The sequence below is a fragment of the Cryobacterium lactosi genome (genome assembly GCF_004403945.1).
GTDB classification, from domain to species: domain Bacteria; phylum Actinomycetota; class Actinomycetes; order Actinomycetales; family Microbacteriaceae; genus Cryobacterium; species Cryobacterium lactosi.
The window spans coordinates 57,384-115,054 of record NZ_SOHM01000012.1 but is presented as its reverse complement, the minus strand read 5'-3'; the positions used below and the strand labels follow the sequence as shown (position 1 = coordinate 115,054).

Sequence of the window (57,671 nt, the reverse complement as noted above, 5' to 3'; positions counted from 1 at the left end):
GAACGCTGATGAGCTCACTACCCGGTCCGACCACGACCTGCACGACCATCTCATCCCCGTCGCTGTTGACCGCGGGCAGTTCGAGCAACTCGGAATCGTGGCCGTCCGGCAACGCGACGACCAACGCCAAGAGTGCATCCGCGGCCCCATCGGTGGTCAGGAACGAATCTCCGCAATACGAAATTCTCTTCATGGACTAACCGCTTCCCTGCGTTGTCGGCGCGAGCCCGCCGAGCGAGGGCAACCTGACGCGGATGCCCCGGACGGACCGACTGTCGATGCGTCACGGTATCAGGGTGAGGCCGTTGGCCGCAGTCGGCGCAAAAGGGGACCTCCCCGATTTCGGTCGGGCTGGGTGCCCTTCCATTGCGGGTGGGCTGATCCTTGTGGTCCCGATGTCGGGCCGTGACGAAGGTCCCGGCTCAGCCCGCGTAGCGTGGTCCCCAGCGAGAAGCATGACGATGTGATGGGCAGGTCGCCCACACGCCTGGTCCGCCCGTGAGGAGATACGCGCATGACATCCGCCCCGCGGCAGACCAGCCGCGACACCGGCCGGGCCCCGCTCAGCAGCCTCGGCATCCCGTTCGGGCTTGCCGGCCTCGCCGGCACCTGGACCATGGCCGCCGTCACGTCGCTCGCGCCGCCGTTCATCGCCGAGGGGCTCTGGATGCTCGCGGCCGCGGCATGGATCGCCGTTGTCGCGAACTACCTCTGGCGTTCCCGCAACCGCGGTGGAAGCATCCTTGACGACCTGCGCGACCCGGTGCAGGGGGCGTTCGCCTCGCTCGCCCCGACGTCGGCAATGCTCATCTGCACGCACTACGCGCAGCAGCTCCCGCTGGCCGGCCGCATCATCACGGGCGTGTTCATGGTCATCGGCCTCCTCTACGGCGCCTGGTTTCTCGCCCAGCTGGCGCTTCGCGAGCGAAGCATCGATGCCATCCACGCCGGGTACCTGTTGCCCACCGTGGCGGCTGCCTTCATCGTCGGGCAGAGTGCAGGCACCTTCGGCTGGACGCTGCTGGGTGAGGCCGCCATCGCAGTGGGCATCCTCTTCTGGCTGGTGCTCGGCACGATCATCCTGGCGCGGATGGCGTTCCGCCCGGCTCCGCCTGCCGCCCTCCTGCCGACCTTCGCGATCTTCTCCGCACCACCCGCCGTCGCCGGCAACGCCTGGTTCGCGCTGAACGGCGGCCGCATCGATCTGGTGGAGACGATGCTGCTAGGCACCTTTGTCGTGCTGATACTCGTGCAGCTGATGCTGCTGGGCACGTACTGGCGGCTGCCCTTCACCCTGGGGTTCTGGGCCTTCACCTTCACTGCTGCATCCAGCGGAACATATACGGTGCATTGGCTCGCGCTGTGGGGCGGCCCCGGACACGTGGTGGGGGCGTGGCTCGCCATCGCGCTGGTCACGCTGCTGATCGGGAGCATCGCCGTGCGATCCGTCGTCCTGCTCGTCGCCCGCAGCCGAACCGGCGCGCCGGGTGTCGCGTTGTCAGCAGAGCGGCGCTGAGTCGAAGTTCGTGTCTAGCGCCCGGCGGCTGACGGGTCGATGATGGCCCGGTGGTGCTCTTCACGGATCGTGTCGACGCCGGCCGTCAGCTGGCCCGGCAACTCCTCTACCTGCGCGAGCAGGATGTCGTCGTGCTCGGTATTCCGCGCGGGGGAGTGCCGGTGGCGTTCGAGGTGGCTGCGGCGCTCGGCGCGCCGCTCGACGTCATCGTGGTGCGGAAGCTCGGCGTGCCGTTCCAACCCGAGTTCGCCATGGGGGCCATCGGCGAGGGCGGCGAGGAACTCGTCGACGAATCTGTGGTGGCGTTGACCGGGGTGACCGATGCCGAGGTGAGCGCCGTCGAAGCCCGCGAGCGCGTGACCCTCGACGAACGCGTCGAACGGTTGCGGCCGGGGCGCAGCCGGCTCCCGCTCGACGGGCGCACTGTCGTGATCGTGGATGACGGTGTGGCCACAGGGGCGACCGCCCGGGTGGCCTGCGACGTGGCCCGGCGGTTCGGCGCCGAGACGGTGATCCTCGCCGTGCCGGTGATCGCAGCCGAGACCCTGGCCGAGATGACCGGTGCTGACGACATCGTGTATCTGTCGGCGCCGGAGGAATTCTGGGCGGTGGGACAGTTCTATACAGACTTTTCGGCCACCACCGACGACGAGGTCGCCCGGCTGCTCGACGAGGCGGCCCGTCGGGTCGCCGGCCAGGACACCGTCACCGCAACCGATCCCGACAACGACGCCGATGTCGAGGTTGAGATTCCCGTCGACACCGTGACCCTGCACGGCCACCTGCACCTGCCCGCGTCACCGACCGGCGTGGTGCTCTTCGCCCACGGCAGCGGCAGCAGCCGGCACAGCCCCCGCAACCAGTTCGTCGCCGACCTGATGTTTCAGGCCGGGCTGGGCACCCTCCTGTTCGACCTGCTCACCCCGGCCGAAGAGCTGGACCGCAGCAACGTCTTCAACATCGAACTGCTCGGGCGGCGACTGGCCGCGGTCACCCGGTGGCTGACCGATCGCGCCGATGCCTCCGAATGCCGCGTCGGATACTTCGGCGCCAGCACCGGAGCCGCCGCGGCGCTGTGGGCGGCCGGCGAGCCGGGCGTGCAGATCGCCGCCGTCGTGTCGCGGGGCGGCCGACCGGATCTGGCCGGCGCGAGACTGCCTCAGGTCACCGCGCCCACCCTGCTCATCGTCGGCGGTGCCGATGCGACGGTGCTGGAGCTCAATCGCGAGGCGCAGCGCCTCCTGTCCGGCGAGACCCGGCTGGCCGTGGTACCGGGGGCCACCCATCTGTTCGAGGAACCGGGTGCCTTGGGCGCCGTTGCCGAGCTCGCCGCCGACTGGTTCACCCGCCACCTGCTGCCGCCTGACATCGAGGCACCCGCCTAGGCCCACAGAAGTCGCCCGATCTCCACGGATATCTCGCTATGAGGAAAAAGTGAGATCAGAAGGACGGGATTGGAAAAAGCATCCTCGGTAGCGGCCGATTTCCTTACATTCGTTCGTGGTGCTTCTGTGTCTGCGCCGTTGGGATTCGCCGCGGTGGGGTGAGCTCAGCTCTCGCCGCGCCAGCGTCCGTCGTGGAAGGCCAGCGCCGCCGGTCGCACCTCGACGACACCGTAGAGCGCCGCCGGGCATTTTTCGGCCCAGTCCAGTGCGGTGGCCCGGTTAGGCACGTCGATCACGAAGCAGCCGGAGAGCGATTCGACCGCGTCTATGTACGGTCCGTCACGCACCTCCCGGCTGCCGCCGCGAAGCGTCACCGTGGTGGACTCCGCGGCGGGCCGGAAAATGTCTGCCGCAATGAGCGCGCCCACCTCCTGCAGCGAGGCCGCATACGCATCGAACAGCTCCCGGAATGGCGGCAGCTCCTCTTCGGAGATGTCGCCTTCCCTGGTCTCGGCCTTGATGATGAGCAACGAGAAGCGCATGAGATCTCCTTTGATTCAGGCGGTGCGTGGTTCAGATAGTGCGGTTACAGGTCGAGCGATTCGTGAGGTTCGAGCGGGAAGAAGGTGCCGCCGTTCTGCTCGGTGGCAGCCTTGATGCGAGAGTTGGCGAGGTCCTTGCCGCTGCGCGACAGTCCCATCTCGTGGGTGGGGAAGCTGCGCACCGGTTTGACCGCGAGCACATAGTCGATGACCTCGCTGATCTTCAGCCACGGCGCTCCCGCAGGTACAGCCAGGGTCTTCACGGCGACACCCTCGGGAACGGTGAACGCGTCACCCGGATAGAAGAGCTCATCGTTCACGAGCACGCCCACGTTGTCGATCACCGGGATCGAGGAGTGGATAACCGCATGCTTCTCGCCGAAGAATCTCAGCGTGAACGGCCCGGCGCTCACGGTGTCACCCTCGGTGACCACGGTCACAGCGATGTCGCCCGCAGCCGCGGCCACCCCGGCCGGCCCGTAGATGGGTACGCCGGGGTTCATGGCGATCACGCGGTTCAGCTGCTCGGGCGTCCAGTGGTCGGGGTGCTCATGGGTGATCACGATAGCGGCCGCGTTCGCTGTCTCGGTCAAAGCAGTAGTGAACGATCCGGGATCGACGAAAAGCTTCTGCCCCGAGGCTTCGATCACGAGTGCGGCATGTTCCAGTTTGGTCAACTTCATGTCTCGAGCTAATACCCAAATCAGACCACGGGCAACGCGCGACACGCGCATCCTGTGAGCACCCGCAGCCGGTCCCGGCATCCCGGCGGGTGCAGCGGATGCCCCGAGCGACGCGCGGACGACGCACTCGATTTGAACTCGGTATCAAGCCTGTGGCATACTCGTGAAGTTGCAAAAACGGCCCCATCGTTTAGCGGCCTAGGACACCGCCCTCTCACGGCGGTAACACCGGTTCGAATCCGGTTGGGGTCACAAACGCCCGGTCTCCTTCTTCACGAAGGAGGCCGGGCTTTTTTCTTTTGGGACGTTAGGCCCTGTCATTGCTGAAAAAGGGCTGGGAGTCTTGAATTCACAGTCCAGTATCAGACGACACGGGGCTTCGAATTCGACACAGAGGAAACCATCCCATGGCCAGCACCACCACCCGCGGGGCAGCGGTCACCGCCCCCGCCGCGACGACCGGCACCACCCTGCTCCAGCGTCGCACCCTTGCGGTGCTGCGCCTGGCCACCGGATTCATCTTCCTGTGGGCCTTCCTTGACAAGACCTTCGGCCTGGGCTTCTCCACTCCCGCCGAGCGTGCCTGGCTCAATGGCGGCACCCCGGCGCAGGGCTTCCTGAACAGCCCCGGCGTCACCGGACCGCTGCAGCCGTTCTTCGTCGGCATCGCCAGCCCGCTCGTCGACTTCCTCTTCATGCTCGGCATGATCGCCGTGGGACTTGCCGTCATGCTCGGCGTCGGCCTGCGCATCAGCGCCGCCGCCGGCAGCCTCATCATGGTCTTCATGTACCTGGCCGAGTGGCCCTTCACCGCCGGCGCTGCATCGACGAACCCGCTCGTCGACTACCACATCATCTACGCGCTCGCGCTGATCGTCGTCGCCGTCTTCTCGGCCGGTGACACCTGGGGCTTCGGAAAGACCTGGAAGGCCCTGCCGATCGTGCAGAAGTACACCTGGCTGGTCTAGCCAGCGCCAGCATCACCCGGCCGGCCGCCCTTCGGGGCGGCCGGTTCTACATGTGCCGGTCCGGCGTCAGCCCTGCCCGCCGCGCTGGTCACGGCGGGTGAGCCGGCTCACTTCTTCGTCGCTGGCTTGCTCGGTGACACCGCAGAAATTCCAGAAGTCCCGGCGTGCCTTGAGCCTTTTCGTAGCGAGTTTTCGGAGTTCTTCGTCATTCATATCGCGAGGCTATCGCCGCCGTGCTGCCGCGGCCATCCCCTAGCCGGTTGACAGCGGCCTTCGTCTTCTCGCCGGCCCGCGCGGAAGCGGGAAGCGCGCGAGGAGTAGCATTGAGGGGCGTAGGGGAGCATCCCTCTGGGGCCCCGCGTGGCCCACTGCCGCGGGTGTCAACGCCCAGCATTCGCCGCATCTCCGAAAGGCCCCTTTTTCGTGAATCTTGAGCTGCCGATCGCCTTCGAAGTGATCTCGCTGGTCGCCCTGACCCTGGTGCTCGTCGCCGACCTGCTGATCGTCTACAAACGCCCGCACGTGCCGTCTATCCGGGAAGCTACTCTCTGGGTGGTCTTCTACGTCGGCCTGGCGCTGGTTTTCGCGCTGCTGATGCTGATCTTCGGCGGCGGCGAACACGCCGGGCAGTTCCTGGCCGGCTGGCTCACCGAATACAGTCTGTCGATCGACAACCTCTTCGTTTTCGTCATCATCATGGCGAGGTTCTCGGTGCCGCGAAAGTACCAGCAGGAAGTGCTGATGATCGGCATCATCATCGCCCTCGTTCTACGCGGCATCTTCATCCTGCTCGGCGCCCAGCTGATCGAGAACTTCAGCTGGATCTTCTACATCTTCGGTGCTTTCCTGCTCTACACGGCCATCCACCAGGCGTTCGCCAAGGAAGGCGGCGAGGACGACGCGGAGAACTCTCTGGTGCGCTACCTGCGTCGTCACATCCGCATTTCGCCCGGCTTCGACGGCGCGAAGATCCGCACCACCATCGACGGCCGTCGACTCTTCACGCCCATGCTGATCGTGCTGATCGCTATCGGAACCACCGACCTGATCTTCGCACTGGATTCGATCCCGGCCATCTTCGGTATCACCCAGAGCCCGTTCATCGTCTTCACCGCCAATGTGTTCGCCCTGATGGGCCTGCGCCAGCTGTACTTCTTGCTCGGCGGGCTGCTCGAGCGCCTGGAATACCTCAAGTACGGCATCGCATTCATCCTCTTCTTCATCGGTGTCAAGCTGGTCTTCCACGCCCTGCACAACAACGAGGTGCCGTTCCTCAACGGCGGCGAGGGCTTCACCTGGGCGCCGGAGATCGACACCTGGACTTCACTGGCCGTGATCATCGTGTCGATGGCCGTCGCGACCATCGCCAGCCTGATCAAGACCCGTAGGGATGCACGCCGCGAGCGGAATGCCGCCGTTGACGAGCCCGTTCCCACAACCGGTGAATGACCCGGTCAGACTGCGCCTGAACGAGCCCGGGGAATTGGTACGGTGGTAGCTCCACTTCCCCCGAACGGGGCGGGAGCGCTTCGAGTCGGAGCATGGACGGGACTTTCGGGGTGCACATGGCGGTGAACGGTGAGAGTGCGATCACGCTCGGCAACTCGAGCGTGCATTTCAGTTTCAGTGCCGGCAGCGACGTCGGACGCGTACGCAAGGTCAACGAGGACAGCTACCTGGCGCAGTCGCCCGTGTTCTTCGTCGCTGATGGCATGGGCGGCCATGCCCACGGTGATGCCGCCAGCCAGACCGTCATCAGGGTTTTCAACGATCACATCGAACAAGACGTACCGTCGACCCCCGAGCGGATCCTCGATGCGATCCACTCGTCCAACGACGCTGTGCGGGATCTCAGCGCAGCCGACGACTTCGGCACGGCCGTCTCCGGCACCACCCTGGCCGGTGTCGCGTTCGTTGACGCCGGCGATGACGTCGGCTTCCACTGGATGGCCTTCAACATCGGTGACTCGCGCATCTACACCTGGGACGGCCGCACCCTCGAACAACTCAGCGTCGACCATTCTGCGGTGCAGGAGATGGTGGATGCCGGCCTGATCAAGGCGACGGATGCCGAAAAGCACCCGGACCGCAATGTCATCACCCGCGCCATCGGTGCCGACGAGTTCGTCGACGCGGATGTCTGGCTGCTGCCCGCGACAGGACGGCACTCCTTCCTGATCTGCTCCGACGGCCTCACCAAGGAGCTGTCGGTGGTCGAGATCGCCGAACTGTTGGCCTCGCACACCGTGCCGGAGGACCTGGGGTCTTTGGCCGATGTGCTTGTCGCCGCCGCCCTGGCCAAGGGCGGCCGGGACAACGTCACCGTCGTCATCGTCGAGTCGACCTGGGGTGACCCCGGCCATGACACCGATGTGACCCGCGAACGACCGGCCGGGATGCACGAGCACCTCGAAGACACTCGGCCGCGCAACACGAATCCGTAGGTACGAACAAGGCAATGGGGGGATCTGTGCTTTCGTACGACGACGACAATCGGGGCGGATGGCTGGCAGGCGCCACGGGCGACCGTCTGGTGCTGTTTCCTGCCGCCGAACCCGCTGCCACGGCCAGGGTCTGGGAGAGCCTGACCGGCCCGGTCCCCGCCGAGCAGGCCGCACGCGCCGTGCTCGACGAACTCACCGCGGGGGGACTGTCCAAGACCCCGCCCTTTGCGCTCCTGTCCTGGGACACAGCGGCACCGGCGACCGTGCGGGTTTTCGTGCGCGGGGACGTCGTGGTGAGTCTGGCCACCGCCGCCGGCCACGTGTCGATCGGCGGCCTGGGCATCTCGACCTGGGTGGAACGCTCCGTGACGGACGTCACCGGGGTGGACATCACCGCCGCGCCGGTGAGCGCTGCGCCCGGCACCGAGCCGCTGGCTGCCGACCTGACCGATACGGACGATCATGCCGCCCTGTCGCCGGGAACGGGCCTTCCCCTCGAGTCGGGCATAGTGCGCACCCGCCGCCTCCATGTGACGGTCGACAGCGCCCGTGCGGCTCAGCCCGTTCGGGCGGACGCGCCGCTACACATCGTTCCGCCGCTGCACATCGTGCCGCCCGTCGCACCAGCTGCCGCGCCAGCGACCGCACCGGCGCCGCTGCCGGTGCCCAAACGCACGATCTCCGAACCCGCCAGCGAACAGACCATCGCCGAGCAGCCCATGGCCGAGCAGACCATCTCTGACATCACCGCCGTAGAACCGGCTGCCGACCCGGTTGTCGAGAACGACGCCGACCTCACCGGCGGCTACGACCACCTGTTCGGAGCGACCGTGATGCGCGGCGTCGAACAGGCGGCCGTTCGGCCCGACGCCGAGGACGACGACGCCAGCGCGAGCGCCGCGGACCCGGTCGACGTCGCCGACGTTCCCGGCGACCACGACGGCCACACGGTGATGAGCGGTGATATCAGGAAACTGCGCGACTCGCGCCGCCGCAACCCTGCCGGGTCTGACTCCGACGCGCCGGCACCCGCCTCCGCACCGCGGCTCTACCTGCTGCTGCCCAGCGGGGTGCGGGAACCGCTGAACCAGCCCATCCGGGTGGGCCGGGCGCCGAGCGTCAGCAAGATGTCCGGCGACCTGGTGCCCCGCCTGGTGAGTCTGGGCGGTGCCGATCAAGATGTCTCGCGCAACCACGTGCATTTCACCGTCGAGGGGGACACCGTGGTGGTCACCGATCTGCACTCGCGCAACGGCACTCTCGTAGCCCTGCCCGGCAAGCCCGCCCAGAAACTGCGCCAGGGTGAGCCCACCGCGGTCATCGTCGGCACCGTCATCGACCTCGGCAGCGGCATCACCATCACGGTCGGGCAGGAGTGATGCGCCGCCCGCCCTCCGTCGCCCCCGAACTGCCCGGCTACGAATTCCTTTCCATCCTCGGCTCCGGCGGGTTCTCCGACGTATTCCTCTATCAGCAACGACTGCCCCGTCGCCGGGTCGCGGTGAAGGTGCTGCTCACCGAGCAGCTGAACCCCTCGACCCAGGCGCAGTTCGTCGACGAAGCGAACCTGATGGCGCAACTGTCGACCCACCCGTACATTGTCACGATCTACCACGCCGACGTCGCCGGCGACGGACGACCGTACTTCGTGATGGAGCATTGCTCGGGCCCGAGCCTGGCCGAGCGGTACAAGCGGGAGAAGTTCGGCGTCGAGGACGCCCTGCGCACCGGGGTACGCCTGGCCGGCGCGATAGCCACCGCTCATTCCGCAGGCATCCTGCACCGCGACATCAAACCGGCCAATGTGCTCACCAACGACTTCGGCTGGCCGGCCCTCACCGACTTCGGCATCTCGTCGAGCCTTGACGAGGAACTGCCCGTGCAGACCAGCACCGGCGGCCACCGCCGGCCCGGACCAGAATCCACCGGCACCGGAGAGAGCCAGTCGGTAGGCATGAGCGTGCCCTGGTCGCCGCCGGAGATGTTCGAGGACGACCCCCGGCCAGACGTACGCAGCGATGTCTTCTCGCTGGCCGCCACCATCCACACCCTGCTGGCCGGCCAGACACCGTTCGAGATCCACGGACGCTCCAACGGCACCCTGGACCTCGTCGGGCGCATCGAACGCGGCGCCATCACTCCCATCGGCCGCGACGACGTGCCGCGCGCGCTCGTGGCGGTGCTGGCCAAGGCCATGGCGACCCGGCGCGACGACAGATTCGCCACGGCCGTGGACTTCGCCCGCGCCCTGCAACGGGTGGAGTTGGAACTGGGCTACGCACCGACGGGCATCGATATCCCCACCGGCGCGGGTGTGCAGCACGTCAAGCCGGATGCGCCGGCCGGCGACGACGAGACCCGGGCCAGGTCGGTGGTGTCGATCGCCGCCCAAGCGCCGGCGGCCGCGCCTGCTCGCCCGGCACCCGAAGTCGCGCCGGAAGAACCGAGCTCAGCCGACGCCACCCGGGTGCGTGGCGCCCGAGTCATCGAGCCGGTCAGGGAGCGCACTGTGGTGCGTCCCCGCGGCGCCGTGCGCCCGGCGGCCGCGCCCGTGCCGGACGCAGTCCCGGCATCCGTCGACGAGCCGGCCGCCCCCGTCGAGAACCATCCGCGGCGACGCCCGTTGCTGCTGATCGGCTCCATCGTGGCCGGTGCCCTGCTTGTCGGCGCCGTCGCCACCGCTGTGGTGCTCACAGGCGCCGACGGTTCGGCCCTGACTCCCACAAAATCCCCGGCGCCGGCCGACCCCGGCGGCGCCAACGTCGCCGCCGGGGTGCCGGCCCCGGTGCTCGACGGCACGGCGACCTCGGTGGACGGCACCCAGGTCACCTTCACCGTGAGCAACCCCAGCCCGGAGGAGGGCGACGTCTACCGGTGGGCCCGCGCTGAGAACCCGGCACAGCCCTCCCTGAGCACGACGGCGGACATCACCGTGGACGGAATCGTCCCCGGTACCACCGTGTGCCTGGACATCTACCTGCAACGAGCCGACGGCAAGGTCTCGGAGGCCAATCGTGCCTGCAACCGTTGAGACCGGCGCCGCCGCGACCGGCGCCGTGAAACCGCTCCGGATCGAGTTCTGCGGTGAGTGGTACTCCGTCGAGCCCGGCGCGGCGTTCTCGATCGGGCGGGAATCCGACCTCACCATCGACGACAATCCCTACCTGCACCGCACGTTCCTGCGCCTCTACGAGGACTTCGGGATGTGGTGGATCGCCAACGTCGGCAACCTGCTCTCAGCAACCGTGTCGGACACGACAGGGTCCGTGCAGGCCTGGCTGGCGCCCGGAGCGAAACTGCCCATCGTATTCCAGACCATGCACGTCATGTTCAGCGCCGGATCGTCGACCTATGACTTCACGATCCACGCAGAAGACGATTTCTACAACACCTCGCTGTCCGCATCGCACGAAAGCGGCACCACCACCATCCTTCCGGTGACCCTCACCACCAGTCAGCGGCTGTTGATCGTGGCCCTGTCCGAGAGCATCCTCACCCAGGCCGTGCCCGGCCGCGGGGTCATTCCCAGCTCGGCCGAGGCCGCGGCCAGGGTGGGGTGGAGCATGACCACCTTCAACCGCAAGCTCGACAACGTCTGCAGCAAGCTCGACAAGCTCGGTGTCGCCGGGCTTCGCGGTGGCACCGGCCACCTGGCCACCAACCGGCGCGCCCGACTGGTCGAATACGCCGTGGCTACCCGGCTGGTCAGCGTGGACGATGTTGTGCTGCTGGACCGGGCGGCCGAGGAGTCTCGCAAGGGGGAGGAGTCCCCGTAGTGGTGGCACCCCTTCGCGTGTTAGCGTAAGAGCCGATCAGGAGGCAGTGCCAAACGTCCCGCGGTAGCGGATGACGCGCACGGTCCTGCAGCCGGAGCCGTTTCGTACGGCGACTGCTACACGCGAGGGGAAAACGGGTGGGGACCCTCAGTTCGTGGTTGCGTGGCCGGCGGGTATCGGCATCCGTCGTGGTCCTGTCGGTGTTGGCCGGGGTGCCGTTGACGTTCGCCGTGCTGCACGAGGGCTTCCCGGTGACGGATGTGGACCTCGCGGCCCGTGACGTGTGGGTGACGAACGGTAAGCAGTTGTTGGCGGGCCGGTTGAATCGGCAGATCGAGGAGTTGAACGGGTCGGTCAATGCCGCCTCGAGTGCGTTCGATGTGTTGCAGGACGGTGATGATGTCTTCCTGATCGACGGCAGTGTCGGTTCGATCGAGCGGGTCGATCCGGCGTTCACCACCCTGGGTGAACGGGTGGATGTGGCGCCCGGGTCCGAGGTCATCTATGGCGGCGATTCGCTGGCGGTGATGGCGCCCACGGGTGAGGTATGGGTGATCAACGCCGCGGGAGAGTTGAGCTTCGACCCTCAGACCACTGACCCGGTTCTGAAGCTGGGCAAGGGCGGCCACATCGCCGTGTCGCCGGCCGGCGTGGTGTTCGGTGCCTCATCGACCGACAAGACCCTGTTCACCTACGACCCGGCCTCCGAAGACGCGGTCGAGCCCGTCACGAGCGAGTTGCCCACGCTCGGCGAGTTCCAGATCGCCGCGGTGGGGGAGAAGGCCGTGCTCCTCGACACCGAGAACGACCGCGTCGTCGTCGACGGTGAGTCCCTCGACATTCCGGCCGGCGCCCTCAAGCTGCAGCAGTCCGGTGCCGAGAACGACAGCGTGCTCGTCGCCACGGGTGCCGCGCTGCTCCAGGTTCCCTTCGACGGCGGCACGGTCGTCACCGTTGACGCGTCGATGGAGAATCCGGTCACGGAGCCGGCAGGTGTGTCCTCACCGGTGTGGTTGAACGGCTGCGCGCACGGGGCCTGGGCCGGCGCGCAACGCTACATCGCTGCGTGTGAGGGTTCTGCTGTGTTGACCGAGTCGATCGAGCAGCCGACGCGGGGGTCGGTGTTGGAGTTCCGGGTGAACCGGGACGTGATCGCGTTGAACAATCTCTCCAATGGCAATGTGTGGTTGGTTGATTCGAATATGCGCCTGGTGGAGAACTGGGAAGAGGTGACTCCTCCGGAGGAGGAGGAAGCTGAGGACGGTACCGAGAAGGCCGCGCAGCAGTCCTTCGAAGACACCCTGGCGGAGCGCACGAATGTGAACCGGGCGCCGTTGGCCCGTGATGATGATTACGGGGTGCGGCCGGGTAAGACCACGGTGTTGCCGGTGTTGGAGAATGACACGGACCCCGATGGGGATGTGTTGACGGTGACGAATGTGAGTGGTTTTTCGGAGTCGCAGGGCAGTCTGGATTTCATCGATGGTGGCCGGGCGTTGCAGTTCACCCCCGCGGAGGCGGTGGCCGGGACGGTGTCGTTCCGCTACACGGTGGCCGATGGGCGCGGTGCGGTGGCCGAGGCGCAGGTGAACGTGACCATGCGGCCGTTGGATCAGAATTTGGCTCCGGTGTCGAACCGGGTCGGTGCGATCAGTGTGGAGCAGGGCCAGATCGTGAGTTACAACGTGCTCTCGGACTGGATCGATCCCGACGGTGACGATATCTACCTGGTGTCGGCGTCGCCGACCACGGGCGACGGGGTGCGGTTTGGCCCGGAGGGTTTTGTGACGTTCGAGTCCAAGACCGCCGAGCTGGGGGTCAAAGAGGTGCAGTTCGTCGTCTCCGACGGCACCCTCACCGCCACCGGTGTGCTCACCGTGGACGTCAAAGCTGCCGGCACCTTGAACCCGGTGGGCACGCCGGATTTCACCACCGTGTTCGTGGGCGAGACGGCGTTGATCGAACCGTTGAAGAACGACGTCACCCCCTCGGGCGCCCCGCTCGCGTTGATCGGCGTGAACGAGGTGCCCAAGGACCTCACCGCCGTGGCCAACCTGGAGCGCGGCACCATCGCGGTGTCGTCGGGCAAGGCCGGCAGCTACGTCTTCACCTACAGCCTCGGCGCCGGCGCGAGTTCCAGCGTGGGCCTGATCCGTGTTGATGTCGTCGAAAGCCCCACCCAGATTCTGCCGCCGATCGCGGTCAAGGACACCGCCTACCTCCGCGCAGCGGAACCCGTGACGATCCCGGTTCTCGACAATGACGTCTCGCCGAGCGGCCGGGTGCTGGCCGTGCAGTCGGTGGACCTCAGCACGACGGACGATCTGGTGACGGTGGAGATCCTCACCAACACGGTGCTGCGGGTCACGGCATCCGCTGCTCTCACGCAGCAGGTGCAGTTCACCTATACGATCAGCGACGGTGAGGGCACGGCCACGGCGGGCGTCACTGTCGTGCCGGTGCCCCCGCTGATCAAGCACCAGCCGCCCGTCGCTGTCGACGACTCCGTCAGTGTGCGCGCCGGCGACATCGTCAGCGTGCCGGTGCTCGACAACGACTACCACCCCGACTCCGCCACCATGAGTGTGCTGCCCGAGCTCGCCGACACGTCCAGCGCCGGTGGACTCGCCTTTGTCACGGGTAATCAGGTGCGCTTCCAGGCTCCCGCCGAGGCGGGTGCCTACAGCGTGGCGTACACGATCACGGATGCCTTCCAGGAGGCCGCGACAGCCACCGTGCGGTTCACCGTGATCGGAGTGAACGCGGCCGATAATCAGGCGCCTACTCCGCTGCCGTTGACCATGCGCACCTTCGCCGAATCGACCATCAAGGTGCAGGTGCCGTTGGACGGCATCGACCCCGACGGTGACTCCGTCTACCTCACCGCCGTCACATCGGCTCCGTCCCTGGGCCGTATTGTCGATCAGGGCAGTGACTTCTTCATCTATGAGGCCTACCCGGGCACGGCCGGTACCGACTCGTTCACGTACCAGGTCGCGGACACCTTCGGGGCGACGGCCGAGGGCACGGTTCGGATCGGCGTGATTCCGCGCCCGGTGGAGTTGCTGGCCCCGAACGCGGTTGATGACGCCATCGAGATCAAGCCCGGCCGCTCCGGGTCGATCCCGGTGGTGTTGAACGACTCGGACCCCAACGGGTACAAGCTGACCCTCTCGAAGAAGTTGCCTGAGGTGGACCCCGGGATCATGGCCACCGTCGACGGTAGCCGGGTCATCGTGAAGGCTCCGGCCGAAGAGGGCACGTACACGCTGCGGTACGAGATCACCAACGGGCATGGCGGTGCCGATACGGCGTTCGTGCAGGTGAAGGTGACCGAGGACGCCAAGGCGCAGTACCCGGTCGCGATCGACCATTTCGTCGAACCGGAGGAGGTCCTGGCCGGCACGCCGATCGACGTGGCGGTGCTGGACGGTGCCGAGAACCCCAGTGGTCTGATCGAGGACCTGGTGATCACCCTCGAGGGTCCCAATGCCGATAACGGTGTGCTGCAGACCGACGGCACCGTGCGGGTCAGACCGTCCGAGGAGCGCCAGGCCATCGCATACCGGCTCACCAACGAACTCGACGAGCTCAGCGCCACGGCGTTCATCATCGTGCCCCCGCAACCCAAACCCGAACCGTCGAACCAGCCCTCCACCGCGCCCACGCCCGAGGAGGAGCAGTTCCCGCCGCCGTTCCTGAAAGACATCGGCCCGCAGGTCGTGAAGATGAACGGCTCGAAGTCGTGGACCCTCGGCGACATCGTCGAGGTGCCGTCGGGCCGTCCGGCGCTGCTGCTCAGCGCCAGCGCCACCAACAGCGACGGCTCGAGGGTGGCCGGCGGTTCCACGTTGAGTTTCGTCGCGGCGAGGGACTACCGGGGCCCGGCGTCGGTGACCTTCGTCGTCACCGACGGCACCGGCGCGGACGACCCGAAGGGGAGGCAGGCTACCCTGACCATCCCGATCACCGTCGGTGACCCCGACTTCGAGGACGTCGCTCCCACCTTTACCCCGCCCAAGGTCACCGTTGAGGCCGGCGAAGCCGCGGCCGCGGTGAACCTGCGTTCGTCCTGCGGGCATCCGAACCCCGCCATCATCGAGCAGCTCAGTTACGGTTCGCTCGGCGGCGCGACGGCGGATGTGGCCGCGTCGATCTCAGGAGGCACGCTTACGGTCTCGTCACCGCTGGGCACCCAGCCGGGCACCAAGGTGCGGCTGACCTTCTCGGTCACGTACAAGGAGTTCACCGTTCCCGGCGCGGTGGACGTCACCGTCGTGTCGTCGACCCGAGCCGTGCCGCAAGCCGTCGACGATGCCGGACCCAACGGCGCCGGCATCGAAACCACCCCGAGCTCGGTCGTGCAGGTGCCCGTGCTCGACAACGACTACAACCCGTTCGCTCAGGACGGTAAACCGCTCACGGTGGTGGCCGCCACCATCGAACAGCAGGTCGGCACCGCCTCGGTCAGCAACACCGCCAGCGGAGTCACCGTCAAAACCGGCTCCGGCGCCACGGGCACGCTCACTGTCGTCTATCGCATCCAGGACGCCACCCGCGACCCTGCCCGGCAGACCCAGGCCCGCATCACCTTCGTGATCCGCAACAACCCCGATGCGCCCAAACAACCCCAGGCAGTGGAGGGCGACGCCAGCGCCAGCGTCACCTTCACCGCCCCGTCGTCCAACAACTCCCCGATCACGGGCTACACGATCAGCTGGACCGGCGGCGGGAACAGAAGCGTGTCCAGCGCCGGCACTCACGACATCACCGGGCTCACCAACGGGCAGAGCTACGCGTTCCAGGTGACGGCCCAGAACGCCAAGGGCACCTCGGATACTTCGGCGTACAGCAACACCATCACGCCCTACGGCGTTCCCGGTGCACCCGCCAGCGCCAACCTCACCGCATCGTCCACCGGCAACGGTGCGCTCAGCCTCAGCTGGGCCGCACCGGGCAGCACGGGCGGGCGCGGCGTCAGCAGCTACAAGTACGAGTGGGTCGCCGGCGGCGCCGCAAACGGCTCGACCAACGGCGCGAGAACCGCCTCGGCCACCGGCACCGCCAACACCCAGTACCAGTACCGGGTGCAGGCCTGCAACCCGCGCGGTTGCGGGGAATGGACCCCCTCGAACGCCGCAACGCCTACCACCCCGCCGCCGCCGCCACCGCCCTGGGCGCCGACCCACTACGGCTACCAGGTCACCCAGCAGGCCTGCCCCGAACCAGACTCCACCTATGGGCAGACCGTCACCAACGGCAACTCGGGCTGCACCATGAACGCCCGCGGCTACCTGCAGCCCGGAACCGTGATCGACGCGATCTGCCTCTCCGTGCGCAACGGCAAGAACTGGTACTACTTCCAGATCGAAGACCGCAGCTACGACGGCTGGTTCATCCGGATCTCGGACACCAACGGCACGACCATTCCGAACTGCTGATGAACAGGCAGGCATGGGCAGCGCTCCCCATCTGGGTGGCCCCTGTTTGCGTGTTAGCGTAAGAGCCGGTCAGAGGGCAGTGCCCAAAATCACAGCGCAGCCAGCACGATATGAATTCTCGACAGACACGTTCGAACAGCACAGGTGGGGGAGTACGGGTGGGGACCCTCAGTTCGTGGTTGCGGGGCCGACGGGTATCGGCATCCGTCGTGGCCCTGTCGGTGCTGGCCGGGGTGCCGTTGACGTTCGCCGTGTTGCACGAGGGGTTCCCGGTCACGGATGTGGACCTCGCGGCCCGCGATGTGTGGGTGACGAACGGTAAGCAGTTGTTGGCGGGCCGGTTGAATCGGCAGATCGAGGAGTTGAACGGGTCGGTCAATGCCGCCTCGAGTGCGTTCGATGTGTTGCAGGACGGTGATGATGTCTTCCTGATCGACGGCAGTGTCGGTTCGATCGAGCGGGTCGATCCGGCGTTCACGACGCTGGGTGAACGGGTGGATGTGGCGCCCGGGTCCGAGGTCGTCTACGGCGGCGATTCGCTGGCGGTGATGGCGCCCACGGGTGAGGTGTGGGTGATCAACGCTGCGGGGGAGTTGAGCTTCGACCCTCAGACCACTGACCCGGTTCTGAAGCTGGGCAAGGGCGGCCACATCGCCGTATCGCCGGCCGGCGTCGTATTCGGAGCCTCCCCGAAAGACAAGAGCCTCAGCACCTACGATCCCACGGCTGAGGAACCCACAGCCGCCACGAGCGACCTGCCCAAGCTGGGCGAGTTCCAGATCGCTGCGGTCGGGGAGAAACCCGTGCTCCTCGACACCGAGAACGGGCGGCTGATCGTGGACGGCGCCGGCACGAAACTGCCGACAGGCACGCTCAAGCTGCAACAGACCAGTGCCGAGAACGACAACGTCCTCGTCGCCACCGGCGCAGCCCTACTCCAGATCCCCCTGGACGGCTCCGACGACGGATCCGACATCATCACGATCGACGCCAAGGTCTCCACCGTCGTCACCGAGCCGGCGGATGTGTCGTCGCCGGTGTGGCTGAACGGGTGCGCGCACGGGGCCTGGGCCGGTGCGCAACGCTATCTGGCGGCCTGCGACGGCGCCGAGATCCTGCGCGAAACCATCGAGCAGCCGACGCGGGGGTCGGTGTTGGAGTTCCGGGTGAACCGGGACGTGATCGCGTTGAACAATCTCTCCAATGGCAATGTGTGGTTGGTTGATTCGAATATGCGCCTGGTGGAGAACTGGGAAGAGGTGACTCCTCCGGAGGAGGAGGAAGCTGAGGACGGCACCGAGAAGGCCGCGCAGCAGTCCTTTGAGGACACCCTGGCGGAGCGCACGAATGTGAACCGGGCGCCGTTGGCGCGGGATGATGATTACGGGGTGCGGCCGGGTAAGACCACGGTGTTGCCGGTGTTGGAGAATGACACGGACCCCGATGGGGATGTGCTCACGGTGACGAATGTGAGTGGTTTTTCGGAGTCGCAGGGCAGCCTGGATTTCATCGATGGTGGCCGGGCGTTGCAGTTCACCCCGGCGGAGGCGGTGGCCGGGACGGTGTCGTTCAGGTACACGGTGGCCGATGGGCGTGGTGCGGTGGCTGAGGCGCAGGTGAATGTGACGATGCGGCCGTTGGATCAGAATTTGGCGCCGGTGTCGAATCGGGTCGGTGCGATCAGTGTGGAGCAGGGCCAGATCGTGAGTTACAACGTGCTCTCGGACTGGATCGATCCCGACGGTGACGACATTTACCTGGTGTCGGCGTCGCCGACCACGGGCGACGGGGTGCGGTTTGGCCCGGAGGGTTTTGTGACGTTCGAGTCCAAGACCGCCGAGCTGGGGGTCAAAGAGGTGCAGTTCGTCGTCTCCGACGGCACGCTGACGGCAACGGGTGTGCTCACGGTGGACGTCAAGGCTGCCGGCACCCTGAATCCGGTGGGCACGCCGGACTTCACCACCGTGTTCGTGGGCGAGACGGCGTTGATCGAACCGTTGAAGAATGACGTCACCCCCTCGGGCGCCCCGCTCGCGTTGATCGGCGTGAACGAGGTGCCCAAGGACCTCACCGCCGTGGCCAACCTGGAGCGCGGCACCATCGCGGTGTCGTCGGGCAAGGCCGGCAGCTACGTCTTCACCTACAGCCTCGGCGCCGGCGCCACCTCCAGCGTCGGCCTCATCCGCGTCGACGTCGTCGAAAGCCCGGACAACATCCTGCCGCCCATCGCGGTGAAAGACACCGCCTACCTGCGCGCGGCCGAACCTGTCACGATCCCCGTGCTCGACAACGACGTCTCGCCCAGCGGCCGGGTCCTCGCCGTGCAATCGGTCGACCTCAGCAGCACTGACGACCTCGTCACCGTCGAGATCCTCACCAACACTGTGCTGCGGGTCACTGCATCCGCCGCCCTCACCCAACAGGTGCAGTTCACCTACACGATCAGTGACGGCGAGGGCACCTCCACCGCCGGCGTCACCGTCGTGCCGGTGCCCCCGCTGATCAAGCACCAACCGCCTGTCGCCGTCGACGACTCCGTCAGCGTGCGCGCCGGAGACATCGTCAGCGTGCCGGTGCTCGACAACGACTACCACCCCGACTCCGCCACCATGTCGGTCGTCCCCGATCTCTCGGCTTCCGAGAACGTGGGCGGCCTGGCCTTCGTCACCGGCAATCAGGTGCGCTTCCAGGCGCCCGACCAGCCCGGTGCCTACAGTGTGGCCTACACGATCACGGATTCTTTCCAGGAGACCGCGACCGCGACCGTGCGATTCACGGTGATCGGCATCGATAACGCAAGCAACCGCCCGCCCACTCCGCTGCCGCTCACTATGCGCACCTTCGCCGAATCGACCATCAAGGTGCAGGTGCCCCTGGACGGCATCGACCCTGACGGCGACTCGGTCTACCTCACCGCCGTCACCAGCAGCCCCGAACTCGGCCGTATCGTCGATCAGGGCAGCGATTTCTTCATCTATGAGGCGTACCCGGGCACGGCCGGCACCGACTCGTTCACCTATCAGGTCGCGGACACCATTGGGGCGACCGCAGAGGGCACCGTTCGGATCGGCGTGATTCCGCGACCGGCCGAGCTGCTGGCCCCGAACGCTGTCGATGACGCCATCGAGATCAAGCCCGGCCGCAACGGGTCGATCCCGGTCGTGCTGAACGACTCGGACCCCAACGGGTACAAACTGACCCTGTCCAAGAAGCTGCCTGAGGTGGACCCGGGCATCACGGCCACGGTTGACGGCAGCCGGGTCATCGTGAAGGCTCCGGCCGAAGAGGGCACCTACACGCTGCGGTACGAGATCACCAACGGGCATGGCGGCGCCGACACGGCGTTCGTGCAGGTGAAGGTGACCGAGGACGCCAAGGCGCAGTACCCGGTCGCGATCGACCATTTCGTCGAACCCGAGGAGGTCCTGGCCGGCACGCCGATCGACGTGGCGGTGCTGGACGGTGCCGAGAATCCCAGTGGTCTGATCGAGGACCTGGTGATCACCCTCGAGGGTCCCAACGCCGACAACGGTGCACTGCAGACCAACGGCACCGTGCGGGTCAGACCGTCCGAGGAACGCCAGGCCATCGCGTACCGCCTCACCAACGAGCTCGACGAGCTCAGCGCCACGGCGTTCATCATCGTGCCCCCGCAACCCCAAGCCGTCGAACCCGAAAACCAACCCTCCACCGAACCCACACCCGAAGAGGAACAGTTCCCGCCGCCGTTCCTGAAAGACATCGGCCCGCAGGTCGTCAAGATGAACGGCTCCAAGTCCTGGACCCTCGGCGACATCGTCGAGGTGCCGTCCGGCCGGCCGGCGCTGCTGCTCAGCGCCACCGCCACCAACAGCGACGGCTCCAACGCCATGACCGGTGCCACCGGGCTGAGCTTCGTGGCTGCCAAGGACTATCGCGGCCCCGCCTCCCTCACCTTCGTCGTCACCGACGGCACCGGCGCCGACGACCCCAAGGGCAACCAGGCCACCCTCACCATCCCGATCACCGTCGGCGACCCCAACTTCGAAGACGTCGCCCCCACCTTCACCCCACCCAAAGCCACAGTGCAGGCCGGCGAGGCCGCGACGGTCGTGAACCTGCGCTCCTCCAGCGGGCACCCCAACCCTGCGATCATCGAACAACTCAGCTACGGTTCGCTCGGTGGCACGACGGCGGATGTCGCCGCGTCGATCTCGGGAGGCAACCTCACAGTCTCCTCCCCGCTCGGCACCCAGCCGGGCACCAAGGTGCGGCTGACCTTCACGGTCACCTACAAGGAATTCACCATCCCCGGCTCGGTGGACGTGAGCGTGGTCTCCTCGACCCGGCCGGTGCCGCAAGCGGTCGACGATGCCGGACCCAACGGCGCCGGCATCGAAACCCGGCCGAGCACCTCGATCACCGTGCCCGTGCTCGACAACGATTACAACCCGTTCGCCCAGGACGGAAAACCACTCACGGTGCTCTCCGCCACCATCGAACAGCAGGTCGGCACCGCCTCGGTCAGCAACACCGCCAGCGGAGTCACCGTCAAAACCGGCTCCGGCGCCACCGGCACGCTCACTGTCGTCTATCGCATCCAGGACGCCACCCGCGACCCTGCCCGGCAGACCCAGGCCCGCATCACCTTCGTGATCCGCAACAACCCGGATGCGCCCAAACAACCCCAGGCCGTGGAGGGCGACGCCAGCGCCAGCGTCACCTTCACCGCCCCCTCCTCCAACAACTCGGAAATCCTCGACTACACGATCAGCTGGACCGGGGGCAGCAAGACTGTCACCAGTGCCGGCACGCATGCGATCACGGGCTTGAAGAACGGCACCAGCTATGCCTTCACGGTGACCGCTCGGAATGCCCTGGGGGACTCGGCAGTGTCGGCCGCCAGCAACACCATCACGCCTTACGGGCGGCCCGGGGCTCCGGCATCCGCCACCCTCAAGGCGCCCGGCCAGGGCACCGGCGCGCTCAGCCTGAGCTGGGCAGCGCCCGGCAGCGACGGCGGTCGCGGCGTGAGCAGTTACGAGTACCAGTGGATCAAGGGCAGGGCGGCCGACGGGTCGACCAACGGTGCGCGGACGGCGTCGGCCACCGGCAACGTCGACGAGCAATACCAGTACAAGGTCCGGGCCTGCAACCCGCGCGGATGTGGCGACTGGACCTCGTCGGATGCCGCAACCCCGCAGCCGACCCCGCCGCCCCCGGCGCCGAGCGCGACCATCTTCAAGGGTGGGGCAGCGCCGTACTGCGTCGGATGCCACTACGTCGGCGTCGACTACCGCAATTTCAATCCCGGTAACTATCGGGTATCGACTTTCGTCAACGGCAGCAACTCTGGCCTGACCGAGGTGGTCTACAGCATCGGGGCGAACGGGTCCCTTGTAATCCAGAACGGTTTGGGCAAACGCAACGGCGACTCGATTCGAGTTCGGCTCGTGTCCGTGGGCAGCGGGGAAGTCTTCTGGTCGGACACGATAACCAACTGGGACTCGCTTCCCGTACGCGGGGGAACACCGTAATGAATTCAATGGATCTGAACAAGGAGCACACATGGCAGTGACACAAGAACAGGCAGACTGGTTCGCGGAGGCGTTCGGCAAGCTCGCCGGCAACGTCGAGCAGGCCATCCTGGGCAAGGAACACGTGATCCGACTGGTGGTGGCCGCGATGCTCACCAACGGGCACGTGCTGCTGGAGGATTTCCCCGGTACCGGCAAGACCGTGCTCGCCAAGGCCCTGGCCAATACCCTGGACGGCACTCACTCGCGCATCCAGTTCACCCCGGACCTGCTGCCCTCCGACGTCACCGGTGTCACGATCTACGACCAGGGCAAGGGCCTGTTCGAGTTCCACAAGGGACCGATCTTCGCCTCCATCGTGCTCGCCGACGAGATCAACCGGGCCAGCCCCAAGACTCAGTCGGCGCTCCTGGAGGTCATGGAAGAGGGCCGGGTCACGGTGGACGGTGTCAGCCACGAGGTCGGCAGCCCGTTCATGGTGATCGCCACCCAGAACCCCGTCGAGCAGGCCGGCACCTACACGCTCCCCGAGGCCCAGCTGGACCGCTTCCTGTTCAAGACGTCGCTCGGCTACCCCGACCACGACACCGCGGTCACCCTGCTTCTCGACTCGTCGAACCGGGCCAGGGATGCCGGCATCACGCCCATCATCGCGTCCAGCTCCGTGGTCACCATGGCCCAGCTCGCCTCCGAGGTGTTTGTGGACGCCGCCGTGCTCGGCTACCTCAACGAGATCGTCACCGCCACCCGCACCGACGTGTCCTCCACCCTCGGAGTCAGCATGCGCGGCGCCCTGGCCCTCGCCCGAGCCTCCAAGACCTGGGCGTTGTCACAGGGACGTACCTTCGTCACCCCCGACGACATCCGTGACCTCGCCGTGCCCGTGCTCGCCCACCGCATCATGGTCGACCCGGAAGCCGACTTCGCCGGCGTCACCGCCGAGGACATCGTCAACCGCATCCTGGTCGAGGTCGCACCGCCCGCATTCCGCGCCGCATGAAACCCCGCCCCGAACGCGCAGCCCGCAGAACCTCACCGGCCGAACACGCCCTGAGGTCGCTGGGGCGCGCGCTCGGCGCCGCGGCGCAGAACGCCTGGCGCCTGCTGCGCCAGGTGCTGGCCGTCGCCTGGCAACGTGTCCGTCCGGTCACCGATGTGATCGGCCCGGCAGGCCGGCTCGTGCTTTTGGGTGCCGTGCTGTCGTACGGACTCAGCATCACCTTCGGCTGGGTCGAATTCACCTATCTCGCCACCACCCTGCTCGCCGCGGTGCTGGTGGCCGTGCCCTTCATCGTGGGCCGGGCCACCTATACCGTGGACCTGCAACTCAATCCGCACCGGGTCGTGGCCGGCGGTCGTGCGCTCGGTCAGATGACCGTCACCAACTCGGGGGAGCGCGCCCTGTTGCCCGCCCGCATGGAACTGCCGGTCGGCAGCGGCCTGGCGGAGTTCGTGATCCCCGGGCTGGCCGCCGCCGCCCAACACGACGAGCTCTTCGCCGTACCCACCCACCGCCGCGCCGTGATCATTGCCGGCCCCGCCGTCTCGGTGCGTGGCGACCAGCTGGGGCTGCTGCGCCGCATCGTGCGCTGGACCGAGGCCGTGGAACTGTTCGTGCACCCGGTGACCACCCGGATCGCCTCATCGGCCGCCGGTCTGATGCGCGACCTCGAGGGTGAGATCACCAAGAAGATCACCAGCGACGACATCTCCTTCCACGCCCTGCGCGCCTACGAACCCGGCGACGCCCTGCGCAATGTGCACTGGCGCACCTCCGCGCGCACCGGTCAGCTGATGGTGCGGCAATTCGAGGAGACCCGGCGCACCCAACTCACCATCGTGCACACCGCGGACTCCCGCTACTACGCCTCCGAGGACGAGTTCGAACTGGCCTTGTCCGTGACGGCGTCTCTGGCCCTCCAGGTGATCAGGGACGGTACCGGAATCAGCGTGGTCTCCGAGAAGCTGGCCCTGCGCACGGCGACGCCGGTGGCTCTGCTCGACGACTCGTCCCGCATCGAAGCGGTCAGCGACGTGTTCCCGACCCTGCGTGAATTCGCCCGCACCGCGACCAGGCGCCTGCCGCCGCCGAGCGTGGTGATGGTGGTCGCCGGGTCCCTGATCGACCTCACCGAGTTCCGCGCCGCACAGACCCTGTTCGGCAAGGACACCACGACCATCGCCTTCCGTATCGAACCCGGGGCCCAGTCCCGGCTGTCCACGGTGTCCGGCCTCACGGTCCTCACCCTCGGCGATCTCGCCGACCTGCCCAAACTCCTTCGACGGGTCCACCGATGAGCCGCTTCACTCGCACCGCCCGCACCTCCGCAGAGCCGGGCCGCGCCGACGGCCCCGCGGCGGACACGACCGCGGCCACCACCGCTCGCCCGGCGCTCCGGCGATTCCCTCGCACCGGCTGGACCGACGTCGCCGTTCTGTCGTTGCTCTCCCTGCTCGGTGTGCTCGGGCTGGAGACCTCCTTCGGCGATTACAACTTCCTGGTGGCCGGCCTGGGCGGGCTGCTCGTCGGCACCGGTGCCGCCGTGCTCGGCTACATGCTGCGGCTCGGCGTGGTCACCAACGTGCTCGCCGCGATCCTGCTCTATTTCCTGCTCGGCACCCCGTTCACCATGCCGGGGGAGGCGCTGATCGGCGTGCTGCCCAGCATCGCCTCCACCGCCGGGCTCGCGCTCGGTGCGGTCTTCGGCTGGGCCGATATCGTGACCCTCGGCACGCCCGTCGAGGCGCCCTATTACATGCCGGTGCTGCCGTACTTCGCCGCCTGGCTGGTGGCCCTGGTGGGCACCATGCTGGCCAGCCGCTGGCTGCCCGGGCGTCGCCGCACTGCCTGGCGCACCGGCATCCTGCTGATCGGACCGGTGCTGCTGTACCTGACCGGCATCCTGATGGGCACCGACAAGACCTACTTCGCGGGCCTGCGCGGAGTGGCCTTCGCCGTGGTCGCCATCGTCTGGGTCGGCTGGCGCCGCACCAGCGTGCAAGGCGCGGACGCCGCGGGCCGCAGCCGGCTCCTGCGCCGCAAACTCCTGGGCACCGCAACGGTGATGCTGGGCGCCATCCTGATCGGCGCCCTCGTCGGCGGCGTGCTCGCTCCCAACCCGAAGGACCGCTTCGTCCTGCGCGAGGAGATCCAGCCGCCCTTCGACCCCCTCGAGTTCTCCAGCCCGCTGTCCGGCTTCCGGCAGTACACCAAGACTCTCGCGGACACCCCACTGTTCACGGTCACCGGCCTGCAGCCTGATGAAGTCGTGCGCCTGGCCAGCATGGATGCCTACGACGGCAAACTCTGGAACGTGGCCGCCGCCGAGAGCGTCGCCAACGGGTCCGGCAGCTTCCGCCTCGTCGGCCGCACCATCCCTGAACCGCCGTTGGTCACCAGCGCCCAGAACAGCACCGTGACCGTCGACGTGGTCGGCTACGAAGACGTCTGGCTGCCCGGGGTGGGGTACCCCAGCACGGTCGACTTCGACGACGCGGACAGCCAGGCCGAATCGGAGAACCTGCGCTACAACGCCGACAGCGGCACCTCCGTGCTCACCAACGGGGTGCATCCGGGGTACGAGTACACGATGTCCGCCATGTTGCAGCAGACCTACCGGGACGAAGACCTCGCCGACGTTCCCGTCGCCGATGTGACCCTGCCGAGCGTTCAGAACATCCCCGATGTCGTCGTGGCCAAGGCCATCGAGTACTCCGGCGGCACCGATACGCCCATCGACAGCCTGCGCGCCATCGAGCAGGCGCTGAAGACCAAGGGCTTCCTCAGCCACGGGCTCGCGTCCGACGGCATCCCGTCCCGCGCCGGTCACGGAGCCGACCGGCTCAACGAGCTCTTCACCCGCACCCAGATGGTCGGTGACGAGGAGCAGTACGCGGCCGCCATGGCGCTGATGGCGCGCAGCCTCAACTACCCGGCGCGGGTCGTCATGGGCTTCGCGCCCGAGGTGCCCGAAGACGCGACCAGTGTCGAGGTCACCGGAACAGACGTGACTGCCTGGGTCGAGGTCGCCTTCGACGGCATCGGTTGGGTCGCGTTCTACCCCACCCCCGAGCAGACCGACGTGCCCCAGGACCAGACTCCCAAGCCCAAAACAGTGCCGCAGCCGCAGGTGCGCCAGCCCCCGCGGATGGACAACGAGGCCGACGACCTGCTCACGGCGGTGGAGATCGACGACACCAAGAACGAAAGCAAGGACAAGGACTTCGTGCTGCCCGGTTGGGCGTGGGCGATCATCGGGGTTGTGGGCATCCCACTGCTCGTGCTCGGTGTGCCGTTGCTCATCGTCGCCGCCCTCAAGGCCCGACGCCGGCGCCGCCGCAGAACCCTGGGCACCGGTGATCGGCGTGCCGCCGGCGCTTGGTCCGAGCTGACCGACGGATTCGCGGAGCTCGGCTTCGACGTGCCGAGGGACTCGACCCGCCGTCAGGTCGCTCTCAGCCTGGACGCTCAGCTGGCCGCTCAGCTGGCCGGCCAGCCCGAACCCAAAAAACCGCGCAGCCGGGTCGCCGGGACCGAGACGGCACCGGGACCCGACACTGGTGCGCCCGAATCCGTTGAGCTTGCCCCGCCGATCGAGGTCGTCGACACGGCCGCGTTCGTGGCCGCGCACCGCCTAGTGCCGGTCGCCGACGCCGTTGACAGCGCCGTATTCGGCGGCACCGACGTCGACGACGAGGTCGTGGAGAACACCTGGATCCAGGCCGAGGAGTCTCTCGCTACCGCGAAAACCTCCGCCGGGCGTCTGCGGCGCCTGTTCAGCCGGTTCCGGCTGCGGTCCAAGCGGGACTGGAACCAAGTGAACGTGCGCGGCAGCCGTGCCGCCGCCCGAGGCCGCGGCTAGGCTTGATCAGCGGATACGCGAGCCCGGGAATCCACCCGGACCCAAGAGGGATCACAGTGGTTAGGACGCACAGTGGATAAGCCGGGTTTCATCGTTCCCCCACCGGGGATGTTCCCGTCCAGCGACGAAAGCGACGAGGTGACGGCACGAGTTCCCCACGCCGAGCCGCTCGTCGTGGTGCCGCCCGTGCGGAACGCCCCGGCGGCGACGCAGCCGGAAGACGCGGCACCGCCCACGGGTCCGTCACCGGCGGTCTTGGCCATCCCCGCGTTCGTGCCCGCCACGCTGGGCACCACGCCCGTGCCGCCGCGCCCGCCCATCGGTGCCGTGCCCGTCAGCGCCGTGCCCGCCAGCGCCATGCCCGTCAGTGCCGCCTTGGTCAGTGCACCCCTGGGCGATGCTGCGCCGGCTCAGACCGTGACCGGCTGGCAGCTGCGACTGGCCGACGGCCAACGGATGCCGGTGACCGGATCGCTCGTCTTCGGCCGTGACCCCTCGCCCGTGACCCGCCGGCCATCCACCATGGTCAGCGTCGTCGACCCGGCCCGGTCGGTCTCCAAGTCGCACGCGCTCGTGGAGCTGTCCGCCGAGGACGACCTGTCGGTCACCGATCTGCACTCCACCAATGGCGTGAGCCTGATCGGCGCCGACGGGAGCAGGGTGGAACTCGAACCCGGCATCCGCACCCCGGTTTCAGCCAACACTCGACTGATGCTCGGCGAATTCGCCGTCGAGGTCACCCGGGCCTGACCGGTGCCGAATCGGACATGTGCGCCCGGCGCACCGGGCACAAAAGTCCGAACGGGCGACAGTTGCGCCTAGTCCTCGTTCTTCTTCGCGGGCGACCCGGCCCGTGTCGAGGTGCTCGCCAACGGCGGTGTTCTCGGCAGCCGCAGGGCGGCGCCGAAACCGAGGAGACCGGCCAGCGCCAGTCCGGCATAGACCACCGTCAGCGAGGTCTGCCTCGCCTCGGCATTGATCTCGATCATCGCCTCCTGCTGATCTGACGGGTACTCCGAGATCGCGGTGCTGAGCTGGGCGTCGCTGATGATCTGCGCCTTCTCGGTGACTGCCGAGTCAAGTTGTGATTGCTCCGTCGCAGTGAACGCCGCACTGTCGTCGATCAGGCTCGTGGCGGTGAGAACGAACACCGACAGGATCAGTGCCCCCGCCAGCGATGTACCGAGGGACGCCCCGATATTCTGCGCGGTGTTGATCACCCCCGACGTCTCATTGGATCGTTGCGGTTTCACCGACGACATGATGAGGTTCTGGTTCTGGGAGGCGATGGTTCCCGCCCCGAACCCGACCAGCGCCAGCCCCAGAATGAACTGGGTGCCGCTCGTCGCATCCCGGGCCAACAGCCCCATCGTTGCGGCCCCGAGCACGATGATGGCGAAGCCGGCGAGAATGACCGAGCGCGGGGCGAACCGGCGGCTGAAAATCCGCCCGCTGACCGCGGCCGAGAGCAGCACGGCCAGGGACAGCGGCAGCAGGGTGAGCCCGCTCTGGATGGCTGAGTAGTTCAGTTCCATCTGCACATAGAGCGACAACGCGAAGATCGACCCGGTCAGCACGAGGTACTGCAGCAGCTGCACTGACGTTCCGGATGAGACGGCCCGGATGCTGAAGAGACTCAGATCGAGAAGGGTGTCGCGGTGGTGCCGGTCGCGGCTCCGCTCCACCAGGATGAAGACGATCAGGACGAGCAGTCCGATGGACACGAGGATCACGGTGGGGGAGATCTGGCCGGCTGTGAGCACTACCTGCCCGAACACCTCCACGTCGACACGGCTGACGAACAGGCCGTACGCCGAGGCCATCACGATGCCGAGGACCACGGTGATGAGCCCGGCGGAGCTGAGGATGAATCCAGTCCAGTCGAAGCGCGGTTTGCGGCCGAGGAACGGCGCATCCTTGATGATCTTCAGCTGCGTGAAGATGTACAGCGCCACGAGAAGTTCGCTGGCGAAGGCCAGCCGCCAGGACAGGTACGAGGTGAACAGACCGCCGATGATCGGTCCGATCCCCGCCGCGATGCCCGCGATGGCGGCAAAACCGGCATAGGCCTTCGCGCGGGCGGGACCTGCGGGGAAGTTCGACACGATCAGGGACATCATCGCGGGGAGCATCATGGCCGCGCCGAGACCCTCGAGGATCGACCAGCCCAGAATGAAGACACCCAGGCTGGGGGAGAGGGCGGTGGTGGTCGTGCCCACCGAGTACACGGTGAGTCCGATCACGAAGGCGCGTTTGCGGCCGATGATGTCGCCCACCTTGGCGCCCGCGATCATGAACGCCGCCATCACCAGGGTGTACAACGTGATGGCGTTCTGGATGCCGGTGACGGTGGTGTCGAAATCCGCCACGAGCGTGGACAGCGACACGTTCATGAACGTCGAGTCGACGACGATGATGAACTGGGCCAGCAGGATCACCACCAGCACCCTGCCTGTCTTCTGCCCAGCCGCCACCGTTGTCATGCGCACACCATACGTCGGCCGTCCCGCTATGGCCAGCGCCCACCGCCGAGCACGCGGCCCGAGCATCCGCGAACCGAGAGTCAGCACCAGGATGCGCCACTTCTAAGTGCAAAGCTCACAGTTCGCGGGCTTGAGATCGCGGCTGCAGTGTTAGCCTGAGGTGTGCTGCAACGTCGACTTCTTCTTCTGTGCCGCGACGAGTCTCGTATCTAACAAGGCCCACTCGTCGCGGAGTTTGTCGTTGGCTGACCACCGTTCCCGAGGAAGACGCACGAACATGACTAACGCAGTGAACACGGACTCACCCACGGAGATCCGTCCCCGCACCCTGGCCGAGAAGGTCTGGGACAAGCACCTGGTGGCCAAGGGCGAGAACGGCACCCCCGACCTCATCTACATCGACCTGCACCTCGTGCACGAGGTCACCAGCCCGCAGGCCTTCGACGGTCTGCGCCTGGCCGGTCGCCCCGTCCGCCGGCCGGACCTCACGATCGCGACCGAGGACCACAACACGCCGACCCTGGCGATCGACCGGCCCATCGCCGACCTCACCAGCCGCACCCAGATCGAGACCCTGCGCAAGAACTGCGCCGAGTTCGGCATCCGGCTGCACTCGCTGGGCGACATCGAACAGGGCATCGTGCACGTCGTCGGCCCCCAGCTGGGCCTGACGCAGCCGGGCATCACCGTGGTCTGCGGCGACTCGCACACCTCCACCCACGGAGCCTTCGGCGCCATGGCGCTGGGCATCGGCACCAGCGAGGTGGAGCACGTCATGGCCACCCAGACGCTGCCGCTCAAGCCGTTCAAGACCATGGCCATCACCGTGAACGGTGCCCTGCGCCCCGGCGTCACCGCCAAAGACATCATTCTGGCCGTGATCGCCAAGATCGGCACCGGCGGCGGCCAAGGTTACGTGCTCGAATACCGCGGCAGCGCCATCCGCGCCCTCTCCATGGAGGGCCGAATGACCATCTGCAACATGTCGATCGAGGCGGGTGCCCGCGCCGGCATGGTCGCTCCGGATGCCACCACCTATGCCTACCTCGAAGGCCGCGCACACGCGCCGCAGGGCGCCGACTGGGATGCCGCCGTCGAGTACTGGGACACCCTGGCCACCGATGAGGGCGCCACCTTCGACGCCGAGGTCATCCTCGACGCCGACACCCTGGAACCCTTCGTGACCTGGGGTACCAACCCCGGCCAGGGCGTCTCCCTCAGCGACACCGTGCCCAACCCCGCCGACATCGACGACGCCAACGAGCGCAGCGCCGCCGAGCGCGCCCTCGAATACATGGACCTGGCCGCAGGGACAGCCATGAAGGACATCCGTGTCGACACCGTCTTCCTCGGCTCCTGCACCAACAGCCGGGTCGAAGACCTGCGTGCCGCCGCCGACATCATCAAGGGCAAGGCCATCGCCGACGGCGTGCGGATGCTCGTGGTACCCGGCTCCGCGCGCGTGCGGATCGAAGCCGAGGCCGAGGGCCTCGACAAGATCTTCCTCGCATTCGGCGCCGAGTGGCGCTTCGCCGGCTGCTCGATGTGCCTGGGCATGAACCCCGACCAGCTCGCCCCCGGGGAGCGTTGCGCCTCCACCAGCAACCGCAACTTCGAGGGACGGCAGGGCAAGGGCGGACGCACCCACCTGGTCTCCCCGCTCGTGGCCGCAGCCACGGCCATCCGAGGCACCCTGTCCAGCCCCTGGGACCTCGTGCAGGACGGCACCATCCCGGCCAGCGCTGTGCCCGCCGATCTCACGACCGCGAAGCTGTAGGAGCGCCCGACATGCAGAAATTCACCACCGTCACCGGCGTTGCCGTCCCCATGCGCCGGTCCAACGTCGACACCGACCAGATCATCCCCGCGGTGTTCCTCAAACGTGTCACCAAGACCGGGTTCGAAGACGCCCTCTTCTACGGATGGCGCCAGGATCCTGAGTTCATTCTCAACCAATCTGCCTACCAGAACCCCCGGGTCCTCGTGGTCGGCGCCGACTTCGGCACCGGATCCTCACGGGAACACGCCGTCTGGGCGCTTCGCGATTTCGGCTTCGATGTTGTGCTCAGCCCCCGGTTCGGCGACATCTTCCGCGGCAACTCCGGCAAGCAGGGACTGCTCGCCGGCCAGATCAGCGAGGCCGACGCGGAGACCCTGTGGCGAGTTCTCGAAGCCGACCCCGGAATAGAACTGACCGTGGATCTGGTTGCCTGTACTGCCAGTGTCGGCGACCTCACAGTCTCATTCGAGGTCGACGAATACACTAGATGGCGACTGCTGGAAGGGCTTGACGATATCGGCCTCACCCTGCGCGATGAAGCGCGAATCGCAGAATTCGAATCCCACCGGGAGCCCTGGCGCCCCCGCACTCTCCCCGCAAGGCAGGTAAATTTGTGATCATCGTCGGAGACACCAATCAGGTCCGCGAAAACGTTCAAGACAACTCAGAGCGTGGTAACGCGCAAAGCCATGGAGCCAATGTGGGCCTGGTAGGCGACAAGATCACCATCCGCGGCGGACGCCCGCTGATCGGCCGCATCGAGGTCAAGGGTGCCAAGAACCTGGTCACCAAGGCCATGGTCGCCGCCCTCCTCGGTGAGACGCCCAGCATCCTGCGCGACGTGCCGAACATCAGCGACGTGCGCATCGTGCGCGGCCTGCTCGAGGCGCACGGCGTCAAGGTGACCGAGGGCGACGAGCCCGGCAGCCTGATGCTCGACCCGGTGGACGTGGAGAGCGCCCACTACGCCGACATCGACGCCCACGCCGGCTCCTCCCGCATCCCGATCCTGTTCTGCGGCCCGCTGCTGCACCGCCTCGGCGAAGCCTTCATCCCCGACCTGGGCGGCTGCCGCATCGGCGACCGTCCCATCGACTACCACCTCGAGGTTCTGCGCAAGTTCGGCGCCGTCGTCGAGAAGCAGCCCAACGGCATCCGCATGTCCGCGCCGAACGGCCTCAAGGGCACCAAGGTGGAGCTGCCCTACCCGAGCGTGGGCGCCACCGAGCAGGTCCTGCTCACCGCCGTGCGCGCCGAGGGCATCACCGAGCTGAAGAACGCGGCCATCGAGCCCGAGATCATGGATCTCATCAACATCCTGCAGAAGATGGGCGCCATCATCACGGTCGACACCGACCGAGTGATCCGCATCGAGGGTGTCGACAGCCTGCAGGGCTACCAGCACCGCGCCCTGTTCGACCGCAACGAGGCCGCCAGCTGGGCCGCGGCCGCGCTGGCCACCGACGGCGACATCTTCGTCGGCGGCGCCAAGCAGGCCGAGATGCTCACCTTCCTCAACGTCTTCCGCAAGGTCGGCGGCGCGTTCGACATCCACGACGACGGCATCCGGTTCTACCACCCGGGCGGCGACCTCAAGCCCGTCATCATTGAAACGGATGTCCACCCCGGCTTCATGACCGACTGGCAGCAGCCGCTCGTGATCGCACTGACCCACGCCCACGGCGTGTCGATCGTGCACGAGACCGTCTACGAGCAGCGCTTCGGCTTCGTCGACGCTCTGGTCGAGATGGGCGCGACCATCCAGATCCACCGCGAATGCCTCGGCGGGCACCCGTGCCGGTTCGGCCAGCGCAACTTCAACCACTCCGCCGTCATCGCCGGGCCCACCAAGCTCGTCGGCGCCGACATCGAGGTTCCTGACCTGCGCGGTGGCTTCAGCCACCTCATCGCGGCCCTCACGGCCGAGGGCACCTCCACCGTGAGCAACGTGGGCATCATCAGCCGTGGGTACGAGAACTTCATCACCAAGCTGCGTCTACTGGGAGCTGACTTCGATCTCGCAGGATAATGGCACTGTGCCAGATTCAAACGTGCCAGATTCCACTCCGTCGACGGTGACGACCAGCCGCAGGTCCCGCTCCGAGAAGAGCAAACCCTCGATCTTCTGGCTGCTGGCCGTGCTGGTGGTCCCGGCGATGAACGTGGCCGCCCGGTACAAGATCGTCGACGGTCATAAGTTCCCGCGTCAGGGCGCGTTCGTGTTCTCGCCCAATCACTACAGCGAGATCGACCCGATCGTGATGGGCATGGTCAGCTGGAAGCTCGGCCGGCTGCCGAGGTTCCTGGCCAAGGCGTCGCTGTTCAAGCTGCCCGTCGCCGGCTGGCTGCTGACGAAGTCGGGTCAGATTCCGGTGCAGCGCGGCGGTTCGGTACGCGGCAGCGAGCCCGTCAAGGCCGCCCGTCGCCTGGTCGAGCGCGGCCAGATGGTGGTGGTCTACCCGGAAGGCTCGCTCACCCGTGACCCGGAGCTGTGGCCCATGCGCGGCAAGAGCGGCGCCGTGCGCATCGCCCTGGAGCAGGGCATCCCCATCGTGCCCGCAGCGCACTGGGGCACCCAGCAGCTGATGGAGCGTTACTCCAAGAAGCTGCACCTGTTCCCGCGCAAGACCATCCTGGTGAAGATCGGCGACCCGATCGACCTGGCCGAGTTCCGCGGCCGCAACCTTGACACGGCCACGCTGAACGAGGCGACCGCCGTGGTGATGGACGCCATCACCGCACTGCTCGAAGACCTGCGCAACGAGACCGCACCGGCCAAACGCTGGAACCCCTCTGAGCACGACCAGAAAGAGACCGGCCGTTTTGAAGCCTAAAGTCCAGCCAGGCACCCGAGTCGCCGTACTCGGCGCGGGAAGCTGGGGCACCACGTTTGCGAAGATCCTCACCGACGGGGGAGCGGATGTGGTCCTCTGGGCCCGCCGCCCCGAGCTGGCCAGGGAGATCACCGAAGGGCGCCGCAACAGCGACTACCTGCCCGGCATCAACCTTCCCGTGGGCCTCCGCGCCACCTCCAGGCTCGACCTGACCCTGGCCGGCGCCGAGCAGGTCTTCGTGTCGGTGCCAAGCCAGTCCCTGCGCGAGAACCTCATCCAGGCGGAGCCGTTCCTGGCTCCTGGCGCCATCATCGTGTCGCTGATGAAGGGCGTCGAACGCTCCTCCGGGTTGCGGATGAGCGAGATCATCGAGCAGGTCCTGCCGATCGATCCGTCCCGCATCGCCGCCATCTCCGGGCCCAACCTCGCCCTGGAGATCGCCAAGGAGCAGCCCACCGCCGCGGTGGTCTCCTCCTCGAGCCTGGAGACGGCGCACGCCGTCGCCCTCCTGGCCACGACCAAGTACTTCCGCTCGTATGTGAACACGGATGTCATCGGCACCGAGTTCGGCGGCGTCCTGAAGAACCTCATCGCCGTGGCGATCGGCATCGTCGACGGTGTCGGCTACGGCGAGAACACCAAGGCGTCGATCATCACCCGCGGCCTCGTGGAGATGACCGATTTCGCGGTGGCCTACGGCGCCCAGCCGGAGACCCTGGCGGGCCTGGCGGGCCTCGGCGACCTGATCGCCACCTGCCAGTCGCCGCTGTCCCGCAACAACACCGCCGGGCGACTGCTCGGCCAGGGCTACAGCTACAACGACGTCATCGCCCAGATGCAGCAGACCACGGAGGGTCTGGCATCCGTGAGCCCGATCCTCGAGCTGGCCCGCGCCAAGGGTGTCGACATGCCCATCGTCGAACAGGTACGCCAGGTGCTGGCAGGTACGCTGAAGCCGCGGGATATCGCGCCGCACCTCACCACTGACTCCGGCGCACCGCAGGGTGAAAGGACCATTGATGACGGACAAGCTCACGGTAGCGCTGCTGTTTGGGGGGCGTTCAAGCGAACATTCGATCAGCTGCGCCACAGCGGGCGGGGTACTCGCGGCAATTGACCGGGACCGTTACACGGTCATCCCGGTCGGCATCACCCGCGACGGCGCCTTCGTGCTCGAAGACGACGACCCGACCAAGTTCACGTTGTCTGCAGCGGCCTTGCCCGAGGTCACCGACAACGGCAGCCGGGTGCTCTGGCCAGACAGCGCAGCAAGCCGCGAACTGACCGTCGTCGACGGGTCCGGCCGCCGCAGCCTCGGCTCGGTCGACCTGGTCTTCCCCATCCTGCACGGCCCGTACGGCGAAGACGGCACTGTGCAGGGGATGCTCGAACTTGTCGATCTGCCGTTCGTGGGTTCCGGTGTCCTCGCGTCCGCCCTGGGCATGGACAAGCACTTCACCAAGACCGTTCTGCAGCACTCCGGGCTGGCCGTCGCGCCCTGGCACACCGTCACCGCGGACGACTGGGCCGAAACACCCGACCAGGCTTACGCGGCGCTGGCCGAGCTCGGGCTGCCCGCCTTCGTGAAGCCGGCCAGGGCCGGCTCCAGCGTGGGCGTGAGCCGGGTCGCCAGCCCCGACCAGCTGGCCGAGGCGATGGCCGTGGCCCTCGCCGAGGACGACAAGGTGCTCATCGAGGCCGGACTGGTGGGCCGCGAACTCGAGGTCGCCGTTCTGCAGGGCCGCCCCGGCGACCCCGCGCACGCCTCGGTGGCGGGAGAGGTCGTGGTCACCGGCCGCGACTTCTACGACTTTGCCGCCAAATACCTCGACGCTGCGGGCATCGAGCTGGTCTGCCCGGCGGACCTCGCCCCGGCCGATCTGGCCGAGATGCAGCGCATCGCCGTGCGGGCTTTCGAGGCCATCGACGCCGGCGGCCTGGCCAGGGTGGACTTCTTTCTCACTGCCGACGGCTGGGTGATCAACGAGATCAACACCATGCCCGGCTTCACGCCCATCTCGATGTTCCCCAGTTGCTGGCTGGCCAGCGGGTACACCTACCCCCAGCTGATCGACGAACTCATCGAGGTGGCACTGGCCCGAGCGGCGCACAAGCGCCGCCGCACCTCAGCCGTCGTCACGGAATAACCGGGCGGCTCAGGGCGCGGGGGTGTCCGTGGGCAGCGTGACGTCGGCGGCGCCGAGGCACTGCTTCGTGGCGGGGATGTTGGAGATGGCCGAGGACAGGTCGACCAGGGTGGTCGAGCCGCTGACCAGTTCGGAGTCGATGTACACCTCGGTGGCGGGCTCCCGGCCGTAGGTTGTGTAGCGGTACTTGGGCGCCTCGGAGTCGTCCTCGATCCAGTCGATGCCGTTGATGCTCACGCAGGGCAGCGTGGTGGGACCGGGCACCTCGACCCCGCAGGTGAGCAGCACCGCACTGGGGTCGCCCCAGGCGCCGGTGGCCTGCGCGTTGGTCTCCCGCTCGGGCTGGTCGGCCACGGTCGTGGGCAGGCGCACGATGACGTCGGCGCAGGCGGGGTTCACCGCATCCGCCGCCGGTTGCATGGGCACCGCGGCTGCGCAACCGGTGATCAGCACGGCGGAGACCGCCAGCAGCAGCGCTGTGGCGGAGCGTCGGCGGGAGACCGGGCCGGTGCGGCGACCGGGACGGCGCGGGTGGGTGAACTGGAGAGTCATCGCATTCAGGTTACCGTTTGAAGCATGACGAAAGCTCCCGACCGGGCCGCGCTCGACCACACCGCGCCGGACCAGACCCTGGCCGACCTCAGCGAGGGCGAGGTGCTGGCCCGCATCTTCCCCAGGCTGCCGCACGCCGACACCGAGCTCCTCGGCCCGGGAGATGACGCCGCGGTGCTGTCCGCCGCTGACGGTCGGTTCGTCGTGACCTGCGACATGATGATCCAGGGCCCGGACTTCAGACTGGCCTGGTCGACGCCGCACGACCTGGGTTGGAAGGCCGCCGCCACGAACCTGTCCGACGTCGCCGCGATGGGCGCCAGGCCCACGGCCCTCGTGGTCGCGATCGCCGCTCCGCCGTCGACGCCGATTTCTGTCATCCTCGGCATCGCCGACGGGTTGCGTGACGGCTGTGAGGCGCTGGCGCCGGGTTGCGGAGTGGTGGGCGGCGACCTGTCCGCCTCCGACGCCCTCACCCTGTCGATCACGGCGTTCGGCGACCTCGAGGGCCGGGCGCCCGTGCTGCGTTCGGGCGCCACGGCCGGTGACGTCGTCGCCCATGCCGGCCGGCTGGGTGATGCCGGCATCGGGCTCGGGCTGTTGTTCCGCTTCGGTGTGGACGCCGACGGTGTGCCAGACCGGGCGGCGGCCGACAACCTGAAGTTGCGCGAGCCCCGCTTCGTCGAGGCGCAGCTGGCGCCGGTTCCGCCGATCGGGTTGGGGCCGGTCGCGGCGGCGGCCGGAGCGACTGCCATGCTCGACGTGTCCGACGGCCTCGCCATCGACGCGGGACGGCTCGCGCGGGCCAGCGGCGTCGGCGTCGACTTCGATTCGGCAGCGCTCGGCGACCACCGTGAGCTGGCTTTGGGCGGGGGAGAGGACCATGGCCTGCTGGCCACCTTCCCAGCTGCCGCCGTGCTCCCCGCCGGATTCCGGCGCATCGGCACCGTCACCGATCAGCCCGGCATCGTGCTCGTCGACGGCGAGGCACACACCCAGGGCGGCTGGGACCCGTACCGGGGCTGGGACGGCGCCACCTCGTAGTCGCACCGCCCGAGCCGTGCCCCCGAGTGTGCCGGCGGGTGTCGGTCGGCTCAGCCGGCCTTCACCAGGCTGCGGGCGATCTCCCTGGCCCAGGCCTCGATCTCCGTCCAGTCCCTGAAGTCGCCGGCCGGGATCTTCTCCGCTGCCCCGGGGAATTTGCGGATCATCCGATGCGGCAGGCTCAACGCCTCGGGGTCGATGGCACCGAAGAACACCCGGTGGCCCACAGGGCGCACAGTGTTGGTGAACTCGGTGATTTCGGCGGGCACAGTGCTCTCCCTGATGTCGGCCCCGTCGGCATCCGTGGTCTCGGTGCCGAGCGGGCCGCTGCTGAACAGCCAGATCTGGTGTTCGAGCAGGGTCGGCTGATGGCGGCGCACGAAGGTGCTCGCATCCTTGAGCCAGTGGCCCATGTAGACCGCGCTGCCCACGACGAACGCGTCGAAACCCGCGACATCTTCGGCGTGCGGGGGTGAGGCGGCGTCGTAGACACGCGCATCGAGGCCGGCGAGGGCGAGTTCGGCGCCGATCCGTTCTGCGATGCCGCGCGTGGCGCCGTACTGGCTGGCACAAACTACCGCTACGCGCACGGGGTCGACCTTTCGGATGGGTGGACGACGATGCCCACACCCCAAACGTAGGCCGTCCATACCCGTTCTGACCAGCCCTCGTCAGGGGTAAGGCTCAGGGGCTCGGCGCAGCGGAACCCGACTACTGGGCCGGGTCGGCCACCCCGGCGTACCAGAGGGTGGTGTCGCCGTAGTTCTTGCGGCGCTCCAGCTCGAGTCCGGGTCCCCAGGCGGGTTCGGGTGACCGGGAGGAGCGCTCGACAACAACGAGGGCGTCAGGATCGAGCAACGGCGTCAGGGCGGCGAGGTTCGCGGCCAACTCCGTGTCGGCGAGGTCGTATGGCGGGTCGAGGAAGACCAGGTCGAAGCCGTCAGGGGTGCCGGCGAGGAAGGACTGCACGGCCTGGCTGGACACCGCGATGGAGAGCGCTGAGCCTTTCGGGGCGGCCTTCTGCACGGCGGCGGCGTTCTTGCGGCAGGTCTGGCTGGCGGCGAAGCCGTTCTCGACCAGGGTGACCACCCTGGCACCACGACTGGCCGCCTCCAGGCCCAGGGCGCCGGAACCCGCATACAGGTCGAGAACCCGGTAGTCGCGGATGGCGTCCCGCGCGTCGAGGGCCGAAAAGAGAGCCTCGCGCACCTGGTCGCTGGTGGGCCTGGTGCCCTTGGCCGGCACGGTGAGGGTGAGGGAGCCGGCGAACCCGGCGACAATTCGCGTCATTTGCCTTCGAGCCTAGCCGCCGCCGGCCATCCACAGCCTGCGCCGCGGACGCTGAGTGTCGGCGGTGACGTTTAGCATCGGAGTATGACCGGTTCGGATGCCGCCGCCACCCCGCGCGACCCCTTCGACGACCCCGCCCCGCTGACCCTGGACTCCCCGCTGCGCGTCGTGCTGCCCTCTGGCCCCGCCACAGTACTGGCCAAGGCCTTCGGCATGGCCACGGTCGGCGACCTGCTCAGCCACTATCCGCGCCGCTACGCGCGGCGCGGCGAGCTCACCACCCTGGCCGACCTGCCCCTCGACGAATCCGTCACCGTGCTGGCGGAGGTGATCTCGGTGAGCGTGCAGGACTACGGCCGCGCGCAGCCGGGCAAGAAAGCGCTACACCGCACCAAGGTCGTGATCTCCGACGGCCACGGCATGCTCCCGCTCACCTTCTTCAACAAGCCGTGGCTGATCAAGACCCTGCGCCCGGGCATGCGCGGGATGTTCTCCGGCAAGGTAACGGTCTTCAACAAGGCCCGTCAGCTCGCCCAGCCCGATTACCAGATCGTGCCCGGCAGCGATGACCCCATGGATGCCACGATCTCGCCGGCCGATGCAGCCCAGGCTCGGCTCTGGGGGCAGCGGCCCATCCCCATCTACCCGGCCACCGCGGCCATGACCAGCTGGCAGATCGCCAAGATCATCGTGGACGTGCTTGGGCAGCTCGGCCCGGTCGACGACCCGATCCCGGAGCACATGCGCCTGGAACGTTCCCTGCTCGGGCATCGCGACGCGCTCACACTCGTGCACCGCCCCGTCACCGACGAAGAATGGAACGCGGCCAGGACGACGTTGCGCTTCACCGAGGCGTTTGTCTTGCAGTGCGTGCTCGTGCAGCAGCACACCGAGCACCGTGCCCGCCGCACCAGGGCCCGGCTGCCGGTGCCGGGCGGCTACCTCGAACGATTCGACGCGGCCCTGCCGTTCGCCCTCACCGTGGACCAGGAAGTCACCGGGGCTGAAATCGGGCGCGACATGGGGCTGACCGCGCCGATGAACCGGCTCGTGCAGGGCGAGGTCGGCTCCGGCAAGACCGTGGTGGCCCTGCGCGCCATGCTCGCGGTGGCCGACTCCGGCGGCCAGGCGGCACTGCTCGCGCCGACCGAGGTGCTCGCCGGGCAACACCTGCGCTCGATGACGAACATCCTCGGACCCGACCTCGCGGCCGAGCTGATGCCCACCCTGGTGACCGGCCAGTTGCCCGTCGCTCTGCGCCGCAAGGCGCTGCTGCGCACGGTCTCCGGCCAGGCGCGCATCGTCATCGGCACGCACGCCCTGCTCAGCGACACCGTCAAGTTCTTCGACCTGGGCCTGGTCGTCATCGACGAGCAGCACCGGTTCGGCGTCGACCAGCGCGAGGCGCTGCGGCTGAAGGCCGACTTGCCGCCGCACGTGCTCGTGCTCACAGCCACGCCCATTCCCCGCACCATCGCCATGACCATTTTCGGCGACCTCGACGTGAGCACCATCGCCATGCTCCCGGCCGGACGGCCGGGCATCGAGAGCTTCGTTGTGCCGCTGGACGAGAAACCGGCCTGGGTGATGCGGGTCTGGCAACGCGTGTCGGAGGAGCTCGCGCTGGGCCGCCAGTGTTTCATCGTGTGCCCGGCGATCGCGCCGAAGAAACTCGAACAGGGCGAGGAGATCGACTTCGATGCCACCCCGATGACCAATGTGGAGGAGCTGCTCGCCAGCCTCCGCCGGCATCCGCTGCTCGCCACGGCCCGCATCGAACCCCTGCACGGCGCGATGAGCGCCGACGACAAGGACGCCACCATGCAGGCCTTCGCGGCCGGCGACATCCAGGTGCTTGTGGCCACCACCGTGATCGAGGTCGGTGTCGATGTGCCGAATGCATCGGCCATGGTCGTGATGGACGCTGACCGCTTCGGCGTCTCGCAGCTCCACCAGCTGCGCGGCCGGGTCGGCCGGGGCGGGGTCCCTGGCCTCTGCCTCCTCGTGACGAGCGCTCCGATCGGCACGCCGGCGAGGGAACGGATCGAGGCCGTCGCCAAGACCCTCGACGGTTTCGAGCTGGCGCAGGTCGACCTTGAGCAACGGCAGGAGGGCGATGTGCTCGGCCGCTTCCAGTCGGGCGGCCAGTCGTCGCTGCGCCTGCTCCGGGTGGCGACCGACGGCGATATCATCGCCGATGCCAGAACCGCCGCCCGGGAGCTCATCGGGGGAGATCCGGAGATCCGAACCATTCCGGCGCTCCGAGCGGCCGTGCGCCGCAGGCTCGACGACTCGGAGCGCGCCGCGCTGTCCAAGGGCTGAGCGGCTCCGGGGCCGGCCCTCCGACAGCCTCCCCGGCCGGCTCCTGAGGAAGGTGTCCCTGACAAAGGCCTAGACGTCTGGGAAATCCGGCCGGACCGGGCAGCGGGCGCTGCGCGCTGGCGCTAGGGTGAACCGTATGCGCAGGATCGCCGTCGTACCTGGTTCGTTCGACCCCGTCACACTGGGGCATCTGGACGTGATCCAACGGGCCGCCGGGCTCTACGACGAACTGCACGTGCTCGTGGTGCACAACCCGGGCAAGTCGGCGCTTCTCCCCATCACCCAACGGGTGTCCCTCATCGAACGGGCGATCCTCGAGGCCGACCTACCCGGGAACGTCATCGTCAGTTCCTGGAGCATGGGGCTGCTCGTGGACTACTGCGTCGACGTGGGCGCCAGCGTGCTGGTCAAGGGCATCCGCTCACAGATCGATGTGGCGTACGAGACGCCGATGGCGATCGTGAACCGCAACCTGGCCGGTGTCGAAACCATCTTCATGCTGCCCGATCCCGCGCACGCCCACGTGTCGAGTTCCCTGGTGCGCCAGGTCGCCGCCCTCGGCGGGGACATCGCCCCGTACGTGCCGCCCGCCGTCGCGGCCTTCCTGAATCGACCGCTCGCATGAACGCGTTCCCGGGACGCTGGGTCTCGGAGTCAACCGTCGCCGACGCGGCGACGGCCAGGGTGAACCCTCTCGGCGCCATCGACGTCGACAGCGAAACCGACGTGGCGTTGCCCGATGTGCAGGGCGCCGCCCTGGCGATCATGCGCAATGTCGAGTCCGTCATCGACGGCAAGCACTCCGCCGTGCAGATCGCCCTCACCGTGCTCCTGGCCGAGGGGCACCTCCTCATCGAGGACGTGCCGGGAGTGGGCAAGACCATGCTCGCCAAGGCTCTCGCGAAATCGGTGGATTGCAGCGTCAGCCGCATCCAGTTCACCCCGGACCTCCTGCCCTCGGACGTCACGGGGGTCTCGGTGTACAACCAGGCCGAACGACGGTTCGAGTTCAAGCCCGGCGCGATCTTCGCGAACATCGTGATCGGCGACGAGATCAACCGGGCCAGTCCCAAGACCCAGTCGGCGCTGCTGGAATGCATGGAGGAACGCCAGGTCACCGTCGATGGGCACAGTTACCCGCTGGCCCGCCCGTTCGCCGTCGTGGCCACGCAGAACCCCATCGAGATGGAGGGCACCTACGCACTGCCTGAGGCCCAGCGGGACCGGTTCATGGCACGCATTTCGATGGGGTATCCCGACCCGGCGTCCGAACTCGCCATGCTCGACTCCCGGGACCTGACCAGCCCGCTGGCACGGATCGACGCCGTGGTCACCGGCGCCCAACTGCGCGGCATGATGTCGGCCGCACGCAGCGTCTACGCCTCCGGGGCGGTCAAGGAATACGCGGTGGCCGTGGTGCGCGCCACCCGTGAGGACCGCGACCTGCGGCTGGGCGCGAGTCCGCGGGCGACGCTGCAGCTGATCAGGGCAGCGAAGGCCCAGGCGGCGCTGCACGGCCGGGAGTATGTGCTTCCCGACGACATCGATTCCCTCGCGGTCGCCGTGCTCGGTCACCGGTTGGTTCCCACCACCCGCGCCCTGGGCCACCGTTCCCAGGACAGCGCCATGCTCATCGAGGAGACGGTCAGGCGGATCCTGGCTGCCACACCCGTACCGACGGGTTCCCAGGGCCGGCTGTAGCGGCCGGCACGCGGTGGAGCCATCATGGGAATGCAAACGCAGGTGGACGTGACGCAGATGACCATGACGCAGAGCATGACCAGGAGCGACCTGACCGGAGCGACCCGCCGGGCCCACCGGATGGTCCGCCCCACGCTGCGCGGGGCCGTCTTCCTGGGTGTGGGGGCTGTGCTCTTCGTGCTCGCCTGGACCTACGACGAACGGGACCTCTTGTTCGTGGCGGGCCTGCTGCTGCTGGTGCCCCTGGCGGCACTCGGGTACGTCCTGGTGCATCCGCTTCGTGTGGAAGTCAGCCGCAGCTTCATGCCCGGTACCGTGTCGGCGGGGCTCAGCGCCACCGTGACGATCCAGATCCAGAACCTGGCCCCCGCGCCCCTCCTCGGGCTGCGCTGGCGCGACACGGCGGCCAGGGGAGTCGACGTGCCACCGAGTCAGCCGTTGCGGGGCCTCGCTCCGGCCCGGGTCCGCCGCCCGGGGGCGGCAGACACCGCGCGGGTCAGCTACCAGGTGCGACCGCCCCGGCGAGGCGTGTACCCGGTCGGCCCGCTCATGGTCGGCCGGACCGACCCCTTCGGTCTCGCCTACAGCGAGTGGCCCGCCGGTTCCCCGCACGACCTGACCGTGACGCCGACTGTCACACCGCTGCCGGGCAACGGTGTCTCGATCACTAGGGGCGAGGGGTCCCGCCACGAGCGCCTCAGCCATCTCAACAACGACTCCGACGAGCTGATCGCCAGGGAATACCGGCCGGGGGACCCGATGCGCAGGGTCAACTGGCCGGCCACCGCCCGGCACGGAGAGATCATGGTGCGGCAGGAAGAGCAGCGCAGCCACCCCGAGGCCCGCATCATTCTGGACACCACCCGCGGTGGGCGCGGAACCGGCCTCGGACACGACGCTGAATTCGAACGGGCCGTCGAACTGGCGGCATCCATCGCGGTGCATCTGCTCGACGGCGGCTTCCGGCTCGATGTCGTGGAGCTCGGGCCCTGCCAACTCCTGCCCGCCAGGACCCGCGCAGGAGATGCCCGGGTGCAACACGACCCCGATGACGGGCGTTGGGGTGGACTGCGCGGCGACGACCCGGTCTCCTTCACCGGTCCGGAGGGAGCCCTCGCGCTCATCGACGCGTTGGCGAGCGTGGTCCAGCGCGATCGTGTGGTGCACGCCACGGACGACACCCCCGGCTCCCGGCGGCCCGTCACGCTCGGCCGGCAGATCCCGGCGTTCGCCGTGCTTGTGGACATCGGATCCGCCGACACGACCGACCTGGTCGCCCTCCGAGGGCTTTGCCAGCCCGCTGTCGCGTTCGTTCTCGACACTGTCGACAGCTCAGCCGTCGAGCGCCTGAGCGACGCGGGTTGGCAATGCGTGCCGCTGACCGCCACGACGCCGGTAGATACCGCGTGGGCGCAGGCCGGCCAGGATCGGGCGGAGGCGCGGTGACCAGGACCGATGTGGCCGGCGCCGACCGTGCCGTGGCTGACCGGGCTCGGGCTGGTCAGGCCGATAGTGGCCGGGCGCGGACTGGTCAGGCCGGGGGTGGGTCCTCCGGTCGTGGGCCGACTACGGAGTCCCGCCGGCCGCCGGTGGTGCGCTGGCCGCTCACCCTGGCAGTGCTGGGCCTGCTGATGACCGGATGCACCGCCCTGGGCACTGTGCTCGCCGGGTCGGCCTGGTGGTTGGTGCTGTTGATAGTTGCAAGCGTCGTCCTGGCCGGCGCCGCCGGGCTGCGTCGGGCCAGGGTGCCCGCGGTGATCGTGCCAGTGCTGTCCGCCGGCGTGCTCGTCGTGGTGCTCACGCTGTTCTTCGGCGGCGGCACCGGACTGCTCTGGCTGGTCCCCACCGGAGACACCCTCGCCCGCTTCACCGAGCTGGCTACGGCCGGCGTCAGATCAATTCAGGTGCAGGGCACGCCCGCGGAGGTGCTGGACGGCATCCTGTTCCTCCTGGCCGGCGGGGTGGGCCTGCTGGCGATCCTGATGGACCTCGTGGCCATCGGGCTGCGCCGACCGGCGCTGGCCGGAATACCGGCCCTGGTGCCCCTCGCGGTGCCCGGCTTCGTGGTGTCCACCGGGGCGGACTGGATCGCCCTGGCCGCGACAGCGACCGCCTATCTACTCCTGCTCCGCATCGACGTACACCTGCGCGGCCTGCAGGTCAACCGCCAGGCCGGCGGACGCGGAACTGGAATCACCGGCGCGGCGGGCGCCGTGCGGGGCGCCATCGCCATCGGTGCCATCGGCATCATCGGTTCGCTCGTGTTCAGCTTCTCCGCGCCCGTGATCTCCGGTGGCGCATTCGGCTCGCGGCCCAACAGCGCGCTGTTCAACCGGGGGATCAGCCCGATGATCGACCTCGGCCAGGACCTGCGCCGGCCCCAGCCCGGTCCGGCCCTGCACTACCGCACGTCAGCCACTGAGCAGCCCTACCTCGCCGTGCTGACCCTCGATGAGATCAAGGGGACCAGCTGGCTGCCCAAGGCCAGCGAGGTCGACGAGGACCTCACCGCCGAGTCGATCCCCGCCCCACCGGGCCTGTCCGAGCCGGTGGACCGCACCGAGGCCAGCACGATCATCGTGATCGACGGCGTGGACACCCAGATGCTGCCTGTTCCCGTGCCGGCCACGCGGGTGGACGGGCTCACCGGGAGCTGGTACTGGAACGACGGGAACCGGTCGATCACTAGTACCGACAGCTCCACGATCGGCCAGCGCTACACAGTGACCTCCCTCGAAGTGCAACCGACCAGGGACCAGCTCCGTGAGGCCGGCGGCCGGTATCCGGTGTCCATCGAGCCAAGCCTGTCCCTGCCCGACGGCACGCCGGAGATCATCGGCGAGACGGCCCGCACGGTCAGCCAAGGCACGGATTCGTCCTATGACGCCGCGGTGGCCATTCAGGACTACCTGCGCGGAAACGACTTCACCTACGACACCGAGGCGCCGGTGGAGGACGGCTACGACGGCGGGGGAGCGGATGTCATCGCCACCTTCCTCGACGTGAAACGCGGCTACTGTGTGCACTTCGCCTCGGCGATGGCGTTGATGTCACGGAGCCTGGGCATACCGGCTCGGGTGACATTGGGCTACCTTCCCGGCACCCGCACGACAACTGTCGTCAACGACCAGAACCGCTACGACGTCGATTCCGACGATCTGCACGCCTGGCCGGAGCTCTACTTCGTCGGGGTCGGCTGGGTGCCCTTCGAACCGACACCCGGCCGGGGATCGGTACCGGACTATGCCCAACCCGAGAGCACCACGGCATCCGGTGCGCCATCCGCCGGCGAAGCGCAATCGGTCGTTCCCCGGCAAAACGACAATCCGGGGCTCGAGAGCGGACCCCTGGACAGCCTCGCCGCGCCGGAGGACGAGCTGCCCGGCACCCTGGCCCGGATCGGGCTCGTTGCGACGTTCGTCGTGATCCTCCTGCTCACCCCCGGTGGGATCCGGCTGGTCCGGCGGCGGCGGCGGCGGCGCCTGTTGGCGGCCGACCGGGGCGGCGCCGTGCTGGCCTGGCGTGAGCTGGCCGACACCGCGGTGGACCAGGGGCTGACCGTGTACGACACGCTCACCACCCGTGAGCTGGCCGACAGCATCCGCGACAAGGTCACCGTCGGCGCTGCGCCGGAGGTGCGAGAGGCGCTCGACCGACTCCTGGTGGCCACCGAGCAAGCACACTACGCCCGCCGCCAGGGTCCGGCGGCGAACCACGGCGCCGCCCTGCTGGGCGACCTCGACCTTCTCCTGGCCGCCCTGTGGCAGAGTTCCGGGCCCGCCCAGCGGGCCAGGGCCCTGATCATTCCGGCGTCCCTGACGTCGACGGCACTGCGCCGGATGGGCCTGGCCGCCGGCACCCCGGAGTGACCGGCGCACGCGACACACCGGCGCGGACCGACAACCCCCATTCGACGCGTAGAATTTTCCCTTGTGAATAAGTTCAAGAAGACCCCGTACAAGGTTGACGTCCGCGACGTCATCAACCGCCCGGGAACGATGTATGAGCGCAACATCGACATCGTCGTGCCCAACGACCTCGGTGAAGCGCTTGTTGCCGTGAAAGCCGGCTCCACCCTCGAAGCAGATCTGCGCCTGGAATGCATCCACGAGGGCATCCTGGTGACCGCGGATGTGACCGGAAAAGCCGCCGGAGAGTGCGGAAGATGCCTGATTGACATCGAATTGCCTGTCCGAGTTCATTTTGTGGAGCTTTTCGCGTACGATCTAGACGAAGCTTATGAGTGTGCGGTTCAAGATGACCACGTGGATCTTGAACCACTAATCAGGGATGCAGTGGTGTTGTCACTGCCGTTCCAGCCGGTTTGCCGGCGGGATTGCCCAGGTCTCGACCCAGAGACCGGGGAACGGCGTGCCACTTCCCCTGAACTTGAACCGAGTGACGTGCAGGATCCCCGCTGGTCCGCACTATTGGAATTCCAAGCTTCCGAAAGCATCAGCACGGATGACGACATCCAGGCTGTACCGGATAGAGAAGAGAAGTAGTCATGGCAGTCCCGAAGCGCAAGCAATCACGCTCCAACACCCGCTCACGCCGTTCCTGCTGGAAGGCCGAAGCCCCCACCCTGGTGAAGACCATGGAAAACGGCAAGGTCGTCTACAGCCTCCCGCACCGCGCGAAGGTTGTCACCGACGCTGCCGGCACCGCACTCTTCATGGAGTACAAGGGCCGCAAGGTCGCTGACGTCTAGTCAGAAGGTTTAGTCACAGGGGTGGTGCGCACAACCGTGTCAGGTTCTGACGCCGATCCCGGAACAGCCGATTCTCCTGCAGCGCTCCCTGCTGCAGGAGTTTCTGCTGCCCGGGAGCCGAGACAACCTGAGGATCCGATGGTGGCGCTGCAGGAGATCCTCGGCCTGCAGGTCGACGCCGGTCTGCTCGAATTGGCGTTGACGCACCGGTCCTACGCGTACGAACACGGTGGCCTGCCCACGAACGAGCGCCTGGAATTCCTTGGCGACTCGATTCTGGGCCAAGCGGTCACGGTGATGTTGTACCGCGACTACCCGCTGCTTCCGGAGGGTGACCTCGCCAAGCGCCGGGCCAGTCTGGTCTCAACGGCCGCGCTGTCCGAGATCGCCCGCGGCATCGGTCTGGGCGAATTCGTGCGCCTCGGCCGTGGGGAGACCCTCACCGGCGGTCGTGACAAGTCGTCGATCTTGGCCGACACCGTCGAGGCTCTCATCGGTGCCGTCTACCTCGACACCGGCGTAGAGTCCGCGACCCGGTTCGTGATGCGACTGTTGCAGCCCATGCTGGCCGATCCCGGTCACTTCGGTATCTCGATGGACCCCAAGACCAGCCTGCAGGAGGCCGCTTCCCGGCTCGGTGCCGGCGTTCCGGTCTACTCCGTCGCCGAAAGCGGGCCGGACCACTCGAAGGTCTTTGTCGCCACGGTGACCGTGGGAACCGCGGTCACAGCCACGGGCGAGGGCACCAGCAAGAAGCACGCCGAGATGGCCGCCGCCCTCGAGGCGTGGACGCGCCTGCGCGCACCCCGCCGCTGACCCGTGCCCGAGCTCCCCGAGGTCGAGGTCGTTCGCTCCGGCCTGGAAACCGCCGTCTCCGGCGCCGCCGTCACGGGTGTCGAGGTGTTCGACAACCGGTCCCTGCGCCGCCACGACGGATCGCTGGGCGATTTCGAAGTACTCCTCACCGGCGCCAGGATCGAGGCCGCCGTCCGGCGGGGCAAGTTCCTCTGGTTCCCCCTGAACGCTCCGGCGGGCGCGCCGGAGCACCTGGCCCTCGTCGCCCACCTCGGCATGAGCGGACAGGTGCTGCTTCGCACACCCGGCCAGGCCCCGGAGAAGCTGCTGCGCATCCGGTTGACCCTGCAGCACCCCGAGCACGGCGAACTGGCCCTGCACTTCGTGGACCAGCGCATCTTCGGCAGCATGGCCGTGGACAGGATGCGCGCCACCGCCGACGGCCTCCCGGCCGGCTATTCCGGTCCCGGCATGGCACCTGGCCGGCTCGTTTCGGCCGGTTCCGGGGCCGCCATCGGTTCCGGGCCGGCCTGGACGGGCCTCATTCCCGGCCAGGTGGCCCACATCGGCCGCGACCCGCTCGACCCGGCCTTCTCCGCCCCGGCGTTCTACCGGGCGTTGGCACGCACCAGGTCCGGCATCAAACGGGTGCTGCTCGACCAGCAGGTCGTCAGCGGGATCGGCAACATCTATGCCGACGAGGCTCTTTTCGACGCCAGGGTGCACTTCGACCAGCCGGCCGCGACACTGTCCGCGGCGAGCGCCCGCCGCCTGCTCGGCGCCATCCGTGAGATTCTGCTGAAGGCGCTGGCCGAGGGTGGCACCAGCTTCGACGCCCAATACGTGAACGTCAACGGCCAGTCCGGGTACTTCTCGCACAGCCTCAACGCCTACGGCCGGCAGGGCACGCCGTGCCCTCGCTGTGGAACCGATTTGGTGCGGGTCAAGTTCATGAACCGGTCCTCGCACTACTGCCCGCGCTGCCAGCGGCTGCGCTTACCTTCCGCCACGCTCCCTCGTACCCCATCGGTGTGAACCCAACCGCCTCATTGACGTCGAGCATGTAACGGTTCTCCTCGGCATTGAACGTGGTCACCGCTCGCTGCTCCGGATACCCCAGGGCGAGCTGCTTCAGGTTGGCCAGCTTCATCAGCATGCCCAGGCGGTGCCCGCGATGCTCTCGAAGCACCAGGGTGTCCTCTTGTGAGACGGCCCGGCCGGGATCGCCCGGCACCGAGAGCTCGGTGAAACCGACCAGCCGGCCGCTCGGCCGATGCAGCGCCGCGGTCACCACGGCCAGCCGTGGCCCGGTGGCGTAGACGTCCTGTTCGCGCCGGAGCCGCTCCACGGTCCAGACCTCCTCCGGCTCCTCCAGGCCCGCCGTCGGCGCATCCGTCGACATTCGGGTGTACAGCAGGGCCAGATCGGGCAACCATCGCTCCGGCGTACGCCCAGACCACGACAACACCGCATAGTCCTCCCCGGCTCTGGCTCCTGCCGCAGCGAGCTGGTCGGTGAGGAAGGCAGGGTCCACCGGCAACTGCAACCTGCTGCCGCGCTCCACCTGCTCGAGCCGGTAGCCCCGATTGAGGAGAAAACGCACCTCGGGGTTGGCGAGCGGAACCGACCCGAAGCCAGTGGGCGCCGCAACACGTTCGCCGGGTCCGGGCGGCGAGACCGCGTAGACCACGCGGCTGCTGCGCCGCTCGGCGTCGGCCAGTGACTCCAGAACCGTCGACAGTGCGGAGCCGATGCCCCGGCCACGCCATTCAGGCAGGACCTCCACGGTGAACCAGGCGAACTCCGACGCCGGGTCTGACTGCGTCTCGTAGAGGGCGCGGGCCACGATCGTCCCCGCGGCGCGCGCCACGAACAACCGTCTGGGGGAGTCCTCCGGCGTCAGGAACGCCGGGAGCAGCTCCTCTGCCGACTGGGCAAGCTCACCGGTGCCGTACGCGTGGGACTCCACCCGGTTGCGTACCTCGACGGCGGCAGCGAACTCCGCCCAGCCCGGACCTGCGGGCGACGCGGGAATGCTCAACTCGTCGATACTGAACGATCGACTCTCCATGCCCGCAGAGCCTAGACCCGGTAGCTCCAGAACGACAGGCTCTCGTGGATCTCGGGCGGGCCGATCCCAGTAAACGAGGGGCCGTCCGGTACCGTGGACTGATCACGACACTACTGAGGGAAGGACGGCCGGGTTGTACCTGAAGAGCCTCACCCTCAAGGGTTTCAAGTCCTTCGCACAATCGACGACCTTCGCCTTCGAACCCGGCGTCACCTGCGTCGTGGGTCCAAACGGCTCCGGCAAGTCCAATGTGGTCGATGCCCTGGCCTGGGTGATGGGCGAGCAGGGTGTGAAAACCCTCCGCGGCGGCAAGATGGAGGACGTCATCTTCGCCGGCACCTCCACCAGGGGGCCGCTGGGCCGGGCCGAGGTGATCCTGTCGATCGACAACAGCGACGGAGCATTGCCGATCGAGTACGCCGAAGTGACCATCTCGCGCACCCTGTTCCGCAACGGCGGCAGCGACTACGCCATCAACGGCCGCACCTGCCGGTTGCTCGACGTGCAAGAGTTGCTCAGCGACTCCGGGCTCGGCCGGGAAATGCACGTCATCGTCGGCCAGGGGCAGCTGGACGCTGTGCTGCGCGCCAGCCCGGAGGAACGCCGCGGCTTCATCGAGGAAGCCGCCGGAATCCTCAAGCACCGCCGCCGCAAGGAAAAGACCGTGCGCAAGCTCGAGGCGATGCAGACCAACCTCACCAGGCTCAGCGACCTGGCCGGCGAGATCCGCCGACAGCTCAAACCGCTCGGCCAGCAGGCGCAGGTAGCCAGGGAAGCCCAGCAGATCGCCGCCACCGTGCGCGATGCCCGAGCCCGGCTGCTCGCCGACGATGTGGTCTCCCTGCGCACCGCCCTCGACGCCCACGGGCAGACCGAGAGCGAACGGCACTCGGAGCGCATCGTCATCCAGGACCAGCTGGACCACAATCAGGTGCGGGTCCGCCGGCTCGAAGACGCCCAGGTCGGCGACGCCGTCGACGTCGCCAGGCGCACCGCCTTCGGTCTCGAATCCGCCCAGGAACGCCTCCGCAGCCTCTACACCCTGGCCAACCAGCGCCTCGCCCTCCTCGGTACGCAGGCCGAACCGGCCGAGCGAACCCCCTCGGTCACGCCGCAGCGGGTACAGGAAGCCGCCGCGGAGGTCGAACGGCTCCGGGCGGGCATCCTCGCCGCCGAGGACGCCTGGTCCCGCGCGCGGAGCAGTACGGCCACCGTGCGCCGCGACCTCGACGCCGTGGACGAGGAGATCGCCGCGCAATCCGCACTCGTCTCCAGGCACGACCTCCAGGTCTCCCACCTCGCCGGGCAGGCGGACACCGCGGCGTCCCGCCTGGCCGCGGTGCGCGGGGAAGTGCTGCGCCAGGAGAGCGCCCTCGATTCCGCCCGTGGCAGGTTGACCGACGCCCGCGGCCGGCTCGCGGAACTCGACGATGCCGACGATACCGAGGACACCGGCATCGACCTGGACGAGGTCGTGGAGGGCGCCGAAGGCCTGGTCGCCCAGGCGGAATCCGAGATCGAGCGGCTCCGCGAGCTCCTGCACGGCAACGAACGTGAGCGTGACGCCCTGGCCGCCCGAACCGGCGCCCTGTCCCTCGCCCTCGGCCAGAAGGACGGGTCGTCCGCCCTGATCGACGCCGACCTGCCCGGTATCGGCGGGTTGGTCGCCGAACTGATGACCGTGCAGACCGGCTTCGAGCGCGCGATCGCCGCCGCGCTGGGGTCCTTGGCCAACGCCGTCGTCGCCGCCGACCGGGAGGCCGCCATCGCCGCCGTGGCGCACGCCGACCTCGAGAGCCTCGGCCGGGTCGACCTGCTCCTCACCCAGGCCGCCGATGCGGCGCGCGTGTCGCCGCTCGATCTGACCGGACTGGCCGGCAGCCGGGCCGCGCACAGCGTCGTCGACGCCCCGGCCGGGGTGCTTGGCCTGCTCGCCGACACCGTGATCGTCGACGACCTCGCCGCCGCCGCTGCCGCCGCCGACGCCCTCTTGGCGGCCGGAGCGGCCGGCAGGGTCAAGCTCATCACCAGGGCGGGAGACGTGCTCACCGTGCACTCCGTGCAGGGCGGCGCCGGAGCCGCGCCGAGCAAACTCGAACTCGTCACCGAACGCGATGCCGCCGAGAACCGGCTGGCCGAGGTGACCTCCCAGCTCGAGCAGGTCTCCGGCGACCTCGGCGAGCAACGCGCCCTGCTGGCCACGGCGAAGGACCAGGCCCGGACGGCCAAGACCGCGCTGCGGGAGCACAGCAGCCGGCAGAACGCCCGCGCAGACCTGCGCAGCCGCCTGACCGTGCAGGTGGACGCCGCGGCGGCTGAATTCGACCGGTTGTCGGCCGCAGCCGATTTGGCTTCGGCGGGGGTCGCCGACGCCGAGCGGGCCGCGGCCACAAGCACGGCCGCGCTGGACACTCTGCGGTCCGCGCCCCGCCCCATCCTCGACGTCAGTGCCCGAGACGGGTTGTATGCCGAGCTGGAAGCGGCCAGGGAAACCGAGATCGAGGCGCGCCTGCAGGTCGACACGGCCAAGGAACGGGTGCGGAGCGGGGAGGCCAGGGCGGCGTCTCTGGCCCGGCAGCTCGAATCGGACCGGGCCGAGGCCGATGCCGCCGCCCGCCGTGCCGTGATCCGCCGGCGCCAGGTGGACGCCGCATCCGCCGTGGCCGACGCCCTACCCGCCGTGCTCGGGTCGATCGAGCGCGCCGTCGCCGAAGCCCGGCAACGGCTGGCCACCGCCGAAGCCGAACGAGCCAGCCAGAATCAGGAACTCAACCAGCTCCGCCGCGCCGAGAGCGATCTGCGCACCCGCCTGCAAGCCGTCACCGAGAACGTGCACGGGCTCGAGCTGGCGATCTACGAGAAGAAGCTGCAGCTGTCCGCGCTCCTGGAGCGCGCCGCCGGCGAGTTGGGTCTGGTCGAAGAGGTTCTTGTGACGGAGTACGGACCCGATCAGCCGGTGCCGGTCGGAGACGGTTCAGACGCTGAAGGCTTACGCGACTCCGGCTCGGACGACGGCTCCGGCCGGTCGGTCCCGTTCGACCGCGGCGCCCAGCAGGCACGCCTGGCCGCCGCCGAACGCAAATATGCGCGGCTGGGACGCATCAACCCCCTGGCCCTCGAGGAGTTCGCGGCGCTCGAACAGCGGCACTCCTTCCTCACCGAGCAGCTCACCGACCTCACCAACACCCGCGCGGACCTTCTCACCATCATCGACGACATCGACGACAAGATGGGGACTATCTTCGCCAGCGCCTTCGACGACACCCAAGCCGCGTTCGCAGAGGTTTTCCCGGTGCTGTTCCCCGGCGGCAGCGGCAGCATCCAGCTCACCGACCCGTCGGACATGCTGACCACGGGCATCGAGGTCTCGGTGAAACCGGCCGGGAAGAAGATCGAGCGGCTCTCCCTGCTCTCCGGCGGGGAACGCTCGCTGGCGGCGGTGGCCCTTCTCATCGCGATCTTCAAGGCCAGGCCCAGCCCGTTCTACATCATGGACGAGGTGGAGGCGGCGCTCGACGACGCCAACCTCGGCCGGCTGCTGACCATCTTCGAGGACCTTCGCACCACCAGCCAGCTCATCGTCATCACCCATCAGAAGCGCACCATGGAAATCGCCGACGCCCTCTACGGCGTCTCCATGCGGCAGGACGGCGTGTCCGCGGTCGTGGGGCAGCGCATCGTGCGCGGCGACGGCTCCGCGGCCCTTCGCGCCCCCGAGGTCGACGAGCGGGCGTCCTGACCGGAGCTCTCAGGGGAGCAGGTAGGCCGACGGGAGCGGACGGTTACTGCGGAACAGGTTCTCCGGGTCGATCGCCTGCTTGATCTCCCCGAGCCGCTCAAGGGCCTCCGGCGCCAGCGCGGCGCCGAGATCCTGCCCGGCCGAGAGCAGTGACGGAACGGTGCGGGGCGACCCGACGGCCTGCAGGGTATCCTCCAGCGGCTGGAAGAGGAGATGGCGCACGTCATCGGCCGGGACGGGCGCGCCGGGCGGCAGGATGGCCGCCGCGAAGAGTACGAACGCCGTGTCGAGATGCCCGGCCACGCCGTCGGCACCCACGCCCGCATCGACGATCACCCCGCCGAGCGGCCGGATCTGCAGCAGGGTCAGGCCCGCGTAGCTCCCGGTTCGGAAGGCTTCGAGAAGCTCGGCGATCGTCGCGGCATCAAGCTCGGTCACGGCCGTCGACCAATCGAGGGTCGCCGAGGGGTCCTGGGGCTCAGCCGACACGTCACCGAGCTGACCAATGGAGAATCCGTGGGTGAGGTCGGCGATCACGGGTGCGATGGTGCGCAGCGGGGCGAGCAGCGCCTGGCCCTCAGCTTCCGAACCGACGTAGACGGCGTCGACCTGGGTGAAGCTGCGCCCGCGCAGCAGCTCCGGCACCGTCGGGATGTCGGGCATATTGATCAGGCCCAAGAACAGGCTCAGCTCTGGCGGTGCATCCAGCAGGATGTCGAGAGCGGCACCGATGACCACCTCGGCGGACTCGGCCGGGAAGAGCAGCTTGCCGCCGAACAGCTCAGGTGCGGAGAACAGGTCGATTTCCAGGACGGTCACCACGCCGAACAGGCCGGCGGCGCCGCGGAGCGCCCAGAGCAGGTCAGGATCGCTCTCCCGGGTGACCCGGCGCAGCACCCCACCGGCGTCGACCATTTCGACGGCCCGGATCGAATGTGCAGCAAGGCCCTTCCACCGGCTGAACCAGGAGTGCCCGCCAGAAAGCAGGTACCCGGCCACACTCACGTCGGGATTCGATCCGGCCAGGGCGACCAGTCCCGTGCCGTCGAGCCGGTTGAGCAGGGTGCCCCACGGCACGCCGGCGCCGACACGGGCGAATCGGCCGACCACGTTCACCGTCACCTCGTCGAAGGCGGTGGTGCGCACCAGAATCGTGTCGGCCAGGCTCCCGTTCGCCCCGTGTCCGCGCGGCTGAACTGCCACGCCGATGCCGCTCTCCCTGGCGGCAACGATGATGTGGCGGATGTCCCTGACCGACCTTGGGCGCGCGATGGCGCGCGGCTGCTGGTCGACGCTGAGGTTCCAGGCCGCCCGGGCGTCGTCCCACCCGGCAGCGCCGGGCAGCAGCACGCTTCCCTCCAGTTGCGCATCCAGACCGGCCAGGGCATTCGTGGGCTGCGGAGACATCAGAGGTCCTTTCGAGGGGGAGGGCATCGGCGTTACCGGTGAAGATACCCAGCACCCCGGACTCCCCGCCACCCCGCGGCGTGCACGCGGCCGGTCCGCGCCGACTAGCCTTGACCCATGGCAGAACGCACCCCGTGGTCGCTCTCCGGCGCATTGCGCGGAGTGTTCGCGAAGAAGACGATCGACGCAGACACCTGGGAAGACCTCGAGGACTCGCTGATCCAGGCCGACTTCGGACCGGATATCACCGATGCGATCGTCGCCGAGCTCCGCGCCAAGGTATCCAGGTACAACACCACGGACCCCAAGGACCTGCACCGGATGCTCCGCGAGGGCATCGAGGAACGCCTGGCGAAGCTGGACTCCACCCTGAACCTGAGCGCCAGGCCCGCCGTGGTGCTCGTCGTCGGCGTGAACGGGGTCGGTAAGACCACCACCATCGGCAAGTTCGCCAAGTTCCTGCGGGTCTATGACCGCAGCGTGCTGATCGGCGCTGCCGACACCTTCCGGGCCGCCGCGGTGGAGCAGCTGGCGACCTGGGCAGAACGCGCGGGCGCCGACATCGTCAAGCCGCAGGCCCAGGGGCAGGACCCGGCCTCCGTCGCGTTCCAGACTGTGGAACGCGCCATCAACACGGGCACTGAAATCGTGATCATCGACACTGCCGGCCGGCTGCAGACCAAGGGCGGCCTGATGGACGAGCTCACCAAGATTCGCCGGGTGATCGAGAAGCAGACGCCTATCTCCGAGGTGCTTCTTGTCCTCGACGCGACCACGGGCCAGAACGGCCTCGCCCAGGCGGAGGCTTTCATCGAGCACGCCGGGGTGACCGGGCTCGTGCTCACCAAGCTCGACGGCTCGGCTAAGGGCGGTTTTGTGCTCGCCGTCCAGGAGAAGACCGGAATCCCCATCAAACTCGTCGGGCAGGGTGAGGGGATCAACGACCTCACAGGTTTCACCCCGCACGTTTTCGCGCAAAAACTCGTCGGATAGGACGTCCCATGACCATCGAACACGATTTCTTCGGAATTCTCGGCAGCGACGACGACAGCGGCGAGGTGTACTGGTCCGACACGGCCGAGCTCGGCGACCAGAACGTCGAGATCGACGTGAGCTCTCCCGACGAGGAGTCGGTGTCATCCGAGGCCCTCGACATCGTCGCCGCCATGATCAACGCCCTGGAAGACCTGGACTCGCAGGCCCGGGAGTCGCTCGTGGCCGACCTGAGCGCCGAGGTCTCAGTGACCAGCCAGTTCATCGTCGCGCAGTTCGAAGAACTCGACGCTGAGGTACTCGAAGACGCCTTGATCTGGGATTCGGGTGACAAGCAGATCGACTACCTGCGCTCCATTCAGCTGCAGCGCATCGGATTCCACCCGCACCATGTCGGCAATGACCAGCACTTCGCCGTGCTGGACTACTCGATCAGCCCGCACGAGACGGATGCCCTGCTCGTCGTGACCCTTGACGTGCACGGTGACACCATCGTGATCGCCACCGACAGCTGACACTCGCCACCGGCGCACGTTGACGGCGAAGGTGCACGACGAAGGCCCCCGGATCACTCCGGGGGCCTTCGTCGGTTTTCTGGGTCCCCTGTGGGGGTTTCGCCTAGCCCAGGTGCATGGCCGGTTCGGAGCCGAGCAGGTCCGAAGCCTTCGG

44 protein-coding genes and 1 tRNA gene (2 of these 45 cut by a window edge) are annotated in these 57,671 nt (G+C 68.0%); 34 read left to right on the top strand and 11 right to left on the bottom strand.

What is annotated here, in order from left to right; all coding sequences use genetic code 11:
* Positions 1-193 carry the 5' portion of a hypothetical protein gene (locus tag E3T61_RS06970; protein WP_134640162.1) on the bottom strand. Its footprint begins 152 nt before the window's first position, so 193 of the gene's 345 nt are visible here — the first part of the coding sequence; it begins with the start codon at positions 191-193; its stop codon lies off the left edge, out of view.
* Positions 194-514: 321 nt separating this feature from the next.
* On the opposite strand from E3T61_RS06970, the gene E3T61_RS06965 reads away from it, so the two are divergent.
* Both E3T61_RS06965 and E3T61_RS06960 read left to right on the top strand, forming a co-directional pair.
* Positions 515-1,516, top strand: coding sequence for an SLAC1 family transporter (locus tag E3T61_RS06965; protein ID WP_134640161.1), 1,002 nt, complete (start codon positions 515-517; stop codon positions 1,514-1,516).
* 50 nt (positions 1,517-1,566) lie between these two features.
* Positions 1,567-2,901: a phosphoribosyltransferase family protein gene (locus E3T61_RS06960; RefSeq protein ID WP_134640160.1), complete on the top strand. Its 1,335-nt coding sequence runs from the start codon at positions 1,567-1,569 to the stop codon at positions 2,899-2,901.
* Between the two features lie 164 nt (positions 2,902-3,065).
* Here the strand turns inward: E3T61_RS06960 and E3T61_RS06955 are convergent, their stop codons facing one another.
* Together E3T61_RS06955 and E3T61_RS06950 are read right to left on the bottom strand one after the other, a co-directional pair.
* The gene (locus tag E3T61_RS06955; protein ID WP_134640159.1) at positions 3,066-3,443 is read right to left on the bottom strand and encodes a YciI family protein; all 378 of its coding nucleotides are present in this window, start codon (positions 3,441-3,443) and stop codon (positions 3,066-3,068) included.
* A 44-nt stretch (positions 3,444-3,487) separates the two neighbouring features.
* Positions 3,488-4,126 (bottom strand): MBL fold metallo-hydrolase, encoded by a 639-nt coding sequence (locus E3T61_RS06950; RefSeq protein WP_134640158.1) that lies wholly within the window; start codon positions 4,124-4,126, stop codon positions 3,488-3,490.
* Positions 4,127-4,305: 179 nt separating this feature from the next.
* Here E3T61_RS06950 and E3T61_RS06945 point away from each other — a divergent pair.
* A tRNA-Glu gene (locus E3T61_RS06945) sits at positions 4,306-4,378 on the top strand.
* 155 nt (positions 4,379-4,533) lie between these two features.
* The gene (locus E3T61_RS06940) at positions 4,534-5,094 is read left to right on the top strand and encodes a DoxX family protein (protein WP_198418648.1); all 561 of its coding nucleotides are present in this window, start codon (positions 4,534-4,536) and stop codon (positions 5,092-5,094) included.
* 66 nt (positions 5,095-5,160) lie between these two features.
* Here E3T61_RS06940 and E3T61_RS21865 read toward each other — a convergent pair whose 3' ends face one another.
* Positions 5,161-5,307 (bottom strand): hypothetical protein, encoded by a 147-nt coding sequence (locus tag E3T61_RS21865; RefSeq protein WP_166793167.1) that lies wholly within the window; start codon positions 5,305-5,307, stop codon positions 5,161-5,163.
* A gap of 210 nt (positions 5,308-5,517) precedes the next feature.
* Between E3T61_RS21865 and E3T61_RS06935 the strand changes: the two genes are divergently transcribed.
* From E3T61_RS06935 to E3T61_RS06885, 11 genes are all read left to right on the top strand, one after another.
* Entirely contained in the window at positions 5,518-6,543 is a 1,026-nt protein-coding gene (locus tag E3T61_RS06935) for a TerC family protein (protein ID WP_134640156.1), read from the top strand.
* A 92-nt stretch (positions 6,544-6,635) separates the two neighbouring features.
* On the top strand, positions 6,636-7,538 hold the full coding sequence (locus E3T61_RS06930; protein ID WP_241992434.1) for a PP2C family protein-serine/threonine phosphatase: 903 nt from the start codon (positions 6,636-6,638) through the stop codon (positions 7,536-7,538).
* A 26-nt stretch (positions 7,539-7,564) separates the two neighbouring features.
* Positions 7,565-8,917, top strand: coding sequence for an FHA domain-containing protein (locus E3T61_RS06925; protein ID WP_134640155.1), 1,353 nt, complete (start codon positions 7,565-7,567; stop codon positions 8,915-8,917).
* Entirely contained in the window at positions 8,917-10,569 is a 1,653-nt protein-coding gene (locus E3T61_RS06920; protein ID WP_134640154.1) for a serine/threonine-protein kinase, read from the top strand. The genes E3T61_RS06925 and E3T61_RS06920 overlap by 1 nt, the downstream gene beginning before the upstream one ends.
* The gene (locus E3T61_RS06915; protein WP_134640153.1) at positions 10,553-11,314 is read left to right on the top strand and encodes an FHA domain-containing protein; all 762 of its coding nucleotides are present in this window, start codon (positions 10,553-10,555) and stop codon (positions 11,312-11,314) included. The genes E3T61_RS06920 and E3T61_RS06915 overlap by 17 nt, the downstream gene beginning before the upstream one ends.
* A 137-nt stretch (positions 11,315-11,451) precedes the next feature.
* Complete coding sequence (locus E3T61_RS06910; protein ID WP_134640152.1) at positions 11,452-16,755, top strand: Ig-like domain-containing protein; 5,304 nt, start codon at positions 11,452-11,454, stop codon at positions 16,753-16,755.
* Between the two features lie 158 nt (positions 16,756-16,913).
* On the top strand, positions 16,914-22,271 hold the full coding sequence (locus E3T61_RS06905) for an Ig-like domain-containing protein (RefSeq protein WP_134640151.1): 5,358 nt from the start codon (positions 16,914-16,916) through the stop codon (positions 22,269-22,271).
* Positions 22,272-22,302: 31 nt separating this feature from the next.
* Positions 22,303-23,271, top strand: coding sequence for an AAA family ATPase (locus tag E3T61_RS06900; RefSeq protein ID WP_174776994.1), 969 nt, complete (start codon positions 22,303-22,305; stop codon positions 23,269-23,271).
* Complete coding sequence (locus E3T61_RS06895) at positions 23,268-24,569, top strand: DUF58 domain-containing protein (protein WP_134640150.1); 1,302 nt, start codon at positions 23,268-23,270, stop codon at positions 24,567-24,569. Before E3T61_RS06900 ends, E3T61_RS06895 begins: the two co-directional genes overlap by 4 nt.
* A complete protein-coding gene (locus E3T61_RS06890) occupies positions 24,566-27,133 on the top strand; it encodes a transglutaminase TgpA family protein (RefSeq protein ID WP_134640149.1) in 2,568 nt (855 codons plus the stop codon). The genes E3T61_RS06895 and E3T61_RS06890 overlap by 4 nt, the downstream gene beginning before the upstream one ends.
* A 72-nt stretch (positions 27,134-27,205) precedes the next feature.
* On the top strand, positions 27,206-27,883 hold the full coding sequence (locus E3T61_RS06885) for an FHA domain-containing protein (protein WP_134640148.1): 678 nt from the start codon (positions 27,206-27,208) through the stop codon (positions 27,881-27,883).
* Between the two features lie 68 nt (positions 27,884-27,951).
* Here the strand turns inward: E3T61_RS06885 and E3T61_RS06880 are convergent, their stop codons facing one another.
* Positions 27,952-29,616, bottom strand: coding sequence for an MFS transporter (locus tag E3T61_RS06880; RefSeq protein ID WP_166793166.1), 1,665 nt, complete (start codon positions 29,614-29,616; stop codon positions 27,952-27,954).
* A gap of 277 nt (positions 29,617-29,893) precedes the next feature.
* On the opposite strand from E3T61_RS06880, the gene leuC reads away from it, so the two are divergent.
* The 6 genes from leuC to E3T61_RS06850 all read left to right on the top strand — a co-directional run bounded on the left by leuC (position 29,894) and on the right by E3T61_RS06850 (position 36,377).
* A complete protein-coding gene (gene leuC, locus E3T61_RS06875; RefSeq protein ID WP_134640146.1) occupies positions 29,894-31,393 on the top strand; it encodes a 3-isopropylmalate dehydratase large subunit in 1,500 nt (499 codons plus the stop codon).
* A gap of 11 nt (positions 31,394-31,404) precedes the next feature.
* On the top strand, positions 31,405-32,013 hold the full coding sequence (gene leuD / locus E3T61_RS06870; RefSeq protein ID WP_134640145.1) for a 3-isopropylmalate dehydratase small subunit: 609 nt from the start codon (positions 31,405-31,407) through the stop codon (positions 32,011-32,013).
* Positions 32,014-32,096: 83 nt separating this feature from the next.
* Positions 32,097-33,425, top strand: coding sequence for a UDP-N-acetylglucosamine 1-carboxyvinyltransferase (murA, locus tag E3T61_RS06865; protein WP_130179147.1), 1,329 nt, complete (start codon positions 32,097-32,099; stop codon positions 33,423-33,425).
* A 7-nt stretch (positions 33,426-33,432) separates the two neighbouring features.
* Entirely contained in the window at positions 33,433-34,230 is a 798-nt protein-coding gene (locus E3T61_RS06860; RefSeq protein ID WP_241992433.1) for a lysophospholipid acyltransferase family protein, read from the top strand.
* Positions 34,220-35,347 (top strand): NAD(P)H-dependent glycerol-3-phosphate dehydrogenase, encoded by a 1,128-nt coding sequence (locus tag E3T61_RS06855; protein ID WP_134640144.1) that lies wholly within the window; start codon positions 34,220-34,222, stop codon positions 35,345-35,347. Before E3T61_RS06860 ends, E3T61_RS06855 begins: the two co-directional genes overlap by 11 nt.
* Positions 35,250-36,377 carry a D-alanine--D-alanine ligase family protein gene (locus E3T61_RS06850; protein WP_134640143.1) on the top strand — a complete coding sequence of 376 codons (1,128 nt, stop codon included), beginning with the start codon at positions 35,250-35,252 and terminating at the stop codon, positions 36,375-36,377. Before E3T61_RS06855 ends, E3T61_RS06850 begins: the two co-directional genes overlap by 98 nt.
* A 9-nt stretch (positions 36,378-36,386) precedes the next feature.
* Here E3T61_RS06850 and E3T61_RS06845 read toward each other — a convergent pair whose 3' ends face one another.
* Positions 36,387-36,929 (bottom strand): DUF3515 family protein, encoded by a 543-nt coding sequence (locus E3T61_RS06845; protein WP_134640142.1) that lies wholly within the window; start codon positions 36,927-36,929, stop codon positions 36,387-36,389.
* Positions 36,930-36,953: 24 nt separating this feature from the next.
* Here E3T61_RS06845 and thiL point away from each other — a divergent pair, with 24 nt between their 5' ends.
* Positions 36,954-37,973: a thiamine-phosphate kinase gene (thiL, locus tag E3T61_RS06840; protein WP_134640141.1), complete on the top strand. Its 1,020-nt coding sequence runs from the start codon at positions 36,954-36,956 to the stop codon at positions 37,971-37,973.
* 50 nt (positions 37,974-38,023) lie between these two features.
* Here thiL and E3T61_RS06835 read toward each other — a convergent pair whose 3' ends face one another.
* Both E3T61_RS06835 and rsmD read right to left on the bottom strand, forming a co-directional pair.
* Positions 38,024-38,563: a flavodoxin domain-containing protein gene (locus tag E3T61_RS06835; RefSeq protein ID WP_134640140.1), complete on the bottom strand. Its 540-nt coding sequence runs from the start codon at positions 38,561-38,563 to the stop codon at positions 38,024-38,026.
* Positions 38,564-38,684: 121 nt separating this feature from the next.
* Positions 38,685-39,263 (bottom strand): 16S rRNA (guanine(966)-N(2))-methyltransferase RsmD, encoded by a 579-nt coding sequence (gene rsmD, locus E3T61_RS06830; protein WP_134640139.1) that lies wholly within the window; start codon positions 39,261-39,263, stop codon positions 38,685-38,687.
* Positions 39,264-39,347: 84 nt separating this feature from the next.
* On the opposite strand from rsmD, the gene E3T61_RS06825 reads away from it, so the two are divergent.
* The 9 genes from E3T61_RS06825 to E3T61_RS06785 all read left to right on the top strand — a co-directional run bounded on the left by E3T61_RS06825 (position 39,348) and on the right by E3T61_RS06785 (position 49,827).
* Positions 39,348-41,585 carry an ATP-dependent DNA helicase RecG gene (locus E3T61_RS06825; protein ID WP_134640138.1) on the top strand — a complete coding sequence of 746 codons (2,238 nt, stop codon included), beginning with the start codon at positions 39,348-39,350 and terminating at the stop codon, positions 41,583-41,585.
* Positions 41,586-41,721: 136 nt separating this feature from the next.
* A complete protein-coding gene (gene coaD, locus E3T61_RS06820) occupies positions 41,722-42,210 on the top strand; it encodes a pantetheine-phosphate adenylyltransferase (RefSeq protein WP_134640137.1) in 489 nt (162 codons plus the stop codon).
* A 140-nt stretch (positions 42,211-42,350) separates the two neighbouring features.
* Positions 42,351-43,286: an AAA family ATPase gene (locus E3T61_RS06815; protein WP_420898473.1), complete on the top strand. Its 936-nt coding sequence runs from the start codon at positions 42,351-42,353 to the stop codon at positions 43,284-43,286.
* 24 nt (positions 43,287-43,310) lie between these two features.
* Positions 43,311-44,732, top strand: a complete 1,422-nt coding sequence (locus tag E3T61_RS06810) for a DUF58 domain-containing protein (protein ID WP_134640135.1) — start codon at positions 43,311-43,313, stop codon at positions 44,730-44,732.
* Positions 44,729-47,155, top strand: a complete 2,427-nt coding sequence (locus E3T61_RS06805; RefSeq protein ID WP_166793165.1) for a transglutaminase TgpA family protein — start codon at positions 44,729-44,731, stop codon at positions 47,153-47,155. The genes E3T61_RS06810 and E3T61_RS06805 overlap by 4 nt, the downstream gene beginning before the upstream one ends.
* 63 nt (positions 47,156-47,218) lie before the next feature.
* Entirely contained in the window at positions 47,219-47,791 is a 573-nt protein-coding gene (locus tag E3T61_RS06800) for a YceD family protein (protein ID WP_241992432.1), read from the top strand.
* Between the two features lie 2 nt (positions 47,792-47,793).
* Positions 47,794-47,997, top strand: coding sequence for a 50S ribosomal protein L32 (rpmF, locus tag E3T61_RS06795; protein WP_066596228.1), 204 nt, complete (start codon positions 47,794-47,796; stop codon positions 47,995-47,997).
* A 138-nt stretch (positions 47,998-48,135) separates the two neighbouring features.
* Positions 48,136-48,813 carry a ribonuclease III gene (rnc, locus tag E3T61_RS06790; RefSeq protein WP_134640133.1) on the top strand — a complete coding sequence of 226 codons (678 nt, stop codon included), beginning with the start codon at positions 48,136-48,138 and terminating at the stop codon, positions 48,811-48,813.
* 3 nt (positions 48,814-48,816) lie between these two features.
* On the top strand, positions 48,817-49,827 hold the full coding sequence (locus tag E3T61_RS06785) for an Fpg/Nei family DNA glycosylase (RefSeq protein WP_134640132.1): 1,011 nt from the start codon (positions 48,817-48,819) through the stop codon (positions 49,825-49,827).
* Here E3T61_RS06785 and E3T61_RS06780 read toward each other — a convergent pair.
* Positions 49,742-50,863: a GNAT family N-acetyltransferase gene (locus E3T61_RS06780; RefSeq protein WP_134640131.1), complete on the bottom strand. Its 1,122-nt coding sequence runs from the start codon at positions 50,861-50,863 to the stop codon at positions 49,742-49,744. The two genes, E3T61_RS06785 and E3T61_RS06780, sit on opposite strands and share 86 nt — an antisense overlap.
* A gap of 133 nt (positions 50,864-50,996) precedes the next feature.
* Here E3T61_RS06780 and smc point away from each other — a divergent pair, with 133 nt between their 5' ends.
* Entirely contained in the window at positions 50,997-54,602 is a 3,606-nt protein-coding gene (smc, locus tag E3T61_RS06775) for a chromosome segregation protein SMC (RefSeq protein WP_134640130.1), read from the top strand.
* Positions 54,603-54,611: 9 nt separating this feature from the next.
* Here the strand turns inward: smc and E3T61_RS06770 are convergent, their stop codons facing one another.
* The gene (locus E3T61_RS06770; RefSeq protein WP_166793164.1) at positions 54,612-56,009 is read right to left on the bottom strand and encodes an FAD-binding oxidoreductase; all 1,398 of its coding nucleotides are present in this window, start codon (positions 56,007-56,009) and stop codon (positions 54,612-54,614) included.
* 117 nt (positions 56,010-56,126) lie between these two features.
* Here E3T61_RS06770 and ftsY point away from each other — a divergent pair, with 117 nt between their 5' ends.
* Positions 56,127-57,002: a signal recognition particle-docking protein FtsY gene (ftsY, locus tag E3T61_RS06765; RefSeq protein WP_134640128.1), complete on the top strand. Its 876-nt coding sequence runs from the start codon at positions 56,127-56,129 to the stop codon at positions 57,000-57,002.
* Positions 57,003-57,010: 8 nt separating this feature from the next.
* Positions 57,011-57,517 carry a DUF2004 domain-containing protein gene (locus tag E3T61_RS06760; protein ID WP_134640127.1) on the top strand — a complete coding sequence of 169 codons (507 nt, stop codon included), beginning with the start codon at positions 57,011-57,013 and terminating at the stop codon, positions 57,515-57,517.
* Positions 57,518-57,620: 103 nt separating this feature from the next.
* Here the strand turns inward: E3T61_RS06760 and E3T61_RS06755 are convergent, their stop codons facing one another.
* On the bottom strand, positions 57,621-57,671 hold the final stretch of the coding sequence (locus tag E3T61_RS06755) for an MFS transporter (protein ID WP_134640126.1). Its footprint extends 1,461 nt past the window's final position; 51 of the gene's 1,512 nt are visible here — the last part of the coding sequence; its start codon lies off the right edge, out of view — the gene reads right to left on this strand; it ends in the stop codon at positions 57,621-57,623.

Excerpts from the sequence above, each read along its gene's own strand:
- E3T61_RS06965 (WP_134640161.1), top strand. The coding sequence starts at position 515 with ATGACATCCGCCCCGCGGCAGACCAGCCGCGACACCGGCCGGGCCCCG.
- E3T61_RS06955 (WP_134640159.1), bottom strand. The coding sequence starts at position 3,443 with ATGCGCTTCTCGTTGCTCATCATCAAGGCCGAGACCAGGGAAGGCGAC.
- E3T61_RS06950 (WP_134640158.1), bottom strand. The coding sequence starts at position 4,126 with ATGAAGTTGACCAAACTGGAACATGCCGCACTCGTGATCGAAGCCTCG.
- E3T61_RS06940 (WP_198418648.1), top strand. The coding sequence starts at position 4,534 with ATGGCCAGCACCACCACCCGCGGGGCAGCGGTCACCGCCCCCGCCGCG.
- E3T61_RS21865 (WP_166793167.1), bottom strand. The coding sequence starts at position 5,307 with ATGAATGACGAAGAACTCCGAAAACTCGCTACGAAAAGGCTCAAGGCA.
- E3T61_RS06930 (WP_241992434.1), top strand. The coding sequence starts at position 6,636 with ATGGACGGGACTTTCGGGGTGCACATGGCGGTGAACGGTGAGAGTGCG.
- E3T61_RS06920 (WP_134640154.1), top strand. The coding sequence starts at position 8,917 with ATGCGCCGCCCGCCCTCCGTCGCCCCCGAACTGCCCGGCTACGAATTC.
- E3T61_RS06900 (WP_174776994.1), top strand. The coding sequence starts at position 22,303 with ATGGCAGTGACACAAGAACAGGCAGACTGGTTCGCGGAGGCGTTCGGC.
- E3T61_RS06895 (WP_134640150.1), top strand. The coding sequence starts at position 23,268 with ATGAAACCCCGCCCCGAACGCGCAGCCCGCAGAACCTCACCGGCCGAA.
- E3T61_RS06890 (WP_134640149.1), top strand. The coding sequence starts at position 24,566 with ATGAGCCGCTTCACTCGCACCGCCCGCACCTCCGCAGAGCCGGGCCGC.
- E3T61_RS06880 (WP_166793166.1), bottom strand. The coding sequence starts at position 29,616 with ATGACAACGGTGGCGGCTGGGCAGAAGACAGGCAGGGTGCTGGTGGTG.
- leuC (WP_134640146.1), top strand. The coding sequence starts at position 29,894 with ATGACTAACGCAGTGAACACGGACTCACCCACGGAGATCCGTCCCCGC.
- leuD (WP_134640145.1), top strand. The coding sequence starts at position 31,405 with ATGCAGAAATTCACCACCGTCACCGGCGTTGCCGTCCCCATGCGCCGG.
- E3T61_RS06850 (WP_134640143.1), top strand. The coding sequence starts at position 35,250 with ATGACGGACAAGCTCACGGTAGCGCTGCTGTTTGGGGGGCGTTCAAGC.
- E3T61_RS06845 (WP_134640142.1), bottom strand. The coding sequence starts at position 36,929 with ATGACTCTCCAGTTCACCCACCCGCGCCGTCCCGGTCGCCGCACCGGC.
- thiL (WP_134640141.1), top strand. The coding sequence starts at position 36,954 with ATGACGAAAGCTCCCGACCGGGCCGCGCTCGACCACACCGCGCCGGAC.
- rsmD (WP_134640139.1), bottom strand. The coding sequence starts at position 39,263 with ATGACGCGAATTGTCGCCGGGTTCGCCGGCTCCCTCACCCTCACCGTG.
- E3T61_RS06825 (WP_134640138.1), top strand. The coding sequence starts at position 39,348 with ATGACCGGTTCGGATGCCGCCGCCACCCCGCGCGACCCCTTCGACGAC.
- coaD (WP_134640137.1), top strand. The coding sequence starts at position 41,722 with ATGCGCAGGATCGCCGTCGTACCTGGTTCGTTCGACCCCGTCACACTG.
- E3T61_RS06815 (WP_420898473.1), top strand. The coding sequence starts at position 42,351 with ATGCGCAATGTCGAGTCCGTCATCGACGGCAAGCACTCCGCCGTGCAG.
- E3T61_RS06810 (WP_134640135.1), top strand. The coding sequence starts at position 43,311 with ATGGGAATGCAAACGCAGGTGGACGTGACGCAGATGACCATGACGCAG.
- rpmF (WP_066596228.1), top strand. The coding sequence starts at position 47,794 with ATGGCAGTCCCGAAGCGCAAGCAATCACGCTCCAACACCCGCTCACGC.
- rnc (WP_134640133.1), top strand. The coding sequence starts at position 48,136 with ATGGTGGCGCTGCAGGAGATCCTCGGCCTGCAGGTCGACGCCGGTCTG.
- E3T61_RS06780 (WP_134640131.1), bottom strand. The coding sequence starts at position 50,863 with ATGGAGAGTCGATCGTTCAGTATCGACGAGTTGAGCATTCCCGCGTCG.
- E3T61_RS06770 (WP_166793164.1), bottom strand. The coding sequence starts at position 56,009 with ATGTCTCCGCAGCCCACGAATGCCCTGGCCGGTCTGGATGCGCAACTG.
- ftsY (WP_134640128.1), top strand. The coding sequence starts at position 56,127 with ATGGCAGAACGCACCCCGTGGTCGCTCTCCGGCGCATTGCGCGGAGTG.
- E3T61_RS06760 (WP_134640127.1), top strand. The coding sequence starts at position 57,011 with ATGACCATCGAACACGATTTCTTCGGAATTCTCGGCAGCGACGACGAC.